This is a genomic window from Clostridia bacterium, assembly GCA_026414765.1.
Taxonomy (GTDB): domain Bacteria; phylum Bacillota; class Clostridia; order Acetivibrionales; family DSM-27016; genus SKW86.
Genome location: JAOAIJ010000019.1, coordinates 115,344 through 173,014 on the forward strand (window position 1 = coordinate 115,344; position 57,671 = coordinate 173,014).

General features: G+C 38.6%; 59 protein-coding genes, 5 tRNA genes and 1 riboswitch (2 of these 65 cut by a window edge). Of the genes, 52 read left to right on the forward strand and 12 right to left on the reverse strand.

Going from position 1 to position 57,671, the window contains the following annotated elements; all coding sequences use genetic code 11:
• The 7 genes from N3I35_07145 to N3I35_07175 all read left to right on the forward strand — a co-directional run.
• Positions 1-128: the 3' portion of an RNA-binding S4 domain-containing protein gene (locus N3I35_07145; protein ID MCX8129860.1), read on the forward strand. It extends 112 nt beyond the left edge of the window; the window shows 128 of its 240 coding nt (coding positions 113-240); the start codon falls outside the window, past its left edge; it ends in the stop codon at positions 126-128.
• Between the two features lie 203 nt (positions 129-331).
• A complete protein-coding gene (gene yabP, locus N3I35_07150; GenBank protein ID MCX8129861.1) occupies positions 332-619 on the forward strand; it encodes a sporulation protein YabP in 288 nt (95 codons plus the stop codon).
• Between the two features lie 41 nt (positions 620-660).
• Positions 661-1,170: a spore cortex biosynthesis protein YabQ gene (locus N3I35_07155; GenBank protein MCX8129862.1), complete on the forward strand. Its 510-nt coding sequence runs from the start codon at positions 661-663 to the stop codon at positions 1,168-1,170.
• A gap of 129 nt (positions 1,171-1,299) precedes the next feature.
• Positions 1,300-1,578 (forward strand): septum formation initiator family protein, encoded by a 279-nt coding sequence (locus N3I35_07160; GenBank protein ID MCX8129863.1) that lies wholly within the window; start codon positions 1,300-1,302, stop codon positions 1,576-1,578.
• A 168-nt stretch (positions 1,579-1,746) separates the two neighbouring features.
• Positions 1,747-2,169, forward strand: a complete 423-nt coding sequence (locus tag N3I35_07165; GenBank protein MCX8129864.1) for a S1 domain-containing RNA-binding protein — start codon at positions 1,747-1,749, stop codon at positions 2,167-2,169.
• 148 nt (positions 2,170-2,317) lie between these two features.
• Positions 2,318-2,406 (forward strand) — tRNA-Leu (locus tag N3I35_07170).
• Between the two features lie 125 nt (positions 2,407-2,531).
• Positions 2,532-2,608, forward strand: a tRNA-Met gene (locus tag N3I35_07175).
• A 276-nt stretch (positions 2,609-2,884) separates the two neighbouring features.
• On the opposite strand, the gene N3I35_07180 is transcribed toward N3I35_07175, so the two are convergent.
• Both N3I35_07180 and N3I35_07185 read right to left on the reverse strand, forming a co-directional pair.
• A complete protein-coding gene (locus tag N3I35_07180; GenBank protein MCX8129865.1) occupies positions 2,885-3,157 on the reverse strand; it encodes a hypothetical protein in 273 nt (90 codons plus the stop codon).
• Positions 3,158-3,363: 206 nt separating this feature from the next.
• Positions 3,364-3,717, reverse strand: a complete 354-nt coding sequence (locus N3I35_07185) for a helix-turn-helix domain-containing protein (GenBank protein ID MCX8129866.1) — start codon at positions 3,715-3,717, stop codon at positions 3,364-3,366.
• Positions 3,718-3,881: 164 nt separating this feature from the next.
• On the opposite strand from N3I35_07185, the gene N3I35_07190 reads away from it, so the two are divergent.
• Positions 3,882-4,136 carry a hypothetical protein gene (locus N3I35_07190; protein MCX8129867.1) on the forward strand — a complete coding sequence of 85 codons (255 nt, stop codon included), beginning with the start codon at positions 3,882-3,884 and terminating at the stop codon, positions 4,134-4,136.
• An 85-nt stretch (positions 4,137-4,221) separates the two neighbouring features.
• On the opposite strand, the gene N3I35_07195 is transcribed toward N3I35_07190, so the two are convergent.
• Positions 4,222-4,761, reverse strand: a complete 540-nt coding sequence (locus N3I35_07195) for a 3'-5' exonuclease (protein MCX8129868.1) — start codon at positions 4,759-4,761, stop codon at positions 4,222-4,224.
• A 302-nt stretch (positions 4,762-5,063) separates the two neighbouring features.
• The gene (locus N3I35_07200; GenBank protein MCX8129869.1) at positions 5,064-6,080 is read right to left on the reverse strand and encodes a LacI family transcriptional regulator; all 1,017 of its coding nucleotides are present in this window, start codon (positions 6,078-6,080) and stop codon (positions 5,064-5,066) included.
• 417 nt (positions 6,081-6,497) lie between these two features.
• Here N3I35_07200 and N3I35_07205 point away from each other — a divergent pair, with 417 nt between their 5' ends.
• From N3I35_07205 to N3I35_07220, 4 genes are all read left to right on the forward strand, one after another.
• Positions 6,498-7,757, forward strand: a complete 1,260-nt coding sequence (locus N3I35_07205) for an extracellular solute-binding protein (GenBank protein MCX8129870.1) — start codon at positions 6,498-6,500, stop codon at positions 7,755-7,757.
• Between the two features lie 105 nt (positions 7,758-7,862).
• The gene (locus N3I35_07210; GenBank protein ID MCX8129871.1) at positions 7,863-8,765 is read left to right on the forward strand and encodes a sugar ABC transporter permease; all 903 of its coding nucleotides are present in this window, start codon (positions 7,863-7,865) and stop codon (positions 8,763-8,765) included.
• Positions 8,766-9,611 (forward strand): sugar ABC transporter permease, encoded by an 846-nt coding sequence (locus N3I35_07215; GenBank protein ID MCX8129872.1) that lies wholly within the window; start codon positions 8,766-8,768, stop codon positions 9,609-9,611.
• A 133-nt stretch (positions 9,612-9,744) separates the two neighbouring features.
• Positions 9,745-11,502, forward strand: a complete 1,758-nt coding sequence (locus N3I35_07220; GenBank protein MCX8129873.1) for an alpha-glycosidase — start codon at positions 9,745-9,747, stop codon at positions 11,500-11,502.
• Between the two features lie 70 nt (positions 11,503-11,572).
• On the opposite strand, the gene N3I35_07225 is transcribed toward N3I35_07220, so the two are convergent.
• Together N3I35_07225 and N3I35_07230 are read right to left on the reverse strand one after the other, a co-directional pair.
• Complete coding sequence (locus N3I35_07225; GenBank protein MCX8129874.1) at positions 11,573-13,000, reverse strand: HAMP domain-containing histidine kinase; 1,428 nt, start codon at positions 12,998-13,000, stop codon at positions 11,573-11,575.
• A gap of 59 nt (positions 13,001-13,059) precedes the next feature.
• Positions 13,060-13,791: a response regulator transcription factor gene (locus N3I35_07230; GenBank protein ID MCX8129875.1), complete on the reverse strand. Its 732-nt coding sequence runs from the start codon at positions 13,789-13,791 to the stop codon at positions 13,060-13,062.
• Between the two features lie 596 nt (positions 13,792-14,387).
• Between N3I35_07230 and N3I35_07235 the strand changes: the two genes are divergently transcribed.
• From N3I35_07235 to N3I35_07250, 4 genes are all read left to right on the forward strand, one after another.
• Positions 14,388-16,772 (forward strand): DNA translocase FtsK, encoded by a 2,385-nt coding sequence (locus N3I35_07235; protein ID MCX8129876.1) that lies wholly within the window; start codon positions 14,388-14,390, stop codon positions 16,770-16,772.
• A gap of 102 nt (positions 16,773-16,874) precedes the next feature.
• Positions 16,875-16,951 (forward strand) — tRNA-Met (locus N3I35_07240).
• Between the two features lie 3 nt (positions 16,952-16,954).
• Positions 16,955-17,030 (forward strand) — tRNA-Glu (locus N3I35_07245).
• A 35-nt stretch (positions 17,031-17,065) separates the two neighbouring features.
• Positions 17,066-17,141, forward strand: a tRNA-Val gene (locus N3I35_07250).
• Between the two features lie 75 nt (positions 17,142-17,216).
• On the opposite strand, the gene N3I35_07255 is transcribed toward N3I35_07250, so the two are convergent.
• The 3 genes from N3I35_07255 to N3I35_07265 all read right to left on the reverse strand — a co-directional run bounded on the left by N3I35_07255 (position 17,217) and on the right by N3I35_07265 (position 21,293).
• Positions 17,217-17,768, reverse strand: coding sequence for a DJ-1/PfpI family protein (locus tag N3I35_07255; protein ID MCX8129877.1), 552 nt, complete (start codon positions 17,766-17,768; stop codon positions 17,217-17,219).
• A gap of 26 nt (positions 17,769-17,794) precedes the next feature.
• Complete coding sequence (glgB, locus tag N3I35_07260; GenBank protein MCX8129878.1) at positions 17,795-20,023, reverse strand: 1,4-alpha-glucan branching protein GlgB; 2,229 nt, start codon at positions 20,021-20,023, stop codon at positions 17,795-17,797.
• A 337-nt stretch (positions 20,024-20,360) separates the two neighbouring features.
• Entirely contained in the window at positions 20,361-21,293 is a 933-nt protein-coding gene (locus N3I35_07265) for an N-acetylmuramoyl-L-alanine amidase (GenBank protein ID MCX8129879.1), read from the reverse strand.
• 271 nt (positions 21,294-21,564) lie between these two features.
• Here N3I35_07265 and rpsF point away from each other — a divergent pair, with 271 nt between their 5' ends.
• From rpsF to metK, 13 genes are all read left to right on the forward strand, one after another.
• Positions 21,565-21,849: a 30S ribosomal protein S6 gene (rpsF, locus tag N3I35_07270; protein MCX8129880.1), complete on the forward strand. Its 285-nt coding sequence runs from the start codon at positions 21,565-21,567 to the stop codon at positions 21,847-21,849.
• A 9-nt stretch (positions 21,850-21,858) separates the two neighbouring features.
• Positions 21,859-22,275 carry a single-stranded DNA-binding protein gene (locus tag N3I35_07275; protein MCX8129881.1) on the forward strand — a complete coding sequence of 139 codons (417 nt, stop codon included), beginning with the start codon at positions 21,859-21,861 and terminating at the stop codon, positions 22,273-22,275.
• A gap of 199 nt (positions 22,276-22,474) precedes the next feature.
• Positions 22,475-22,762, forward strand: coding sequence for a 30S ribosomal protein S18 (gene rpsR / locus N3I35_07280; GenBank protein MCX8129882.1), 288 nt, complete (start codon positions 22,475-22,477; stop codon positions 22,760-22,762).
• A 224-nt stretch (positions 22,763-22,986) separates the two neighbouring features.
• A complete protein-coding gene (gene pheA / locus N3I35_07285; protein MCX8129883.1) occupies positions 22,987-23,820 on the forward strand; it encodes a prephenate dehydratase in 834 nt (277 codons plus the stop codon).
• A 190-nt stretch (positions 23,821-24,010) separates the two neighbouring features.
• On the forward strand, positions 24,011-24,352 hold the full coding sequence (locus N3I35_07290; protein MCX8129884.1) for a MazG-like family protein: 342 nt from the start codon (positions 24,011-24,013) through the stop codon (positions 24,350-24,352).
• Between the two features lie 118 nt (positions 24,353-24,470).
• The gene (locus tag N3I35_07295; protein ID MCX8129885.1) at positions 24,471-26,480 is read left to right on the forward strand and encodes a DHH family phosphoesterase; all 2,010 of its coding nucleotides are present in this window, start codon (positions 24,471-24,473) and stop codon (positions 26,478-26,480) included.
• Between the two features lie 78 nt (positions 26,481-26,558).
• A complete protein-coding gene (rplI, locus tag N3I35_07300; protein MCX8129886.1) occupies positions 26,559-27,008 on the forward strand; it encodes a 50S ribosomal protein L9 in 450 nt (149 codons plus the stop codon).
• 111 nt (positions 27,009-27,119) lie between these two features.
• Positions 27,120-28,457 (forward strand): replicative DNA helicase, encoded by a 1,338-nt coding sequence (gene dnaB / locus N3I35_07305; protein ID MCX8129887.1) that lies wholly within the window; start codon positions 27,120-27,122, stop codon positions 28,455-28,457.
• A gap of 51 nt (positions 28,458-28,508) precedes the next feature.
• Positions 28,509-29,933 (forward strand): tRNA lysidine(34) synthetase TilS, encoded by a 1,425-nt coding sequence (tilS, locus tag N3I35_07310; GenBank protein ID MCX8129888.1) that lies wholly within the window; start codon positions 28,509-28,511, stop codon positions 29,931-29,933.
• On the forward strand, positions 29,933-30,469 hold the full coding sequence (hpt, locus tag N3I35_07315) for a hypoxanthine phosphoribosyltransferase (GenBank protein ID MCX8129889.1): 537 nt from the start codon (positions 29,933-29,935) through the stop codon (positions 30,467-30,469). The genes tilS and hpt overlap by 1 nt, the downstream gene beginning before the upstream one ends.
• Before the next feature lie 317 nt (positions 30,470-30,786).
• Complete coding sequence (ftsH, locus tag N3I35_07320) at positions 30,787-32,604, forward strand: ATP-dependent zinc metalloprotease FtsH (protein ID MCX8129890.1); 1,818 nt, start codon at positions 30,787-30,789, stop codon at positions 32,602-32,604.
• Between the two features lie 63 nt (positions 32,605-32,667).
• Positions 32,668-33,066, forward strand: coding sequence for a thioesterase family protein (locus tag N3I35_07325; GenBank protein MCX8129891.1), 399 nt, complete (start codon positions 32,668-32,670; stop codon positions 33,064-33,066).
• 159 nt (positions 33,067-33,225) lie between these two features.
• A riboswitch (SAM riboswitch) is annotated at positions 33,226-33,331 on the forward strand.
• 76 nt (positions 33,332-33,407) lie between these two features.
• Positions 33,408-34,601, forward strand: coding sequence for a methionine adenosyltransferase (metK, locus tag N3I35_07330; protein MCX8129892.1), 1,194 nt, complete (start codon positions 33,408-33,410; stop codon positions 34,599-34,601).
• Between the two features lie 103 nt (positions 34,602-34,704).
• On the opposite strand, the gene N3I35_07335 is transcribed toward metK, so the two are convergent.
• Positions 34,705-35,760 carry an HD-GYP domain-containing protein gene (locus N3I35_07335; protein MCX8129893.1) on the reverse strand — a complete coding sequence of 352 codons (1,056 nt, stop codon included), beginning with the start codon at positions 35,758-35,760 and terminating at the stop codon, positions 34,705-34,707.
• A 226-nt stretch (positions 35,761-35,986) separates the two neighbouring features.
• On the opposite strand from N3I35_07335, the gene N3I35_07340 reads away from it, so the two are divergent.
• Complete coding sequence (locus tag N3I35_07340; protein ID MCX8129894.1) at positions 35,987-36,370, forward strand: hypothetical protein; 384 nt, start codon at positions 35,987-35,989, stop codon at positions 36,368-36,370.
• Between the two features lie 129 nt (positions 36,371-36,499).
• A complete protein-coding gene (locus N3I35_07345) occupies positions 36,500-38,767 on the forward strand; it encodes an ATP-dependent RecD-like DNA helicase (GenBank protein MCX8129895.1) in 2,268 nt (755 codons plus the stop codon).
• On the opposite strand, the gene N3I35_07350 is transcribed toward N3I35_07345, so the two are convergent.
• Both N3I35_07350 and N3I35_07355 read right to left on the reverse strand, forming a co-directional pair.
• Positions 38,768-39,043, reverse strand: coding sequence for a hypothetical protein (locus N3I35_07350; GenBank protein ID MCX8129896.1), 276 nt, complete (start codon positions 39,041-39,043; stop codon positions 38,768-38,770).
• A gap of 50 nt (positions 39,044-39,093) precedes the next feature.
• Complete coding sequence (locus tag N3I35_07355) at positions 39,094-39,465, reverse strand: hypothetical protein (protein ID MCX8129897.1); 372 nt, start codon at positions 39,463-39,465, stop codon at positions 39,094-39,096.
• A gap of 178 nt (positions 39,466-39,643) precedes the next feature.
• Here N3I35_07355 and N3I35_07360 point away from each other — a divergent pair, with 178 nt between their 5' ends.
• From N3I35_07360 to N3I35_07460, 21 genes are all read left to right on the forward strand, one after another.
• Complete coding sequence (locus N3I35_07360) at positions 39,644-40,315, forward strand: ComF family protein (GenBank protein MCX8129898.1); 672 nt, start codon at positions 39,644-39,646, stop codon at positions 40,313-40,315.
• Positions 40,316-40,360: 45 nt separating this feature from the next.
• Positions 40,361-40,786, forward strand: coding sequence for a MerR family transcriptional regulator (locus N3I35_07365; protein ID MCX8129899.1), 426 nt, complete (start codon positions 40,361-40,363; stop codon positions 40,784-40,786).
• Between the two features lie 243 nt (positions 40,787-41,029).
• The gene (locus tag N3I35_07370; protein ID MCX8129900.1) at positions 41,030-41,317 is read left to right on the forward strand and encodes a flagellar biosynthesis anti-sigma factor FlgM; all 288 of its coding nucleotides are present in this window, start codon (positions 41,030-41,032) and stop codon (positions 41,315-41,317) included.
• A gap of 123 nt (positions 41,318-41,440) precedes the next feature.
• Entirely contained in the window at positions 41,441-41,953 is a 513-nt protein-coding gene (locus tag N3I35_07375) for a flagellar protein FlgN (GenBank protein ID MCX8129901.1), read from the forward strand.
• A gap of 72 nt (positions 41,954-42,025) precedes the next feature.
• A complete protein-coding gene (gene flgK / locus N3I35_07380) occupies positions 42,026-44,035 on the forward strand; it encodes a flagellar hook-associated protein FlgK (protein MCX8129902.1) in 2,010 nt (669 codons plus the stop codon).
• 11 nt (positions 44,036-44,046) lie between these two features.
• A complete protein-coding gene (gene flgK / locus N3I35_07385) occupies positions 44,047-45,705 on the forward strand; it encodes a flagellar hook-associated protein FlgK (protein ID MCX8129903.1) in 1,659 nt (552 codons plus the stop codon).
• 46 nt (positions 45,706-45,751) lie between these two features.
• Positions 45,752-46,681, forward strand: coding sequence for a flagellar hook-associated protein FlgL (gene flgL, locus N3I35_07390; protein MCX8129904.1), 930 nt, complete (start codon positions 45,752-45,754; stop codon positions 46,679-46,681).
• Positions 46,682-46,714: 33 nt separating this feature from the next.
• Positions 46,715-47,290, forward strand: a complete 576-nt coding sequence (locus tag N3I35_07395; protein ID MCX8129905.1) for a DUF6470 family protein — start codon at positions 46,715-46,717, stop codon at positions 47,288-47,290.
• A 17-nt stretch (positions 47,291-47,307) separates the two neighbouring features.
• Positions 47,308-47,805: a flagellar assembly protein FliW gene (gene fliW, locus N3I35_07400; protein ID MCX8129906.1), complete on the forward strand. Its 498-nt coding sequence runs from the start codon at positions 47,308-47,310 to the stop codon at positions 47,803-47,805.
• On the forward strand, positions 47,759-47,989 hold the full coding sequence (gene csrA, locus N3I35_07405) for a carbon storage regulator CsrA (protein MCX8129907.1): 231 nt from the start codon (positions 47,759-47,761) through the stop codon (positions 47,987-47,989). The genes fliW and csrA overlap by 47 nt, the downstream gene beginning before the upstream one ends.
• Positions 47,990-48,257: 268 nt before the next feature.
• The gene (locus tag N3I35_07410) at positions 48,258-48,515 is read left to right on the forward strand and encodes a hypothetical protein (protein ID MCX8129908.1); all 258 of its coding nucleotides are present in this window, start codon (positions 48,258-48,260) and stop codon (positions 48,513-48,515) included.
• 10 nt (positions 48,516-48,525) lie between these two features.
• Positions 48,526-49,074, forward strand: coding sequence for an HAD family hydrolase (locus tag N3I35_07415; protein MCX8129909.1), 549 nt, complete (start codon positions 48,526-48,528; stop codon positions 49,072-49,074).
• Positions 49,075-49,214: 140 nt separating this feature from the next.
• The gene (locus N3I35_07420; GenBank protein ID MCX8129910.1) at positions 49,215-50,774 is read left to right on the forward strand and encodes a PfkB family carbohydrate kinase; all 1,560 of its coding nucleotides are present in this window, start codon (positions 49,215-49,217) and stop codon (positions 50,772-50,774) included.
• Positions 50,775-50,789: 15 nt separating this feature from the next.
• The gene (locus N3I35_07425; GenBank protein ID MCX8129911.1) at positions 50,790-51,854 is read left to right on the forward strand and encodes a radical SAM protein; all 1,065 of its coding nucleotides are present in this window, start codon (positions 50,790-50,792) and stop codon (positions 51,852-51,854) included.
• 23 nt (positions 51,855-51,877) lie between these two features.
• Positions 51,878-52,951: a radical SAM protein gene (locus N3I35_07430; GenBank protein ID MCX8129912.1), complete on the forward strand. Its 1,074-nt coding sequence runs from the start codon at positions 51,878-51,880 to the stop codon at positions 52,949-52,951.
• A 10-nt stretch (positions 52,952-52,961) separates the two neighbouring features.
• A complete protein-coding gene (locus tag N3I35_07435; GenBank protein MCX8129913.1) occupies positions 52,962-53,804 on the forward strand; it encodes a transketolase in 843 nt (280 codons plus the stop codon).
• Positions 53,804-54,733: a transketolase gene (locus N3I35_07440; protein MCX8129914.1), complete on the forward strand. Its 930-nt coding sequence runs from the start codon at positions 53,804-53,806 to the stop codon at positions 54,731-54,733. The genes N3I35_07435 and N3I35_07440 overlap by 1 nt, the downstream gene beginning before the upstream one ends.
• 28 nt (positions 54,734-54,761) lie before the next feature.
• Positions 54,762-55,424 carry a class I SAM-dependent methyltransferase gene (locus tag N3I35_07445; GenBank protein MCX8129915.1) on the forward strand — a complete coding sequence of 221 codons (663 nt, stop codon included), beginning with the start codon at positions 54,762-54,764 and terminating at the stop codon, positions 55,422-55,424.
• Positions 55,425-55,488: 64 nt separating this feature from the next.
• Entirely contained in the window at positions 55,489-56,688 is a 1,200-nt protein-coding gene (locus tag N3I35_07450) for a class I SAM-dependent methyltransferase (GenBank protein MCX8129916.1), read from the forward strand.
• Positions 56,689-56,799: 111 nt separating this feature from the next.
• On the forward strand, positions 56,800-57,285 hold the full coding sequence (locus tag N3I35_07455) for a WbuC family cupin fold metalloprotein (protein MCX8129917.1): 486 nt from the start codon (positions 56,800-56,802) through the stop codon (positions 57,283-57,285).
• A gap of 58 nt (positions 57,286-57,343) precedes the next feature.
• Positions 57,344-57,671 carry the beginning of a radical SAM protein gene (locus N3I35_07460; GenBank protein ID MCX8129918.1) on the forward strand. Its footprint extends 1,505 nt past the window's final position, so 328 of the gene's 1,833 nt are visible here — the first part of the coding sequence; the start codon lies at positions 57,344-57,346; its stop codon lies beyond the right edge, outside the window.

Below are 57,671 nucleotides of genomic sequence, written 5' to 3' on the forward strand. Positions count from 1 at the left end.
GTACGGAGGTAAAGGTCGGGGATCTGATAGAGATACAGTTCGGGAATAGCAATACGAAAGTCGAAGTTACATCGGTAGCAGAACATGTAAGCAAAGCAGGTTCAAAAGAAATGTATGAGTTGCGCTAAAATCAATGGCGGGAATAAGGCCGTGAAATAGTGTATGTACGATCGGAAGGCAAGGATGGAGAGCATTTTCTCTGGCCCTGCCTTTTTTTTGTCAGCTGGTTATTTTTCTATTTGTACATGCATAGTAATTATAGTATGACATGAATCTAAGATTCTAGTTTAGAGAATAGGCCATAAACAGATATATGGGAGGAAGATTGATGATAGAGGAAAAAAAGGTTAACAGACCCAAAGTTCAAAACCTTATTCTTGAAAACAGAGAAAAGCTAAGCGTATCAGGAGTGATCGATGTAGAAAGTTTCAATGATGAATGTGTGATAGTAGATACAGAGCTGGGTGTTTTGGTTATCAGAGGGGAAGATTTGCATATAAACAAACTCAACCTTGATGATTCCGTATTAAATATTGAAGGAGATATTATGAGTTGTGAGTACTCTGATAAAGAGGGTTCAAAATCGAAAACCGGATTCTTCAGCAAGATGTTTAAGTGATGGCGCAACATAACTGCGCTTTAGGGGGTTAATGATTTAAATTGTCAATTTCCGTTAGCAGTCAGGCATATGTTTTTTTATACTCAATACTTGGTGGTATGGCAATAGCCTTTATATATGATATTTTCAGAATTAAAAGGAAACGTGTCAAAACCAGGAGCATAGTATTGCACTTGGAAGACTTTCTTTACTGGATCATAGTTTCCCTTGTTATGTTTGCCTCCGTATATTACAGCAATGAAGGTGAAATAAGGGGTTTTATATTTATAGGAACGATTCTGGGTGTTATCTTTTATGCACTAGCCTTTAGTAGAATTGTGATGAAGGTCAGCCTTAAGGTAATCGATATTACTATTAAGTGCGTGAAGACTATTTGGCTTATTTTATCCTATCCATTCAAGATTATTTTTAAAATACTATCAATTCCGATACGGTTTATTTTTAAACTCCTTGGAAAATATATGAGAAAAGCGAGGAGAGCAAGCAGAAGCAAGGCTGCAAAGCTTGCGTTATGGGGGAGGATGATAAAACATAGAAGAAAAAAGATTTAATTGCAAAAAAATTGAAAATCCAGAAGGATTTTTTTCCGATATATAGAATAATTATATATATTAAGCTTTGACAGTGTATTAGGGCAAAATATTTCCTGGTACATACCAAGGAAGGGAGTCAAAAGTTAAATGAGCAAAAGAAAAAAATCCAAACTCGGGCTGATCTTGATAGTCGCTGTTTTAGTAGTTTTTGCCCGCGTAATGATTGACCAGCAGAGAATTTTATATGCAAAAGAAAACCAGAGGGATAACCTGCAAAAAAAGATAGAAGAACAGAACAGGATCAATGAAGAACTCAATAATCAAAAGAAGATCATGAACACCGATGAGTATGCTGAAAAAGTAGCCAGAGATGAGCTTGGCATGATAAAGCCCGGTGAAAGAGTATTTGTTGATGTAAACAAATAATACCTCCCAACCAGGGTACACTTTTTATAGATGATAATATAATAATATAGCAGTGTGAATTTGTAGCGCTGATATCCCGTAAAGTGCCTTGAACAGGTGCTTGACGAAAGATGCGGATATGCTATATAATCGAATTACTTATTATACTTAAGGAGGATTTCTTATTTTATGCTGGTTGAGGTAGGTAAAGTAGTTGAAGGGAAGGTTTCGGGCATAACGAATTTTGGAGCTTTTATTCAACTACCGGGTGGTAAGACAGGTCTGGTTCACATCTCTGAGGTTGCTGAAGAATACGTTAAGGATATTAGTACACATCTTAAGGAAAATCAGTCAGTTAAAGTAAAAGTTATTTCGGTAGATAATAATGGGAAAATCAGTTTATCTATAAAAAAGGCTGTCGATAAACCAAAAATCAAATCGAGCAGGCCTATGGAGATAGATTGGAACAGAAATAGCAGCAGCGATAACCTGTCGTTTGAAGAACGCCTTTCTAAATTTATGAAAGACAGCGATGAAAAACTACACGACCTTAAGAAGAACTTTGAATCTAAAAGGGGAAGTGGAGGATATAAGAAATCCATACAGTTTTAATTTGTTTTATGAATACAACGGGCTATAGGCCCGTTTTTATTATTTATAAAGAATGTGTAAAAAATTGGGATCAAATAAATATTGACACATATAGTTGAATATAATATAATAGTAAAGTCGCTAATGAGTGATACGCCATAATAAATATGCCGGAGTGGCGGAACTGGCAGACGCACAGGACTTAAAATCCTGCGATCCTTACCGATCGTACCGGTTCGATTCCGGTCTCCGGCACCAAATAATATCTAAATGCATATAGTGATATTATGAGTATTGTTAACATTACTCAAGGCAAAAAAAGGAACACAAAAAATTTATATATTTGGGAATACTCTTTAGGTATATAGCCCAAACTTAATCATCGCGGGATGGAGCAGTCCGGTAGCTCGTCGGGCTCATAACCCGAAGGTCGTAGGTTCAAATCCTGCTCCCGCAACCATGAAAATAAAAGCTTTCAGAGAATACTCTGGAAGCTTTTATTTTATTTTAAAGTATATATTAATACGTACAGGCGATTCTATCCGGTAGACAAAAAAATATCGCACTGAGAATATGCGATAAGGAGGTTTGAGTATGTAAACCCCAATAAGGGGTCTGAAAATGTCATGGTTATATAACTCAAATGTAATACTGTTGTAATAATTTTATTTTACTACGTTATTAGTTTAAAAACCAGGAGAATTTGTGGTCATTAAGTAATACAAATGTTGCCGCTTCAGCTCTGATTATTAATCTTTTCCCTGACTGTACGGGAATCATCCGAGCCGGAAATACTATCACTGTATTTTGATTTTTGATGATCTACTCTGATCAGCCTTTCCAGCTCTAACTGGTTTTTAGCTTTGATTTCTTCAGCCCTTACCAGAGCATCAGCCTTGATTTGTTCGACTTTTAGTTTGTATTTTGATACCTGTACGGTTACCACAATTGTTATTGCAGTCAGACATCCGGCAATAGGGATAATAATGTCTTCAATATTTTCCAGCATAATTTACCTCCAGGACTGGTATTTTAAATATACTATGTTACTTATTGCATTCAGTATAATATATACATCTGCATACAGCAGCTGTTTGGAAACGGATCTATAATAATCAATAAAGCTGAAGGTTATCAAAGTTAATAATGATTTTCTTCAGCTTTTCTAATTTATATCAAATTGATGTAGAGAGCAAACCAGTATAACTTACCAAATTACTTCTGTCTTTTGGATGTTTTTGTCTGTTTATACTTTAATCTTATAAATTCTGCATAATCTTCGATCTGTCTTACAGCCTCATCCGGCAGACCGAACACATCAATACAAAGGGTATCAGGGGTAAGTTCATCCTCTCTCTTACCGCTCTTTTCAGAACAACCGATGAGGTAATCGGTTGAAGTCTCATAAACCTCAGCAAAAAGCTTTAGTGTCAGAGGGTCAGGAGAACTGACATTATTTTCATAGTTTGAAATAGTTTTATTATTAATGCCTGTCTGCTTTGAGACGTCTATTTGTGTAAGGTTTTTTCTTTCACGGGCATTTCTTAAGCGGTCTCCCAGTGTTTTCAAGTCAATCCCTCCATAGCCCAATTATATAAGATTGGAGAATCTATATAAAAGTTTTCCAAAAACTTTAGAAATAAGTATTGACATCGAATAAACTGGGAAATAAAATCTATATGATTCCCGGGAAAAAAGAATTGTATTTATAATAATAGATAGGAGGTTGGAAAATGACTGATGAAACATTATTGGAAATACAGAAGAAAATAAACAGGGCACAGGCCATCAAACGTCAGGTAAGCGAACTGAAAAAGCTGCGTGGAAAGACAACCCAGATAAAGCTTTGGGGCATATGCCTTTATTATGATGAAGAATGTAAAGAGGGTTTGTACACAGATCTACCATTGGAGGATGTAAGCTGGTTCATAAATGAATATATCATGAAGAAAGTAGAGGGTCTGGAACAGGAATTTGCAGCACTTTGATCAGGCTGGTTGTGGTTATGGAGGCTGTAGAAAGAGATGTGCAGAGCAGAGAAAAAAACGTGATTTAAGGGGACTGAATGCCACTCTATGATACCTCATGCTCAAGACACTCAAGGCATTTCAGAAGTATTTCTGCTGTCGCCCTTGTATCGAATTCTGCTCTATGCCAGCCTCCATCCTTTATGCCAACATGCTGTGCAACTGTAGCAAGTTTATGATTTGTCAGAGAAGGAAATGCTTTGCGGCTTAAAATCAGAGTATCAAGTGAAGGGTTGCTAACTTTGTATCCGCATTTTTCTGCATGATATTTTAAAAACTTCATATCAAAGTTGGCATTGTGGGCAACTATTAACAGATCCCCTATGAAGTCAATAAGTTTTGGCATGACATCTTCAATACATGGAGAGTCTTTTACCATTTCATTTGTAATGCCATTTATTTGTGTAATATATCCTGGTATTCTGGTTTTTGGCTTAACAAGGGTAATGTAGCTGCCAACAAACTTTCTGTCAATGTATTTTAATGCTGATACTTCTATGATTTCATTTGCCTCGGCACTAAGACCTGTTGTTTCGAAATCTATTACAATAAAGTCATTGCACTTTCCGCTCCACTTTTTTGGCATAAGTAATTTCCTTTGGCTTTATTATTAGTAGGATTACATTAATTAATATGTAAGTATTCCTCTATCTTAACATTATATTTTATAAACGGGATACAAGCAATGTTTTTAAAGAAGGATAGTGGTTTAACCTGCTGATTCATTGAAGAGATGGAAACTACATGCTGGTGCGGAAAAAGCTGCTATAAGTTCCGGTGTAAAAGATGGAAGTGTAATAAAAAGAAGAACAGACAGATATAGGGGCCGATGATAAGTACATAAGCTTGTGCAGGGCCTAATGGGAGTAGGGGAAGCAAAAGGGGTAATTAGCCCCTTTTGCTTGAATCCCTGACAATCAGGTTGGGTGACAGCATATTATACTGTACTTGCAGACTCGGATTTTTCAATTTGTTCATAAGCGCATTTGCAGCGTGTACCCCCAATTCAAACACATCTATGTCCACTACGCTCAGTTCTGGTTCCGTGTACTGTGATAAGGGATAGTTATCAAAGCCTATTACTGCGATATCTTTTGGTACGGATAGTTTTTTCTTCTTTATTGCCTGCATTGCTCCAAAAGCTATAAAGTTACTTGCGCATACTACGCTGTCTGGTATCTTGGGAAGGTCCAGCAATTCGTTCATAAGCCTGAAGCCATCTTCTGCCGTGGAGTCACCTTCCTTAATATATGCCTTATTGATGCCCATGCCGTTTGTTTGGAGCACACTTATATAGCCCTGCTGCCTTTTTGTTGTTATTGCATCATCAGTGGTTCCCCCTATGAAAGCAATTCTCTTATAACCTTCATCCAGCAGATGAGATGTTGCTATTTCACCTGCAAGCTTGTTGTTTATATCAATCCAACACGCATTTGATTCAAAGTTAGGCTGACCTATTACTATATATGGAAAGTTGAGGTCTTCCAGTTTTTGTACTATACTTTTGTTTATGGAAGCTACATGGAGTATAAGGCCATCTACGCGCTTTTCCATAACGATCTTGTCAAGAGCATTTTTTCCATTAACCAGAGAGCTTACATTGGAGAGATTAAGCAGGTACCCGTTTTCGTGTGCTATTACTTCGATACCGCCGAGAATTTCGTACAGGTACGGATTCAAAAAAGCGTCCGACCTTTTTAGTTCCATAAAAATCCCAATAATATTCGAGCTTTGCTGAACAAAACTTCTGGCAATACGGTTCGGATAATATTTTTGTTCTTCCATTATCTTTCGTATTCTATTTTTGGTTGTATCGGGTATAGTAGGGCTGTCATTTATAACCTTTGAGACGGTTGAGATTGACACGCCAGCTATTTTTGCTATATCTTTTATTGTTACTGCCATAATTAACACCTCACATTTGTCACTAGGGAAAACATTGTATTAACCTTAATTCATAGTATAGTATAGCATAAAGTATGGGTATGTACTAATAAAATTTTCCTAAAAATTTTTGTGCAAATTGATGTAGTTGATCATAATTGTTTTACTGGCATACCTATAAACGCAGTAAAATCAGGGCTAATAAGGTTTCTAAAATATTTTTAAAAAATTTAAGTAAAAAAGAAGGAATTTCGCAATTGCTGTAGAATATATTTTATTAGTAAAACATTTTCCTAAAATTTATTAAGCTAGTCAATACTAAATATACCCTGAAACCTTGAAATGGTTTAATACGACAGGTAAAATGGAGATTGACATAAACTTAATTATGATGTAGAATGAAGGAAAGCGTTTTACTAAATGAAGGGAGGAGTAAATATGAAAAAACTAATTTCCACCACGTTAGCTGCTGTGTTATCACTTTCCCTGCTTTTAACAGGTTGTGGTACAAAAACTGAGGGCAGTAAGACAGATGAAACACAAAACGGAACTACAACTGAAGTACAGGCATCTAAGGAGGACGCAAAACCGGTAGAGTTGACCTTATGGCAAGAAACGGAGAAAGCTATTGCCGATGTTATAAGTGCACAGCTTAAGAAACTGGAACCGGCTATTAAAGTTAACGTTGTAAGAAAAGAAAAGGTTACTGAAGCATTGAAGCTGGTTGCAGCAGATGCTAACGGAGCGCCCGATCTCTTATGGTTTGCTCATGATAAGATAGGTTTGTTTGCAACTATGGGAGTGTTGGAACCTCTGGATCAATATGTTTCCGCAGAGAAATTTGATAATTTCCTGCCGATGACGAGGAAAGCAGGGATGTTCAAAGAACAGACCTATCAGATTCCCGCATATTTCGAAACTTTGCTTTTTATGTACAATAAAGACCTATTAAGCACTCCACCTGCTACTACTGACGACCTCCTCGCAATGATGAAGGAAAAAACAAAAGACGGAAACTACGGATATGTAGAGCAACATAGTACAGCCTACTATGCTGCAGCATGGATGAACGGATTCGGCGGCTACATAATTAATGGTAATTCAGAACCTGGTCTTGATAAACCTGAAACTATAGACGCAGTTGCTTACCATAAGGAATTTGCCAAGTTAATGCCTAAAGACGGTGAATTTAAAACTGTAACTACATTATTCTACGAAAAGAAAGCAGCTTCTACATTAAACGGGCCATGGATAATCCCGAATTCAAAGCAGGCAGGTATTAACCTCGGATTTGCAGCACCTCCTGTAATAAACAAAAACGGCAAGGCATTAAGCCCATTTGCAGGTGTACAGGGATTAATGATGTTGAAAGCATGTAAAAACAAGGAAGCTGCAGCTAAAGTTATAAACTTCCTGACAGAAAAAGATCTTGGAGTTGCACTGGCTGAGTCTACCGGAGCAGCACCTGCGCATAAGGCTGCTTATGAAGAAGAAAAAATAAAGAGTAATGAATTGATCAGCGCTATGAAAGCAGCAGCAGAAAATGCTACGCCAATGCCAAATGTTCCAGAAATGGATGTAATGTGGACAGTAACAGAGAATGCTCTTGTAGCAGTAAATAAAAAGGACGGAGATCCTAAGGCGGAATTTGAAAAAGCACAGAAAGAAGCATTAAAGCTAATAGAAGACATGAAATAGATTTTTGGCAGGTGTTCCATTTAGAGTGGAGCATCTGCCCCCCTTGATTATAGGAAAGTATGGTTTTTTGCTTTTACCGCACAATTTTGGGAGGCTAGTAAATATATGAAAAATAATCTGTATGACAATTCCAGGCCTTTTGCTTACATATCGCTGTCATGGCTGCTTATACTTGCAATCGTCCTTTTTCCTATTATCTATACAATATACATTTCTCTGACAAATATGAACGTTTTTCACTGGACAGATTTCACCTTCAAGGGTGCGGACAACTACATAAAAGCATTGACCAATCTTGATGAGGGATTTATAGTTGTACTGGCTCGGACCCTTATATGGACTGTTGTGAATCTGGTACTGCAGGTTGGTATAGCCTTAACCTTTGCTCTTATTCTTAATATTGAAGGTCTGAAATACAGCGGATTATACAAAACTATCCTCATGATCCCATGGGCAATGCCGGGATATATTTCTGCTCTGATCTGGAGAAACGGTATATTTGACAATCAATACGGGCTATTCAATCAGATACTCAGATCTCTGAATTTTGAGGGTGTTGACTGGCTGAATAGTGACTTGATGGCATTTATAGCCTGCCTGGTTGTAAACCTGTGGATGGCGCTTCCGTTCATGATATTGATGATCTACGGAGGATTACAGAGTATTGATAAGTCTTACTATGAAATAGCGGAAATTGAGGGCGCGAAGACTCTCTCAAGAGTAACCAGGATAACATTGCCACTTTTAAGGCCTATACTTATTCCGGCCGTGACTATTACTGCGTTTGTAACATTCAAACAGTTTGACATAATATACCTTATGACTCAGCAGACAGGTTCAAAGACTGGTGCAGATATACATGTGATAATTACTTATGTATTTGAAAAAGCTTTCGTTACCAATAACTATGGATATAGTTCGGCATTATCTGTACTGATATTTGTAATAATAATAATTTTAACTGGCCTAAATCAAAGATATATGAGGGAAAGGAAGGAGTTGAACTAAATGATGGAGAGTAAAAAATCCAAAACCTTATTAGTGCATTCAGCAGCACATGTAATAATGATAGTAGTATGTATTCTCTTCCTTGTACCTATAATATACACCCTATTGATTTCACTAAAGTCATCCAATTCCCTTGTTAGCTCAACTCTGGAGATTATCCCCAAGGATGTTACCCTGGATAATTACAAGGCGATACTGTTTGAGGAACCGTTTTTTGTATGGACGAAGAATAGTCTTATACTGACTCTCAGCACAGTGGTTTTTGCTTTGGCTGTGGCATCTCCTGCTGCTTATGCATACTCAAGGTTCAAATTCAAACTCAGAAGCGGTACATTATATATGTTTTTACTGCTGAACGCCTTTCCAGCCATTCTTTCGATGGTAGCCATATACAGGCTGCTCAGAATATTAGGACTTATGAATACATATTCAGGACTTATACTGGTTTATACAGGTGGAATGATTATTTTTGGGATATGGAACATGAAAGGGTATTTCGATTCCATTCCGGTAGAAATTGAACATGCGGCTATGATTGACGGAGCTAGCCATCTGAAAATACTGATAAGCATAGTACTTCCATTGGCGAGGCCTGTACTGATAGTAACGGGTGTAATGATCTTTATCTCAACCTGGAATGAATATATATACGCTGTAAATTTCCTCACCAGCAGGGATAAATTTACCCTTGCGACGGGCTTGTATTCTCTTCAGGGAACGGAGTTTACGAGAAACTGGCCGGTTTTTGCTGCCGGATCTCTTATCGTATCATTCCCTGTACTCATTGTATTTTTCCTGATTCAAAAATATATGGTATCCGGCCTTACTGTAGGCGGAATCAAATAATAACACACTGCAGCTAATGCATACCTGCCGTATGGCAGGATCGACAAAATAAAGTTAATCCCATAAAAGCATAGCTTTTTGGGTGCCTGATGGGAAAATCCATTTGGCACATTGGGGACATGGAGAGGATAAAATGTTTATTGAGGCTATAGAACATGCAAATGACTCTGTATACGCACATGCAATAGATGAAAGGACAATAGTTCTCCGCCTGAGAGCAAAGAAAGGCGATCTTAAAGAATGTGTACTTTTTTATGGTGACAGGGCTTGCTTTGTAGAACCTGTTATCATGGATGGTATTAAAATGGAGTTGGCTGCTTCGGATTTGCTTTACGATTACTTTGAAGTTGAGCTTAAATGCCAGTATACAAGAGTTTGTTACTACTTCTGGTTAAGTGACGGCATCACTTCAACTTTCTATTACGGATATGAGTTCCATGATAAGGTGGATTGCCACCGTTCAGAGTATTTTCAGTTTGCTTTCCTCAGAAGGGAAGAAATTGCAGATGTTCCAGGATGGTTGAAAGAATCGGTCATATATCAGATTTTTCCGGACAGTTTTGCCACAGCAGAGAGGTACATATCCGGGAAAGAAAGCTGCCAGGAGACTGTAGACGGGGAGATATGCAAAGGTAGGCTCGGAGGCACATTAAGGGGAGTAACAGCCAACATACCCTATATGCAGGAGCTTGGGATAAATTGTATTTATATAAACCCGATTTTTCCTGGAAACAACTACCATAAGTATGATACAATCGACTATTTTTCCATAGACCCATGCTTTGGAAGCAAAGAGGATTTCAAGGAAATGGTCAGCAAATGCCATGAAGCAGGTATTAAAGTTATTCTTGATGGGGTTTTCAATCATTCGGGAGCAGGATTTTTTGCTTTTAAAGATGTTCTTGAAAAAGGTGAGAATTCCAAATATAAGGATTGGTTTTACAGGCTTGAATTCCCTGTTCAATTTTATGATAAGCCTAATTATGATTGCTTTGCATATGAAAAGCATATGCCGAAACTGAACACTGGGAATCCGGAGGTTATAGATTACTTTACAAAAGTAGGCGTTTACTGGATTAAGGAAGCGGATATTGATGGATGGAGGCTTGATGTAGCCAATGAGATCGATCATGATTTCTGGAGAAGCTTCCGCAAGGCAGTAAGAGCAGTTAGGCCCGATGCCGCCCTAATAGGGGAAGTATGGGAAGATGCCCAGTCGTGGCTATGTGGAGATCAGTTTGACTCAACAATGAATTATAGATTTACCCATTTATGTGACAGGTTTTTTGCTAAAAGGCAGATAAGTGTAGAAGCTTTTGACGGCAAAGTCAATGCAATGCTTATGCGGTATAGAAAAAACCTGCTGTACGGGCAAATGAATCTTTTAGACAGTCATGACGTTCCACGTTTTCTCTCAAAGTGCGGGGGAGATATCAGAAGGCAGAAGCTTGCAGCTCTTTTCCAGATGATGTTTACAGGTACTCCTTCTGTATACTATGGAGATGAAAAAGGAATGTCGGGTTGGGAAGAACCAGAATACAGAGCTCCTATGGTTTGGCAGGATGATGCTTATGCAAGTGATGTATTTGAATACTATAAAAAGCTGATCAGGATACGTAAGGAAAATTTTGCTCCTCTTATGGGAGCGTACCGGACATTGGTAAAGGATAATGCAGGCAGTACCTATGCATTTGAAAGAAGAAAAGATGATAAAAGTTTAGTTGTAGCTCTAAATAACAGTGATTTTGAGAGAGAGATAGAAATACCGGTAGGTAATGGCGTAACCCGCATCACCGATCTGTTTGAAGGAAATGACTGTTCCGTCCGTGACTCGGTAGTAAAGGTCAAACTACAGCCAATGAAGGGAACTGTATTAAGGGTTGATTATTAAAGAATGTGTGCAGAGCTTGTAAATAGCATCTGCACACATTTTTTTTTGATTAATATGGTACTTAACTTGGTCATTTGCAGACAAAACGGACAAGTACCTTTGTCCCCGCACCTGGAGTGCTTGCAACTGAAATGGTACCTTTGTGGGCTTCAATGATTTGTTTTGCTATTGCCATGCCCAATCCTGAACCCTTATGTGCCTCCCCTGTGTTTGTTCCTCTGTAGTATCTGTCAAAAAGCCTGTCAAGATCCTCGGGCACAATACCTTTACCGTTATCGGCAATTTCTATCGCTATAAGGTCATCCTGCTTTATAGATATGTTTATTTTAGTACCTTTGTCATTGTGGACCAATGCGTTGTATATGACGTTAGTAAACGCTCTCCGGAGCATTATGCAGTCACATGAGAACATAATACTTTCTTCCTGATGATCTAAGGTGATTTCGGCATCTTCGTATTCCGGGTGGTTGAGAATATCGATTACTGTATCTCTTACAATGTCTATAAGGTTTTCTGCTCTCATATCCGGCAGGTTAAGTGATGTTTTGAGCTGGTATGTCAGCTTTAAGTCATCTATCAGATTTCCGATGTAATTTGTCTTGTTTGATATCACTTCAGCGTACTTTTTTTGTTCTTCCGTGGAAAGATTATACGCCGGGTCAAGGAGAATTTCCGAATAACCCTTTATAGAAGATAAAGGAGTTCTGATATCATGAGTTATGTTTGCTATCCATTCTTCTCTCATCTTCTCTGTCTTTGCCCTTTCTGATTCAATTGCCGAAAGTGCATGAGAAAGATTGTCAAGACTGCTGTATACATCTTTGTAAAGTCCACATGTTTTATATCTGCGAGAATAGTTTCCACTTGCAAGAATTTTTATTTCTTCAATTATACTTACTATGGGATTTGCAAGCCACCTGCTGAAAACATAACCAGATAGTATTGAAACAACGGTTATTGTGAGAATAACGCCAAGGATGATTTTTGCTATATCCCAGAATATCGTAGTATGGCTGAAGTAAAAAGTAATCCTGTCTGTTTTGAGAGAGGGAAAGCCTATAATATAGGTGAATTTCCGTTTGCCGCTCTCAAATATTCCGGTATACAGTGTACTTCCCTTTATAGTACCGGACTGGGAATTGAATAAGACAAGCTCTCCTGGGATATAGTGATAGGGGAAATTAGAGGGTTTAAACCTGCTATACACCTCAGTTCCGTTTTCGTTCAATATCTGTATCCAAAGCTGGTTTTCCTTTAGATTGTCTATATACTTACTATCAATGTATATTTTGCCATCCTTTAGCTCTATATTTTGTCTGAAATTATGAAAAAATTCGGATGGGTTTACGGATTTTCCATAATACTTGACTACATTGTCCTTATTCTTGAAAAAATATATGAAACTGCTGATGAAATTAAACGCCACCAGACAGTAAGATACAACAAGCACTGTTATCAGAATGGCAGCCAAAAACCGTCCTGTAATCTTCCACTTCATAAAAACCTCCTGTTTACTAATCATACAAGCACAATGGCGTGGTATGACGGTGCATGCTTCTATTCGGTTTTGGCGGATAGCTTGTAGCCTAATCCTTTTATAGTCTTAATGTATTTCGGGCTACTGGGGTCATCCTCAATTTTTTCTCTTAGGTGGCAGATATGGACCATTATTGCATTGTCATAACCGATATATTCCTCTCCCCAGACGTCATCGCAAAGCTTACGCTTGCTTATAACCCTGTTGCGGTTTTCTACCATGTATAATAATAGTTGATACTCCTTTGCTGTAAGCGCCAATGGTTTTCCGGACTTTTTGACTTCTCCTGTACCTGGGTTAAGCTCGATATTACCAAAGGCTATTACCTTATCAAGCGTATTTCCATTTTTTTCTATACCAAGAAGCTGGCTCCTTCTGAACTGGGCTTTTATACGGAAAGCTACTTCCTTTGGACTGAAGGGTTTGGTTACATAGTCGTCGCCGCCAATGCCTATACCGAGGATTTTGTCTACATCGTCGGATTTGGCAGACAGAAAAATAATCGGCACAAGGGTAAATTCCCTGAGCTTCCTGCATACCTCGTATCCATCTATATCGGGAAGCATTATGTCGAGAACAATTATGTCAGGGGCATAAACCTTACATGCCTCAATACCTTTTAAACCTGAAGCAGCTTTATATATACGTCTGAACCCTTCTTTGAGAAGTACTGTCTCCAGTAAGTTCAAAATATCTGTTTCATCATCAATGATAAGTATCTTCTTATCAGATATGCCTTCTATATTTATCATTCCGGACCCCCATACAGATATGCCTTAAAACCGGAAGAGGTTTTATAAAATATATTTCTCTGGTCTTCCGGGTTAATCAGGCGTTACATATTCATACTACCGTTTTCAGTATACAATAAAAATGTTGTGTGTTCCATAAAAACTAAATTTGATCCTTTTTCTTTGATTTCCTTTTATTTGCTTCCAATAAAGCAAAATATATACAGAAAATTACTGCTACCATGATTGGTGTATCCATACTTATCCTCCTTTCAAACCTTGCTCCTTAATATTGGTTCTTTGATTTTTTCTTTACTTGACTTCATATATAAATTATATAAACCAAACCTTAAGCGATTATTTTTCCAATCTTAAGATTACCTTAACAACGGAGATTTTGGAGGAATTTGGACGAAACTGCTATGAGCCTCAATTTTGACATGAATGCTTCAGTATATTAAAATAGTAATGTATAAATCTTATGTTGTTGCTGTATATTATGTAAACCATGGCGCATATAGGAATATTTACTTTATTCCAATAAAATACTGCCGGGACAACATTAAACATTATTGCACTAAATCCAATTCACTCAGGGAAGAGGTAATAGAGAAATCATGAATAATACTAGAAATAGATATCAGGGTACATACAGTAAAAGAGTAAAGAGAAACAATCAGAAGAAAAGAAAGAAATTTATCAGGGCACTTTTGATAATCTTAGCCGCTTTAGCAATAATTGCAGTATTTTTATCAAAGGTTACATCGGCTAGTTTCTTTATAGCATATCTGATAGAGATTTCCGCAGTATTCGGTCTTATGAGTATTGCTTCATACATAAGGTCCAAGAATAGGAAGGCTGGGAAAAGCTTACCTAAAAAGAGCATGACAACTGCCATGAATAGAATTGACACAAGCCCTGTCCGGGAGTTGAAGAGGTATAGTGAAGGATCATATACAAATCGCAGTAAAAAAAGCAATTTTGACTGGGTACTGGAAGGCAGGCAGGAGAATGCTGCTGCAATAGAAATTGTAGACAACCCTGGTGTTGAGAACAAAAAAAGTGAGATACGGGAAGAAAGGAAATTTGTTCCGTACAGATCGCCTTTTGAGCCCATTAATCCTGTAAATAAACCCGTCGAACCATTTGAAGAAACTACTGCAGACGGGATAAATCCATGTGAGGCAAATACGAGTGTTGCAGAAGTTGAATACGTAGCAGAAAAAGAATCCGGAACTGACATAAGCATAATGTTTGATGACGCATCTTCAGGTATTGAGGGTGAGCAGGAGTTTGAAGCCGACGAAAAAAGATTTGTATTTGAGGATAGTGGCGGAATGGAGACAGTGGAAGAGGGCAATGAGCCTCAATATGATGAATATGGAACTGATAATCTGGGGCAGGATAATTCTTGTGATGTTACCCCTCAAAAAACGTGTAGCAGACTGCTGAATGAAGAGAATGCCGGAAAGCCCAGAGTGGTGAGGTTGATAAGAAGAGCGAAGGGGACAGTCGGCATTGCAGTAGCAGGCGCTGATAACCGCAGCAGGGAAATAAAAAGACAGGAGAGCATAATACTTCCTCCGACAGATATCCTCAAAACACATGAAGCGACAGACAAAGATAAGCACTTGATGTCTGAAGCGGATTATAATGCAGAGAAGCTTGTCGAGACACTGGCAAGTTTCGGAGTAGGGGCAAAAGTAGTAAATGTAAGTAAGGGACCTGCAGTTACAAGATATGAGTTGCAGCCCAATATCGGGGTAAAGGTCAGCAAGATTGTTAACCTTGCGGATGATATAGCACTAAACCTGGCGGCTACTGCAGTCAGGATAGAGGCCCCAATACCGGGGAAAGCAGCAATTGGAATAGAAATACCGAATAAGGAAGTAATGTCTGTATTATTGAGAGATGTTATAGAGTCTGAAGAGTTTGTCCGCCACTCTTCAAAGCTTGCTTTTGCCGTAGGTAAGGATATATCAGGCAATACGGTCGTTGCTGACATAGCAAAAATGCCGCATCTTCTGATAGCCGGAGCAACAGGTTCCGGAAAGAGTGTATGTATTAACACGCTGATAGCCAGCATCTTATATAAGGCTTCACCTTCTGAAGTAAGGTTACTGATGATTGATCCTAAGGTGGTAGAATTGAACGTATATAATGGGATACCTCATCTGCTCATTCCTGTAGTAACAGATCCCAAAAAAGCAGCAGGCGCTTTAAATTGGGCTATACAGGAAATGACCAGCAGGTATAAGCTGTTTGCTGATAATAATGTAAGAGACCTGAAGGGGTTTAATAATCTGATCAGGCAGAGAAATGAGGGAGAGCAGCTCCCGCAGATAGTAATAATAATAGATGAGCTTGCTGATCTTATGATGGTGGCACCAAATGACGTCGAGGATTGTATATGCCGTTTGGCTCAGATGGCAAGAGCAGCTGGAATGCATCTGGTTATAGCAACTCAAAGACCTTCTGTCGATATTATTACAGGAGTCATAAAAGCAAATATTCCTTCACGGATATCCTTTGCAGTTACTTCACAGGTAGATTCAAGGACTATTTTGGATATGGCAGGAGCAGAAAAGCTGCTTGGACGCGGTGATATGCTGTTTAGCCCGATAGGGGAGCCAAAACCTATAAGGGTACAAGGCGCTTTTATATCGGATAAGGAAGTAGAATCGATAGTTGATCATCTTAAAGCTTCTTCAACAGTTGAATATGATGAGGAAATACTGCAGAAGATCGAAAAAACCTCTGAACCGGGCCAGGTAGAATCGGATGGTGATGATGAACTTTTGCAGCAGGCTATAGATATGGTCATAGACTGCGGACAAGCATCATCATCCCTGATTCAACGAAAGTTCAAGGTAGGCTATGCTAGGGCGGCAAGGATTGTGGATCAGATGGAGGCATGGGGTGTGGTAAGTGCATCCGACGGAAGCAGCAAGGCAAGAAGAGTATTGATTACCAGACAGGAATGGGAAGACTTGAATGCATAAACCTATGGAAAAATGTGTTCAGTAAAAATGTAAAACTTCCTCTTGACTTTATGTCAGGCTATCTGCTACAATATAAAAGCGCGTTAGGTGAGACGTGCATATGGCGGCGTAGCTCAGTTGGCCAGAGCATGCGGTTCATACCCGCAGTGTCGTTGGTTCAAATCCGACCGCCGCTACCATACGGCCCATTGGTCAAGTGGCCTAAGACACCGCCCTTTCACGGCGGTAACAGGGGTTCGAATCCCCTATGGGTCACCATTCAGTTGACAGTTGTAAGCTGTTAACTGATTTACGGGCGCTTAGCTCAGCTGGGAGAGCACCTGCCTTACAAGCAGGGGGTCATAGGTTCGAGCCCTATAGTGCCCACCAAAAAAAGAGAAGTATCAAATTTAATTTGATACTTCTCTTTTTTTGTATAATCTTAGATAAGATGATGAGGAGCAATCATGAAATTATCATGCCTGCTCTCAGCCTATTCACAGTTTCCATGCCTTTTAGGGCTTCTACTATTTTCAACGCGAATTCAAGGCATGTACCCGGCCCACGGGAGGTAATTATTTTTCCATCAGTGATGGTAGTAATTTCCTTTGAACAAATATTTGCGCCGGTTAAGTTTGATTCGCATCCAGGATAGCATACGGCGGATTTATCCTGGAGGAGGCCCAGCCTACCCAGAACAGTCGGTGCGGCACAAATGGCAGCCAGCCACTTTCCCTGCTCAGAAAAATTCCTGATTTCTTCTTTAAGGCCTGTGTGGTTATTCAGGTTTTCTGTCCCCGGCCCGCCACCTGGAAGTATTATCATATCTGCAGAGGAATAATCCGCATCTTCAAACAGAATATCTGAAATTACCTTAATATCGTGTACTCCATGCACTTCTTTCCTGCCGGTAATTGATACCGTCTGGGTTTCTATGCCGGCTCTCCGTAAAATATCCACTACACTTATTGCTTCGATTTCTTCAAACCCGTCTGCCAAATGTAGATATACCTTCATATATTAACCTCCTATATCCCCTCACTTTACTTTTTATCCTGAAGCTTTGGTTTTAGCACGACTGTAGCCAGTGGAGGAATTCGCATACCTACAGAGTAAGGCTTCCCGTGAGTAGCGATCTCTTCTGCCTGCAAGCCGCCGCAGTTGCCTACGTTACTGCCTCCGTATATCTCAGAGTCACTATTTAGTATTTCCTCGTAATAACAGTCAAATGGTACTCCTATACGGTAATGATCATATACTACCGGAGTAAAGTTGCATACAAAAATCAGCATATCATGCCAGTCTTTACCCTTGCGCAGAAATGATACTATACTGTGGTCCGAATCGTTACAGTCAATCCATTCGAAACCGTCATAGCTGAAGTCTACTTCGTATAACGCTTTCTCAGTCCTGTACAGCCTGTTCAGATCCCGTACATAAGCCTGCATTTTTCTGTGCATATCATAATCCAAGAGCAGCCAGTCCAAGCCGGTTTTGTATTTCCACTCAATGAACTGTCCGAACTCACAGCCCATGAACATCAATTTTTTACCCTGGTGACCATACATAAACCCGTAGCTGTTCCTTAAGCCGGCAAACTTTTGCCAGTAGTCCCCCGGCATTTTATTAAGCATTGAACATTTTCCGTGAACAACTTCGTCATGCGACAGAACCAGTATGAAATTTTCCGAATACGCATACATGATGGCAAATGTCAATAAGTTGTGATGGTACTTTCTGTATATGGGATCCATGCTTACATATTTCAAAAAGTCATTCATCCAGCCCATATTCCACTTAAAAGAGAAGCCGAGGCCGCCCATGTAAGGTGGCTTTGATACCAACGGCCAAGATGTGGATTCTTCTGCTATCATCATTACTCCGGGGAAATAGCTGTACACAGTATGATTCAACTGACGTATGAATTCTACAGCATCAAGATTTTCTCTTCCTCCGTACTTATTGGCAATCCATTCACCGTGATTTTTTCCGTAATCAAGGTACAGCATGGATGCTACAGCATCGACCCTTAAACCGTCAATATGATATTTTTCAAACCAGAAAACTGCGTTGGAAACTAAAAAATTTCTTACTTCATTTCTTCCGTAGTTAAAGATGTGTGTTCCCCAATCAAGGTGTTCACCCTGCCTGCAATCCTCATGTTCATAGAGGGCAGTTCCGTCAAAGCGGGCAAGGCCATGACCGTCTTTCGGAAAATGTGCGGGAACCCAGTCAACTATTATTCCGATTCCATTCTGATGGAGCTTATCAACAAAATACATAAAATCCTTTGGCTCACCATACCTGCTGGTAGCAGCAAAGTATCCTGTAACCTGGTATCCCCACGAGCCATCAAACGGATGCTCTGATACGGGGAGTATTTCTATATGTGTATATCCCATTTCTTTTACATATTCAACGAGTTGGTCGGCTAATTCCCTATAGGAGAAAAAGCCGTTATCATCATCGTCAATTTTCTTCTTCCACGATCCGAGGTGTAGCTCATAAATTGAAACGGGTTTTTCCAGTATATTTGAATTTTCCCTTTCCTTAATCCAGTCTTTATCTCCCCACTGGTAGCCTTCTATATCATATACTATGGAAGCCGTGTCCGGTCTTAATTCTGCATAGAAAGCATATGGATCCGCTTTTTTATATATCTCCCCAAAGTGAGTCTTTATTTCATATTTATATACATCACCCTTGCATATACCCGGAATAAATATCTCCCAAACACCGGAACAGCCAAGGTTTCTCATCTGATGCCTTCTACCGTCCCATTGGTTGAAGTTTCCGACTACACTTACGCGTTTGGCACAAGGTGCCCAGACAGCAAACAGAGTACCGTCAACCCCATTGACTTTACAGATATGCGCTCCAAGTTTTTCATATATTTTATGGTGATTGCCTTCGTTGAAAAGATGTATATCATAATCAGATATGACCGGCAGGAAACTATAGGGGTCCGATATTGAAAATGTATTGTTTTCATAATCGGTAACTTCCAGCTTGTACTGAAAAAAATCATTTTTATCTTTTATTAATACCTCAAAGAAACCCTGTTCATTGATTTTTTCCATTAGATACTTTCTTCCACCTGCATCATCAATTACATAAATATCTTTTGCATTAGGAAAGAATGCCCTTATGGCATATACTTCCCTATTTTCTTTTTTCATCTCTACTTTATGTATACCTAGCACATTGTAGGGATCTCTATGCTCTCCGGCTATAATACATGTTATTTCCTCAATATTTGCTGTTGTATTCATCTTTTACCTCTCTTATCCATAGTCTCAAAGTATTGAATATTATTATATGGAATAGCTGAGAAAGAAATTTTTTCATAACATGATACTAATACTATTAAATATGTTTGATTAATTCTAATTGCAAGTTTCGCTGATGCCTTAAGTCACTACACAAGCAATTCAAATCAACTAGCGCAACAAGTTAATTTAGAATAAAGTAATCATGTTAAAATCTTATATTATTATATAAAATTATACAATAGATATGTAGTAAATATACGGTATATTAAAATTTGCTGATATACAGCCATAAGTAAAAACGGCTGGAAGGCTTTAATGTTAAGCCTTCCAGCCGTTTTTACTTTGCTAGACCTGAATTTTCTATTCCATTCATTATTGCCTTGGCAATTTTTTCTCTGAAACTTTTCTGAGTTAAAAGTTTACGTTCTTCTTTATTTGTAATAAAAGCGGTTTCCACCAATACACCAGGGATGCTTGAATTTTTTAATATGTAGAAATTTGCTGTTCTAATACTATTTCTGGGCCGCTGCTTACCATTTACCTTCAAGTTGTTAAGCTCTTTCTGGATACTTAATGCGAGGGCTTTAGACTTTGAACTTTTAGAATTATAAAATACAATAGACCCTTTCATTGCCGGATTCTTGGGGAGACTGTTAACGTGTACGCTTACAAACAATCTGGCTTTACTTTTACCTATAATATTAACTCTGGCATCCAGCTCTCTTTTTTCTATGGGGCCTCTGAGGCTTGAGAGCTTATATAGGGAAATATCCCTCGACCGGGTCATTAACGCATCATAATTTTTATTTTCCAAGTACGACTCAAGCATCTTTGAAATATCGAGATTCACTTCCTTTTCGACCACGGATCCCTTTGAAGTTCCGGGATCCCTCCCTCCATGGCCTGCATCTATAACTATTTTAATTCCTGATTTACTCTGCTGGCTGGAAGTATTGGTTCTTTTCAAAAGGGTGTTTATGCGGTTGAGTGTTATAGTTCCTGCATTGCCTGTCGGGGATATTTTATGTTTTTTCTGAAAGCTGATTACTGCAGATTCTGTTGCTTCTCCGAAATAGCCTGTTAAACTCGAGTTGAAGAAACCTAAAGATTTTAAATCCTTTTGAAGCTGCAATACTTTACTCCCACTCATTCCCTGCTTGAGTAAATCCGAGCTTCCCGCACCGAGAACGGTTTGGTACGGCGTAATCATGAATAGAAATGCCAGTAAAAAAACCAAGGGCAAAATCCTTCTCCTAGATCGGAAAAACATAGAATAACCCCCTCTTTTATGTCTGTGAGGATGATAGAATCCGGTTAGAATATTAGTTTACCATAACTAAATATTATGGTAAACTGTATTTTCTTGAAGTTAAATGTAACATAATTATACTATAAAGGTCGAATTTTGTAAATTTTTGATATTAATAAGTGAAAAAAATTTCTTGTATATTTGCATTTATTGTGATAAAATGACTATTCGTAAATCCTTGCTCTGCACATATGATGCAGGGCCATAGTCCGGGAGGAGGTGAAGTAGAATGATGAACAAATACGAAACTATTTTCATCATCAATACTGAAATTGGGGAAGAAAGCGTTAAGGCTCTTGTTGAAAAATTCAAGAACATGCTGGAAACTTCAACCCAATTGGAAAATATTGATGAATGGGGAAAAAGAAAGTTGGCATATCCTATAAACGATCTCAACGAAGGCTATTATGTACTGGCAAACTTCAGTGCAGAATCCAATTTCCCACAAGAACTTGAAAGAGTATATAAAATAACCGATGGTATCATCAAATATATTGTTATAAGGAAAGAAAATTAAGGTGATTTTATGAATAAGGTTATTTTAATGGGGAGGCTTACCAAAGAGCCCGAACTCAGATACACAAGCACAAACAATACAGCTGTTTGCAGCTTTACTCTTGCTATAGACAGAAAGTTTTCCAAACAGGGTGAAGAGAAGCAGGCAGATTTTATACCTGTAGTTGCTTGGAGCAAACTGGGCGAGTTTTGCGGGAAGTACTTTCAAAAAGGCCGCCAGGTAGTTGTTGTAGGCAGAATTCAAACCAGAACCTGGGACGATAGTGAAGGCAAAAAACACTATGTAACCGAGGTAGTAGCTGAGGAGGCGTACTTCGCTGACAGTAAAAAAGGAGAAGGAATGCCCTCAAGAAATACAGGTGGAGCAGGCTCTGACCAGACGGACGGGTTTTATCCGATAGACGACGATGATGAACTTCCGTTTTGAGCAGGACCTGTAGGTGATAGGATACAGTGACGGGCAACAGAATAAGTGATACGTATTTGTTGACCATACTGTAAGTTTAACGATTATATTTATTAGACGATAAATAATTCTCTATGGGTACATATGCAGCAGCCTGTTAAGGATTGCTGAAAGTTATGATCGCATAGATAGAAATTATTGTGGAAGGAGGTTTTGAACCATGCCAGGACCAAAAAGGGATAGAAATAACAGAGATTCCTATGATAAGGGCGAAGGTAAAGGCGGAATGAGGATGAGAAGGGCAAAGAGAAAAATTTGTGCCTTCTGTGTTGATAAAGTAACCGATATAGACTATAAGGAAGTTGCAAAAGTAAGAAAGTTTATTTCTGAAAGAGGAAAGATACTTCCAAGAAGAATATCAGGAAACTGTGCTAAACACCAACGTCAACTGACTGTAGCTATAAAGAGGGCAAGACATATTGCATTACTTCCGTATACAGCAGAATAAAAACAGCCCCCTGTTAGTGATGAAAGCTAACAGGGGGTTTTTATAACAGTTGGTACGGCAGCATTTGCTAGTAAAAACGGGTTGGAAATAAAAAGATTTAGTGGTACTATTAAATTCGGAATAAAAAAGGATTCAAAGATTCCTTTTTACTTGTACATAGTATGATCGTGGTTTGCCGGATATTTTTCTGGATAGAATTTAAAACGGGGCTTATTGAGGTGTTTATGCGGAAGATAGGTTTTTTAGGTCCTAAAGGTACCTTCTCACATGAGGCAGCTTTAGAGTATATTAAGAAAAGGGAGATTGGATATACAGCTTGTGACTTCAATTCCATTACGGATACGCTGCTTGCCGTACAAAGAGGGGAGATCCATGAAGCAATAGTCCCCATAGAAAATTCACTGGAGGGTGCAATAAATGTAACACTTGATACTATTGCATTTGATGTGGATCTGAAAATTATGGCTGAGGAAATAATAGCCGTAAGACCAAACCTCCTCGTAAAAAAAGGAACCAGGATTGAAGACATAAAATGCATACTGTCACATCCTCAGCCTATAGGACAGTGCATTAAGTATATAGGATCAAGATTTCCCGGAGCCCAGGTGAAAAGTGTTTACAGTACGGTAGGGGCTGTAGAGGAAGTGCTGGAGGGGAATGGCGATTTAGCGGCTATCGGTACTATCGCTGCGGCGGAAGCATATGGGTTGGATATATTAGACAGAAACATTCAAGATGGGGAGAATAACTTTACAAGGTTTGTTGTCGTGTCTGGTCAGGATAGTGAGAGAACCGGTGATGACAAAACTTCTATTGTATTTTCGACTGAAAATAAACCGGGAAGTTTATACAGGATACTGGATATTTTTAATTTATGGGATATAAATATGACCAGGATTGAATCAAGACCTGCAAAAAACCAACTGGGAAGATATATATTTTTTGTTGATATTATAGGACACAGGAGTGACGATGACGTGAGAGACGCACTTACAATGGTACAGAAAAAAACGTCATTTTATAAATTCCTTGGATCGTATCCGGTGTTTAGGAGCTAAGCTGCAGGAGTAAAGCAAATAGCCGGAAGCCGGGAATTTGGTTTACAAATCAAGGCTTTATAGTTGGTATTGTTTGGGAAATTGAACAAGAATACCCGTTTTAGTGGTATAATATTAGGACAATTATGTTAGGTTGAAGTTTTTTGTTAACTACTAATTGTTAATTGTCAACTGATTACGGGGTGAATAAATGGGTGTTTTTGATAAAGAGATTGATATTACCAGGAACATAAAGATTATTGAATGGCTAAAAAGCGAACTCCTGACCGATATGGCAAATCTTTTCAAAATACTGGTAAACGGCATGAAGGAAGAAATACATGATTCTATAGCGGATACCATATCCAATATAATCTTAATATCGTATCTGCTTGGCAGAAGATTGGGTATCAGCTACAATTCAATAGAGATGAAGATAGAGAATAAAGTGAAACTGGGACTGGTTGAGAACCACGATGTGGAAAAGTACTACGGAGATCTTTCCGAACTTTCAAAGCATCTGAACAGCTCCAGATATAAAATTAAGAAGTAACTGATTTGATTTTGCCTACAAACAGGGAGCTATAGTCAGGCAGCCTGAAAACGGAGTTAATCCGAAACTTCTAACAAGGATTGTTTAGACTTTCAGGTTGCAGTATTAGGAGAAAGCTATGGATAATAAAAAAATTTCTGGCATTTTTGTACCACGCGCAAGTTTCTACCTATGGATAATTTTTGTATTACTGATTATTGTGACCATATTGCAGTGGCAGGTGGCCATACCGGGATATCTGCTCTTAATCGCTCTTTTCTACTACAATTTCAGATCAAGCTATGTAAGGCAGCGTGAAATCACCAGGTATATAGAAAATCTTACATTTAATATAGATTCAGCTACTAAAGATACCCTGCTGAATTTTCCAATGCCTCTGGTGGTAGTAGAACTGAATGGTACAATTATTTGGTACAATTCTTCATTCAGGAAGATTTTCGATGGCGAAGAGCTTTTGGAAAAAACTATAAGTTCTTTTGTCGGAGAGCTGCATCCTGAAAACCTTATCGATGAAAAGACTAATATCTGTAAGGAGATAGAAATAAATAACCGTCATTATTGTGTGCTTGGCAATATTGCGAAAGTTGAAGACAAGAATAATAAGGATGAGTATATTCTTTTGCTTTACCTGGTTGACAACACTGAGCTGATAGAAACAAGGAAGTTATACAATGATGAAAAACCTGCTATAGGAATCATAATTATAGATAATTACGATGAACTGATGCAGAGTATGGAGGATTCCAGCCAGCCACAAATGCTTGCCGAGATAGAAAGAAAAGTTGTACAGTGGGTAGGATTTACAGGCGGCATAATCAAGAAGTTTGAAAGGGATAAGTATCTTTTTGTATTTGAATATAAACATCTGAAGGATTTTGAGGAAAAAAAATTCGAGATCCTTGATATTGTAAAGGAAATAAATATCGGTAACAGGATTCCTGTAACACTAAGTCTTGGTTTCGGAATAAACGGAGGCACACTGCTTGAAAACTTTAAGTATGCTGCAGCATCCATAGATATTGCGCTGGGAAGGGGCGGCGACCAGGTAGTTCTTAAAGATGGAGAGAGCTTCAGTTTCTATGGCGGGAAAACCAGGGAGCTGGAAAAGAGGACCAGGGTAAAGGCAAGAGTCATTGCATATGCTTTGCGAGAGCTTATGGATCAGGCATCTTCAGTCATGATTATGGGGCACGAAAATGCGGACATAGATTCTCTGGGATCAGCTCTGGGACTATACAGGATTGCAAAGAACAGGGAGAAGGATGCATACATAGTACTGAACTATTCCAATCCGACTATAGACAGCATGGTATCCAAAATACAAAAAAGTAATGAATATGAGGGCTTGTTCATTGGAAGAGTAGAGGCCTTGGAAAAGATAAACACAAAAACACTGCTGATAATTGTTGATACGCATAGGCCAGGATTTACAGAGTGCCCGGAATTGCTCAACTACACTGACCAGATAGTAGTTATCGACCATCACAGAAAAGGAGCGGATTTTATCCAGGATGCAGTTCTGACTTATCAGGAAACTTATGCATCTTCAACCTGTGAGCTTGTCACTGAAATTCTCCTGTACGTAGAAGAAAAGGTCAAACTGAAGTCTATCGAGGCAGAGTCTCTATATGCGGGAATTGTTGTGGATACTAAAAACTTTACATTCAAAACCGGGGTAAGAACCTTTGAAGCAGCATCATACCTCAGGAGGCAGGGGGTGGACACTGTTGCGGTGAGGCAGCTTTTCCAGAATGACCTGAAAACCTATATCAATATTTCCAATGTTGTAAAAGACGCTGAAATAATTAATGATAAAATAGCAATATCCATCTGTCCTCCTAACACAAAGAATGCACAGCTTATAGCTGCACAGGCTGCGGACCAGCTTTTGACCCTTTCGGGGCTTGTTGCTGCATTTGTATTAAGCTATGCAAATAGCGAAGTTTTTATAAGCGGCAGATCCCTTGGAGATGTGAATGTTCAGGTAATCCTGGAAAAACTGGGTGGTGGAGGGCATCTGACTGTTGCAGGAGCACAGCTTCAGGATATTTCGATAGAAGAAGCCAAAGATAAACTTAAGTATGCTATAATTGAATATATGGACGAGTGCAATAATAGTGAAAAATAAATTTTAGATGCAAAGATAAATCAAAAGTAGAGGTTAGAATAATATCTGTCTCTAGCTGAGCTTATAATGGAGGTTGCTATGAAGGTTATATTAAAACAGGATGTCAAAGGGATGGGAAAGAAAGAAAGCATGGTTGAAGTCAGCGACGGGTATGCAAGGAATTACCTGATACCAAGAGGCCTGGCTGTAGAGGCTAATGCTACAAACATCAATGTTATGAATACTAAAAAGGAAGCCGAACGTTCAAAGAAGGAAAGAGAACTTGCAAGTGCTAAAGCTTTGGCAGAAAAAATCAAAAACATTACGGTTGTTATTAAGACTAAGGCAGGAGAAAACGGAAAGCTTTTCGGTTCTATTACAAGTATGGATATAGCCGGCAAGCTTAAAAGCGATTTTGGACTTGATATAGACAAGAAAAAGATTCAGCTACAGGATGCGATAAAAGCATTGGGAACTACAGAGGTGGAAGTAAAGCTTTACCCTGAAGTAAGTGCAAAGCTTATGGTAAAAATCGAGCAGGGACAATAAAAGAAGGTTAAGGCTAAGGTTAAGGTTAGGGGATATCGGCATAAAATCTGAGACTATCAAAAGCAAATCTGAACCTCAACCTGTTTAGCTACCGGAGGGAGCTAAATAATCATGGATATTAATGCTTTAGGTAGAATTCCGCCCCATAATATACAGGCCGAACAGTCGGTTCTGGGGTCGATGCTTTTGGACAAAGAGGTAATACCAAACGTAACAGAGATACTTAAAAGTGAAGATTTTTACAGAGAAGACAATAGGGAAATATTTGATGCTATTCTTGACCTTTTTAACAGAGCTGAGCCTATTGATTTGATTACGGTATCTGAACAATTGAAGCTTAGAGGCACATTAGAAAGTGTAGGAGGATTGGAGTATCTTACAAACATAGCTACATCTGTTCCAACCACCACCAATGCCCGTCACTATGCAAAAATTGTCGAAGAGAAATCAATTCTCAGGAGTCTGATAAGAGCATCGTCAGATATTCTGAATATGGGCTATGAAGCTGCAGAGGAAGTATCGTATGTCCTTGACAGAGCTGAAAAGAATATTTTTGATATACTTCAAAAGAGAAACCTGCAGGGATTTGCACCTATTAAGGATGTACTTGTAGATACCTTTAACAAGCTTGAAGAATTATATAACAGCAAAGGGGTTGTAACAGGTATACCCACAGGTTTCACAGATCTTGACTATAAAACTGCGGGGCTCCACAATTCAGACCTTGTTCTTATTGCTGCCAGACCTGCCATGGGGAAAACTGCTTTTGTACTGAATATTGCACAGTATGCTGCTGTACATGCAAAGGTACCTGTTGCTATTTTCAGTTTGGAAATGTCAAAAGAGCAGCTTGTAAACAGAATGCTTTGCTGTGAAGCGATGGTGGACAGCCAGAGAATGAGAACCGGAAAGCTGGAGGATGATGACTGGCAGAAGATTGCACGTGCCCTGGGTCCTCTTTCGGAGGCTCCGATATACATAGACGATACTCCCGGAACTTCAATTATGGAGATACGTGCGAAATGCAGAAGGCTAAAGCTGGAAAAAAACTTAGGAATGATTGTTATAGACTACCTGCAGCTTATGCAGGGAAGGGGTAAAAACGAGAGCAGGCAGCAGGAAATTTCTGAGATTTCAAGATCACTTAAGATTTTGGCAAAAGAACTGAGTGTTCCGGTACTTACTCTGTCCCAGTTAAGCCGTGGACCTGAATCAAGAACTGATCATAGGCCTATGCTCAGTGATTTGAGAGAATCCGGAGCTATCGAGCAGGACGCAGATATAGTTATGTTCCTCTACAGGGACGACTACTATAATCCTGAGACAGAAAAGAAAAATATAGCTGAAGTTATACTGGCTAAACACAGAGCTGGCTCTACTGGAACAGTTGAGCTCGTGTGGCTTGGACAATATACCAAGTTTGCAAACCTGGAAAAGTTCAGGGCATAAAATATTGGATGGATAAAGAGGCAGTAATGCTTAGTTAATCAGTTGGAAATTATGAGTATAGAAAAGAAAGTTTTGAACACAATCAGAAAATTTAATCTGGTACAGAGTGGCGAGAGTATCATTGTAGGGGTCTCAGGAGGCCCTGATTCGGTATGCCTCCTTCATGTACTCCATACGCTGATAGGTGAGCTGAATATAAATAATATTTACGCCGTACATATAAACCATATGCTGAGAGGCGATGAATCACGCCTTGATGAGGAATATGTAGTTGATTTGTGTGAAAAGCTAGGAATAAGGCTGTTTTCCAAATCTTTTGATATTAAAGCTATTTCACGGGGAAAGAGTATATCTATCGAGGAAGCCGGCAGGGAGGTACGCTATGGTCAATTTGAAGCTGTATCTGCTGAAGTGGGGGCAGAAAAGATTGCAGTAGCGCATAATAGGAATGATCAGGCAGAAACTGTGCTGATGCATATTATCAGAGGAGCCGGACTTGAAGGACTCCAGGGTATGGAATTTAGAAGGGGCAGGATTATCAGGCCTCTTATGGAAATAGAACGAAGTGATATAGAAAAATATTGTAGTGAGAAAAGGCTAAATCCCAGAACGGACAGCTCAAATCTGAAAAATATATATACAAGGAACAAAGTCCGTCTTGATCTGATTCCTTTTATTGATAACCTGTTCAAGACTGACATAACCGACAAGCTTGTAAAAGCATCTGTTCTTTTAAGGGATGACAATAATTATATTAATGCGAACGTATCAAGAATATTTGATCAATGTGTTATCAGCAGGAGCAGGCAGGATATACAACTAGATATTTCTGCAATCAATAGTCAACATCCTGCCATTAAAAAAAGATTGGTCCGTAATGCTGTCAGAGAAGTAAAAGGAGACCTGAAGGGCATAGAAAATATTCATATAGAGGGCACAATAGCTGTTATTCAATCGGGGAAAACTGGTATTGAAATACACCTGCCTTTTAATATACGTGTCAGGAAGTCCTATAACATATTGAGGATATTTCTGCATAATGGGTCTGAGCAGGTTGATACAGCTTTTGACAGAAGCTTAAACGTTCCGGGTCAAACAGTTGGAGAAAATCAAGATACTTTCATAAAAGCAGAAATAGAAGAAATGATAAAGGATAAAGACTATAACAAAGATGCTCAGTACAGTTTAGCGAAATATTTTGATTATGAAAAGCTAAAAACAGGAATAAGTATAAGGACCCGGAAAGAAGGGGATATTTTCAAACCATATAAGTCTAATGGTACAAAAAAACTAAAAGAATATTTTATTGATAATAAAATTCCAAAGGAAGAAAGAGCCAGAATTCCAGTTATTGCAAAAGGTAATGAGATAGTCTGGATTATTGGGCATAAAATAAGTGATAAATTTAAAGTAACTGAAAATACTAAAAGTATATTAAAATTAGAATATATAAAACTAAGTGAGGAGAATACATAATGGAAGGTATAAAAGGTGTTTTGGTAAGCAGGGAAGCTCTAAATCAAAAAATCAAAGAACTGGGACAGAAGATTTCGCAGGACTATGAAGGTAAGGATTTGGTTTTAGTCGGCGTTTTAAAGGGTGGTTTTGTTTTTTTAGCGGATTTAATGAGAGAAATAACTATTCCTGTTGATATGGATTTTATATCTGTTTCAAGCTACGGAAATTCAACCAGGTCGTCAGGAGTGGTAAGAATTATAAAGGACATAGATATAAATATTACAAACAAGCATGTGCTGATTGTTGAAGATCTTGTTGATACAGGACTTACGCTTAAACACCTGAAGGAGCTGCTGAATACCAGAGGGCCTCTGAGTGTAAAAATATGTACTGCTCTTGATAAGCCTTCGAGAAGAAAAGTTGAAATAGATGTTGATTATGAAGGTATAGTAATTCCTGATGAGTTTGTTGTGGGTTATGGGTTGGATTGTGCAGGTAAGTACAGGAATCTCCCTGAGGTGTGCACATTAGATCCTAACATGTTTAAGAAATAATGTCTGAAATGCTTGTATTTATAGCATGTAAATTTTATTTTACTTTGGGATTTATTGTGTTTTAATTACGTTTATGTTAATATTATATAAATAAATTACGGGTTGGGAATATATAATTTAATATGAAAGCCTTGGTAAATTGTTTCAGACTTTTTGATGAACCGGGCCAAATGAGTTCATATACCGCTTTGGCAGAATCTTAGTATAAATGAACTTCTATACCGGTTTATTACTATGATAATACTAAAAAATAAAATACCACGGATTTCTGTATGAGCCATACTATAGTAATAACTTCTAAATGAGGAGGGAGCTATTTGAAATATTTCAAGGGATTAAGCTTTTATATAGTACTTTTCGTAATCATAATCTTTATTCTAATGGTGCTTCAAGGCGGCGGCGGTCCTACTGTTATGAAGTATTCCGAGCTGCTGAACGAGATTCAGAGCGGTAATGTAAATAGTATAGAATTACAGGGCGATAAAGCCACGGTTACACTTAATAAGCCACCTGCAGGCAATGCCGGAAACAAATTTACAGTTTATGTTTCTTCGGTCGATAGATTTACGGATCTTGTTACAAATTCTATTACTGCGGGTAAAGTTAAGAGCTTCCAGTTTCAGCCTCCACCATCACCACCTTGGTGGGTAGCGATACTTCCTACCATAGGATTAATAGTGATATTTGTACTGTTCTGGGTGTTTTTCCTACAGCAGTCCCAGGGCGGTGGCGGAAACAGGGTAATGTCATTCGGGAAAAGCAGAGCTAAAATGAGTACCGATGACAAGAAGAAAGTGACATTTGAAGATGTAGCCGGTGCTGATGAGGAAAAGGAAGAGCTGAAGGAAATAGTAGAATTTTTGAAACAACCTAAGAAATTTGTTGAATTAGGGGCGAGAATACCAAAGGGTGTACTCCTGGTGGGACCTCCGGGTACCGGTAAAACACTGCTTGCAAAGGCTGTTTCAGGAGAAGCTGGAGTGCCGTTTTTCAGTATAAGCGGATCTGATTTTGTGGAAATGTTTGTTGGTGTCGGTGCATCCCGTGTAAGAGACTTGTTTGATCAGGCAAAGAAGAATTCACCGTGTATAATTTTTATCGACGAAATCGACGCTGTCGGCAGACATAGGGGCGCAGGTCTGGGAGGCGGACATGACGAGCGTGAACAGACTCTAAACCAGCTGCTTGTTGAAATGGATGGTTTTGGCGTTAATGAGGGAGTTATAATACTGGCTGCTACAAACAGGCCTGATATACTTGATCCTGCACTTTTGAGACCCGGAAGATTCGACAGACGGGTTGTAGTAGGATTACCAGATATAAAGGGAAGAGAACATATACTAAAGGTGCATGCAAGAGGTAAGCCTTTAGGATCCGATGTACGACTTGATGATCTGGCAAAAACTACCCCGGGCTTTACCGGTGCTGACCTGGAAAACCTTTTGAATGAAGCCGCCCTACTGGCTGCAAGGAATAATAAGAAGCAGATAGGTATGGAAGAGATAAAAGAAGCATCTTTTAAAGTTGTTATGGGACCTGAAAAGAAGAGCAGGGTAATGAGTGAAAAAGAAAAGAAACTTACAGCTTATCATGAAGCAGGTCATGCACTGGCTGTAAAGATTATTTCCACGACTGACAAGGTAGACAGGATTTCGATTATCCCTGCAGGAATGGCAGGCGGATATACTGCCTATAAACCTGAGGAGGATAAGAGCTATCATACAAAATCTCAACTTCTTGAGCGTATAATAGTGGCACTTGGGGGAAGAGCTGCAGAACAGATAGTTCTTGGAGAAATAAGTACAGGTGCGGGCAGTGACTTGAAGACTGCTAATGGTGTTGCGAGAAGCATGATAACCAAATATGGTATGAGTGATAAGCTTGGAAATCTCATATTCGGTAATGAAAATGATGAAGTCTTTATCGGCCGTGACCTGGCACAGGCCAGAAATTACAGTGAGGAAGTAGCAGCAACTATAGACAGGGAAGTGAAGAGCATTATAGATGAATGCTACGATAAGACCATCAAAATGCTTCAGGATAACATCAATAAGCTTCATAAAGTGGCAGAAGCGCTCCTTGAGAAAGAGAAACTTGAGGGAGCCGAATTTGAAGAAATCATTGCAAGTGCATAAGTAATTACTTTTAGGAGAGGGAATAAAAACCTTCTCCTATTATATTTGTTGTAGGAGGTTATTATGGACAAATTTGGCTTGGATATAGGCTTGAAAGCTTCTATAGATATGAAGGTATCCGGAAAAGATACGGCACAAGCGGTAGGAAGCGGTGGTATAGACGTGTTTTCAACCCCGACTATGATAGCATTGATGGAAAAAGCGGCTCTTTCGGCAGTAGAACCGCACTTGCCTGCAGGCTATGCAACAGTCGGTACAATGGTAAATATAAAGCATATAGCAGCGACTCCTGTAGAAATGGAAGTAAATGCAGTCGCTGAACTTATTGCTGTGGATGACAAGAAGTTGACTTTCAAAATAGAAGCTTATGATAGTATGGAAAAAATAGGTGAAGGTTTGCATGAAAGGTATATAGTAAATACTGAAAAATTCAGGGATAAGGTATATAGCAAAGGTAAGTAAGTAGCGGAAATGGCCGAATGGGAAATTATGACGGATCACTGCCTATTTTGCGAGATTTTAGAGTGATTAATTTGTAATAAAGTGGGAAATTATTCTATATATTCTTGACGGATATATGTATATATGTTAAAGTGTGTATAATAAATGAATATGTTGTTGACCTTATCAAGAGAGGTGGAGGGACTGAGCCCTATGAAACCCGGCAACCGGCTTAAATGCAGCGGTGCCAATTCCTGCAAGGTGTAATTGCCTTGATAGATGAGGAGAAGGATTAGCCCTCTTCCTCAGGAAGAGGTTTTTTATTGTCCAGAAAAGTATTATTTGATAGGAGGAAATTAATTATGCCAAGAAGACTATTTACTTCAGAATCAGTTACGGAGGGGCATCCGGATAAAATCTGCGACCAGATCTCTGATGCAGTTTTAGATGCTATCTTTGCACAAGACCCCATGGCAAGGGTTGCTTGTGAAACTTCAGTGACAACAGGTATGGTGCTTGTAATGGGTGAAATTACTACCAACTGTTATGTCGACATCCCAGGTGTAGTAAGAAAAACTATAAAGGAAATTGGCTATGATAGAGCTAAGTATGGCTTTGACGGAGAAACTTGTGCAGTTTTAACATCTATTGATGGTCAATCCCCTGATATTGCCATGGGTGTGGATAAGGCTCTTGAAGCAAAAACCGGTGAAATGACTGATGCACAAATTGATGCAATAGGAGCAGGCGATCAGGGTATGATGTTTGGTTTTGCTTGTGACGAAACTCCAGAGTTGATGCCCATGCCTATAGCATTGGCACACAAGCTTGCTAAGAGACTTACAGACATCAGAAAAAACGGTACACTGAATTATCTCAGACCTGACGGTAAGTCACAGGTTACTGTAGAGTATGACGGGGACAAGCCTGTCAGAATCGATACAGTTGTAATTTCAACTCAGCACAGTCCTGACGTTGACCATGATACAATAGAAAAAGATATACTTGAATATGTTATAAAGCCAACAATACCTGCAAATCTTTTGGATAGTAATACAAAATACTTTATAAACCCTACAGGCAGATTTGTTGTGGGGGGACCGCAGGGTGACTCGGGACTTACGGGCAGAAAGATAATCGTTGACACTTATGGCGGATATGCAAGGCATGGCGGCGGTGCTTTTTCCGGAAAAGATCCCACTAAGGTTGACCGTTCGGCTGCATATGCTGCGCGTTATGTAGCGAAAAATATTGTAGCTGCGGGATTGGCAAGAAAATGCGAAGTACAGCTTGCTTACGCTATCGGTGTTGCAAGGCCTGTATCGATCCTGATTGATACTTACGGCACAGGCACACTTCCTGAAGAAAAGCTTGTTCAGCTGGTACAAAAGCATTTTGACTTAAGACCGGCGGGAATAATAAAATCTCTTGATCTAAGAAGGCCGATTTACAAGCAGACAGCAGCTTATGGGCATATGGGAAGAACTGATATAGACTTATCGTGGGAAAGAACAGATAAAGCAGATACACTCAGAAAAGAAGCAGCAGAGATGTAATGCGAAATATTATTTATTAACAGCCAAAGGCCGGGATTCCCGGCCTTTGAAATTGCTTCCGTACGGAATAACGAATTATGCTTGATAAATTTTATTCCTGGAACTAGCTCAAAATATCAATTATAAATATGTCCAGATTTTTCATCAGATCTATTATGTAAGGCTCCAGTACGGGAGGACCTTCTTTTCGTGCTATAACCATTACTTTAGGACGGATGGACATATTTTTGTTTGCCTCAATCACACTGCCTATTTCACCACTGTTTAGTATTACTATGGATCCTTCAGGGTATATGGCTATATTCTTAATAAAAACCGATGCCACATCAGGGTCTATCAATGTTGAAGAGTTGCCGAGAATATATTCAGCAGCCTCATGAGGCAAATCTCTTTTTCTGTACACCCTGTCAGCTGTAAGTGCATCATATATATCAGAAGCAGTAACAATTCTTGAAAATTTATCTATTTGGAAATTGGCCAAGCCTATTGGATATCCTGTCCCATCCCATTTTTCATGGTGCTGGCATGCGATGTTCGCTATACGTTTGCCCAGACCCGGGGTATTATTGATTATTTCGTGACCGTAGACAGTATGAAGTTTTATTATATGGAACTCATCATCTGTAAGTTTTCCCGGTTTCATCAATATTTCCAAAGGAACCTTACACTTTCCTATATCATGCAGAACAGCACCAATACCTAACTCTGTAAGGTCATCCTGCGAGAGACCCAGGTTTTTCCCGGTTATCAAGGAGTAAATGCAGACATCGACGCTGTGCAAAAATGTATAGTTGTCAATATCTCGTATACCGGTCAGCTGCATAAAAACTGATTCATTATTTATTACTTTGTGAACTATTTCAGTAACGGTGTTTTTCACTGCCGGGACATCTATATCTTTTCCGTCACGGACTGAGGTAAGTACGGATTTGATGGTACCAAAAGCTTCAGAGTAAACCTTTTCTTCGCTGATTTCTGATAAGGGAACTTCTTCACCTTCTACAACATACACACATGGAATATTAAACAACTCCAGCTTCCTGATATATCTCGGCTTTATTACAAAACCTGATAATAGGAGGAGTTTTCCATCATTTAAGTAGACGTCCTTTGCCAGTTTCATGCCAGGTTTCAAATCAGCTACCGAAATCTTTTTCACTATTGTTCACCCCATAGTTATATATTCTATCTTTATCTACAAAATCCTGCATAAATATGGCAAATAATGATATTATTTTGTATAATTTTGTATTATTTTTATATGGATTGATATAAACCGATACTGTAACAGATAATACCCTTGATTCATAGGATGTTTATACAGCAATAAAAATGGAGGATGGTGCGGCAACTATAAATATATGATCTAGGGAGTGATACCCATTATGTCCAAAATATTGTTCGATATTTTTACATATCTCTTGGCGGCGTACGGTTTGATATATCTGACTATCAGTGTAATAAATTCCATACGTCAAAGGCTAGGCAGTGAGAGTACCAGAGTGAAGATGGTTTTACTAATTAAAAATCAGGAAAGAACTATTGAGGGTATTATAAGAAACATTTTTACAGGCGATGTACTAAGGAAAGTAATGTCAAACGAAAAGCTTATTGTACTTGATATGGGATCAAGCGACAGTACTGTGGATATTTTAAGGAAGCTTAAGGATGATTATGGTTTTTTTGATATTATAGGAGAAAATGAAAAATTCATGTTGTTTTCTAAATTCAATAGTGACGAAGCAGGGGTGAAAAGCAAAGTTAATTAGTATATTGGGCACAGCTAAAATATGTTAGAGTTAGAATCCGCAAACACCTCCTATGTTAGCCTTTTACTAGCCGTTAAAATTAGTATATAATAAATATAGTGCGCACTATGTACATCATGGAGGGTATGTGTGGATACTTATGTTACACTGGAAGGTACAGTAGAAGATATAATTTTTGCCAATGAGGCAAATGGATATACAGTATGTGAATTGAAACATGAAAAGGATATTGTTACTGCTGTAGGGTTTATGCCTTTTATTAATATGGGAGAGACTCTGAAGATTACCGGTAAATGGGTTACCCATCCTGATTATGGAGAACAGTTAAAGGTAGAATTATATGAAAAGATTCTTCCAAAGACCACGGATGCTATTGAGAAATATCTGGCATCCGGTATTATAAAGGGTGTAGGGCCTGCAACGGCAAAAAAAATAGTCGGCAAATTCGGTGAGGATACACTGAACGTGATACAGTTTCAGCCTGAGAAACTGACTGAAATTAAAGGCATAAATATGGATAAGGCTGTTAATATCGGACAAGTCTTTGCCGAACAAAGGGGCTTAAGAACTGTTGTAATGTTTTTTCAGGAATATGGGATCAGTCCTACATATTCTGCCAAGATATACAAAGTATTCGGTGAGAATACCATAGATACGATAAAAGCGAATCCGTACAAGCTTGCGGATGAAATTTTCGGGATAGGTTTTAAAAACTCGGATAAGATTGCACAAAGCCTTGGAATAGATCCTGCTTCAAAATACAGGATATGCAGCGGTATTAAGTATATACTGTCTCAGGCTGCATCAAATGGTCATACCTTCATGCCGTCAGAAAAACTCAAAGAATATACTTCCCAGCTCCTGGAGGTAGAAATCCAAAGTATAGAGGATGCTTTGATTTCATTAATGCTTGATAAAGCAGTATATGTCGAGAGATCGCCGGAGTTTTGTGAGGAATACAGCAAAGTCTACCTAAGCTCCTTTTATTATGCTGAACTTGGTGTCTGCAAAAGGATCATTGAGTTGTCTGAAACCAGTTATAAGGAAGAAGGGGATGATTTTGACAAGAAAATAGAGGAGATACAGCTTGAAGAGGGTATATGGCTGGCTGATAGCCAGAAGGAAGCTGTAAAGGAAGCTTTAAGCAGTGGTGTCATGGTAATAACCGGGGGACCTGGAACTGGAAAGACAACGATTATAAAAAGTATAATCAGACTTCTAAATAAGGAAGGTTATGAAGTAGCACTGGCTGCACCCACTGGGAGGGCAGCTAAAAGAATGACTGACGCTACGGGCTTTGAAGCAAAAACCATTCATAGACTCTTGGAAATCGGATATACCGGAGAAGAAACAGAACCTGTTTTTCTTAAATCCGAATCAAATCCTATAGAGGCTGATGTGGTTATAATAGACGAGATGTCCATGGTCGATATTCTTATTATGAACCATTTGTTAAAGGCTGTTGCTCATGGAACCAGGCTTATCCTTGTTGGAGATGTAAACCAGCTTCCGTCGGTAGGTGCAGGGAATGTCCTTAAAGACATAATTGACAGCGGACTTGTGAAAACTGTTAAGCTTACGGATATATTCAGACAAGCCGAGGAGAGTATGATTATTGTCAATGCTCACAGGATTAATAAAGGAAAGTATCCGTATCTGAATCTCAAGAATAAGGATTTTTTCTTTATGCAGAGAATCGTAGGCAGCGAAGTTGTCAGAACGATTGTAGAGCTCTGCAAGAAGAGACTTCCTGATTCTTACGGATATGATCCTATGCGTCATATACAGGTTCTTACCCCTACCCGTAAGGGTGTCATCGGTGTTTCAAATCTTAATATTGAGCTCCAGAAGGTACTGAATCCCAGTGATAGGCATAAAAGCGAGAAAGTATTCAGGGATTTTATCTTTCGTGAAGGCGACCGTGTAATGCAGGTTAAGAACAACTATAATCTGCAATGGCAGAGGGAAGGGAGTACGGTTGTTGAGGGTGTGGGTGTATTTAACGGTGACACAGGAATAATCCAGAAAATCGATAACGAAGAACAAAAGGTAATTGTGTTGTTTGAGGATGATAAATGTGTAACTTATGACTTTGGTATACTGGATGAATTAGAACCTGCTTTTGCAGTAACTGTTCACAAGAGCCAGGGATCGGAATTTCCTGTAGTAATAATACCGGTTTTTCCGGGCCCCAAAATGCTGATGACCCGCAATCTGCTTTATACTGCCATAACAAGAGCCAGAAATTTAGTTATTCTTGTAGGGGTGGAGAGCATATTAAGCGAAATGATAAATAACGAAAGAGAAGCTCTGCGGTATTCAGGCCTTTCGGAAAAATTGAAAAATTGTTATGCTAAGCCATTTTTTCCGGATGCTTATCCTGAGACAATAAATTAACTAAATCCTTTTTGTATCCAAGGTGCTAAAGATATAGTCAAATACGGTTTTGCCAATTTCAAGCTTTATGTTCTTTATTGTTTCTTCATCCACATCATTCTTTTCCATAAGATAATCAGTATAGTCATCAAAGCAAACTTTAGGAAAAGGGGACATGCGAGTAAACAATGCTACTGCTTCAGTAACCTCGTAATTTTCACTGCAGAATGAAAATTCCACTTTGTAATTTGGATCAAGTGAATCGCTTCTTATTACTTTTCCTCTGTACTTAAACAATCCGAATCCCACCTGTATTAATTGATTAGGAGGTATATCCCTTAATGCGGCTACTTTCTTGAACGGTTAGAGTTGTTCAAGAAAGTCTTCCTCTGAGGCTCCAGAGGGCCCAAGGGTCCATTGTTTTTGCTTAAGAACTGGTCGGATACCCATAAACTGCTTAAATCGTGGGTGTTGTTTATTATGTGCTCCAGTACGGTTTTTCCCAGTTCCAGCTCTATCTTTTTTATAATATCCTGATAAGATGAGGATTTTTTTATTAGATGATCTGTACGGCTGTCGAACACTATTTTGGGGAGTGGGGATTTACGCGTGAAAACCGCTTCACCATCATATATCTCAAATTCATCGCCTTTGTAAGAAAACTTTATTTTGTAATTCGGGTCGACGGACTCGGTTTTTACTACTTTTCCACTGAACAAAAGCGTTACCCCCATTAATACGTATTGATACTATAATATATTTCAATTTTAACAAAAAAAAGCAAAGTCATCAATATGTTGCTCATCTGGCGAAAATGAATTTTCAGTATTACATATACATGATAATGCCGATAAAAGGAGTATATGACATGATATGTAAACAAAAGGATGAATAAATATGCTTGATGCCATACTGAAAATTATTTTCCCTCCCAGGTGTGCTTTCTGCAATAGTATTTTAAGTACTGAGCCTATTGAGGGAATATGTGAAGGATGCTATAAACGAATACCTTTTTTTGTGTGCGACAGCTTGTATATAAACACACCGGGTCAAAGCATATATTATGACAGGGTAATATGCGCATGTGAGTATTCAGGGATAATAAAGCAGACACTGATGAAATATAAGTATTTTAATAAACCGTCTTATTATAGGGCTTTTGCAGCAATGTTAAGCAATAGACTAAAAAATGTGACAAATTGTCGAAATTTTGATATAATTATTGGTGTACCGCTCTATAAAGGCAGGGAAAAAGACAGGGGATACAATCAGGCACGATTGATTTCAAAAGCATTAAGTAAAAAAATGCTTATTCCCGACAAGTCCTGGCTTTTATCCAGGGTTAGGGATACGGGCAACCAAAGCTTATTGACAAAGAAACAGCGCAGTATAAATATAAGAGATGCATTTAAGGTAAATGACGCAAGTAGGGTTAAGGGCAGGTCAATAATTCTTATCGATGATATATTCACAACCGGAAATACTGTAAATGAATGCAGCAGGGTACTTAAAGAAGCGGGGGCTCTCAGTGTAGTGGTTTGTGTGATTGCATCGGGAAGGAAATATTAGTGCCGGTAATTATTAATTCATAATTAACATTTTGGGGGTATGCTTATGCCTGATGTAAGAAATTGTAGAAGGTGCGGGAAAATTTATAATTATATTGGAGGCGCTCCTATCTGTCCTGTTTGCAGGGAAATGGATGAAGAGGATTTTAAAAAGGTTAAGGAATATCTGTATAAAAACCCTGGGGCTACTTTATCGGAGGTATCGACAGTACTTGAAATCAGCGTAGAAAAAATTAAAGGTTATTTAAAAGAGGGAAGGCTGGAAATAATCAATAATGAAGGAAATCTTGTACTGGAATGTGAAAGTTGTGGCAAAGCTATAAAGACAGGAAGATTCTGCGATGAATGTTCAAAGGGGTTGGCAAAAGATTTTCAGTCTACAGCGAGCCAAATGAGTTCAAGTGCTTCACAGGCAGAAGCAGCAAAAAAGTCTATTGGTATGAGATATTTAAATAAAGATATAAAAAAATAAACTATTAATAAATTTAGGCTGTCTTCCGAAATAATGGAGGGCAGCTTTTTAGTTTATAGCTCTATAATTATTTTTTACTTTAAAAACATGTTAATTTATTTTGTAAAAAACCGATATTTATAGTGAGAGATAAATTACACAAGATAAAATGCAAGAATTTAAAATAGATAGTAAACAAATGTAATCCAGATACAGAAAAATGGAATCAATAATTAAGTTATTAAATGAGGGTGAGTGGTAATTATGAAAATCTGGGGAGAAATTCCTAAAGTACTTGGAATTTACGATAAGCAGAAAAGTGTAAAAAAAGTTGACTCTGCAGCTGGAGTTGCAGCTAAAAAGGATGTAGTTTCCATATCCAGCAGTGCGAAAGACTTCCAGACTGTGATGAAAGCTATCAAAGAAACACCTGATGTCAGGCAGGAAAAGGTTTACGAACTTAGTGAAAAGTACGAAGCGGGCAATTATAACATAAGCGGTAAGGACACTGTTGACAAGATAGTAAAATCCATTTTGGACAAACGGATATAGCATACCTTGAGCAAAAGGCTGCAGACAGTAGAGAATTGCATATGAACAGCAGGATGGAAATATGTTTTGCGGGATGATTATATCCCGCAATAAGTTTATTAAAGGGTAAATGGATTATTAAGGGTGGTGTGGGTTCTGGATACAAAATTACTTGGTGAATTAATTAATGTGCTCGAACAGGAAAACAGAGTGTATGACAGCATACTAAAGATATCGCAAAGCAAAACCAATATTATCGTTGAAGGTAAGGTAAGTGAACTTGAGAATATTGTTAAGCTTGAACAGTCACTTGTGCTTCAAATGGGAAGGCTTGAAGATATGAGGGAAAAGCTGGTAGAGAAACTGTCCGTACTCTTGAACCTCAAGCCCTCCGAAATAACGGTATCTGAATTGATGAAGCATATTAAGAGTGATGAGGCACAGAGGCTCAAGGCTTGTCAGGATACCCTTGCAGGGACCGTAAAAGAGCTTAAAAATACAAATGAGCTTAATTCAAAGCTGATAAAAAACTCTCTGGATTTTATAAACTTTTCAATAAACCTTATTTCGACTACTGATGCAGGGAGTAACAACTATGGAAACACCGGACAGGTTAATGACGGGAAAAGGAAGAATTTTTTTGATATGAAACTTTGAGGACAAGACAATATGTAATAGGAAAAAACCTTTAATTTAGCTATACTTTCCGTTTTTGTGAGGTGAGAAGTCATGGCAGTAAGCTTTGCCAGTTATGAAATACCCAAATCCGGTTTATTTGTCAATGAACGTGGGTTATATGTAACCGGACACAATATATCGAATGTAAACACTCCGGGATATGTAAGGCAGCAGGCCATGATTACTACAGGGCCTTATCAGAATGAGGTGAATAAATATGGCTCCTTCCAATTGGGTCTTGGTGCGGATATACAACAAATACGCCAGATTAGGCATGCCTTTTTAGATAATATGTACAGGCAGGAGAATACTACATTAGGATACTGGGAGTCTCGTAATAAAGCATTACAGGATGTGCAGTCAATTCTTGGAGAGCCAATGGGTGCAGGTATGCAGAATGTTATGAACCAGTTTTGGGATTCTTGGCAGGAATTGTCCAAATCGCCCGACAGCCTTACAGTGAGAGCGCTGGTCAGACAAAGAGGAGAAGCTCTTGCCTATCACATCAATCATGTAGGCTCACAACTAAATAAATTACAGAATGATATAAATAAAGAAATAGGTGTACGTATAGATGAAATCAATCAGATTACAGGACAGATTTCAAATCTCAATATAGAGATAATGAAGGTGGAAGTGTCCAAAGATACCGCAAATGACCTTCGTGACCAGAGAAATACACTCGTGGACAGGTTATCCAAGCTGGTAAATGCCGAGGTTTATGAGATGCAGGATGGGCAGTTGGATGTTACTCTTGGAGGATACTTCCTTGTAAGCAAAGGTATACAAACCAGACTTTATGCCGGTGAGAGCAAAGCAGGAGGGCTTTTCTATGTGCCTAAGATTCAGGGAACCGATACGGAAGTACCCTTAAGAAACGGTTCTCTTAAGGGCTTGATGGAAGCTAGAGGCGAAGTATTCGGGGCAACCGGAAGCGTAGAGAATGGAAGCCCTTATGACAAAATTGATCTGGTCTTTGCAGTAAATAGAGATACGACAGCTGCACAAAAAGCAGATATCATTGCTAATGCAACAGCTCTTGTTAATGATTACAGAGCAAAAGGAATAGATGTAAAATTGGGGCTGGTGGATTTTGATTCATCAGGTTACAGTACGCCGGCCTTTTCCTCTGATCTGGCGGATTTCACCGGCAGAGTGAATGCAATTACATATAATGCTACCGCAAATGGGCAGGGGCTTGAAGCCTTAAAAGCAGCAGAGAATCTGCAATTTAGGGGCAATGCATTCAAACAGTTTGTGTTGGTTACTAACTCCCAGCTGGGCACAGGCACGCTTGATGTGGCAACAATGGCAAAAGAACTTAATAATTTAGGGATAAATACTTCCATAATAGGCGCTACAGGTGCGGTACAGGCCCAGTTGTCCCCCATAGCAGCAGAGTCAGGTAATAATTATTATGATATAGGTAATATTTCAGCGTTGTCCGGCAATATGTACAACGAAATAAGGGATGGTATTTACAATAATATCTATAATACACAGAATGTTATTTCTGATTTGAAAAATAAGCTAAATCTCCTGGTAAATGTAATGGCAAGAGAGGTAAACAGCTTGCATAGAAGCGGAAAGACTCTCAGTGGCAACAACGGAGGAAACTTCTTTACAGTCATAGACAGTTCGTTGCCTATGGAGATGGGGAATATTAAGCTCAGTGATGATTTGATAAATCTGAATAATATTGTTGCATCCAACAGTACAGCAAACGGTGATAATACAATAGCACTCAGGATAGCAAACATGAGGCATGACCCTTTGATAGGAAAATCCAGTGAAGCTGTGAGTTTGGATGACTTCTACAGATCGATAATACTAAGCGTAGGGAACAATGGAAACGATGCAGACAGGATTTCTGACAACCAGAGGAAACTGGTAAGCTCTGCAGATGCTCACAGGCAATCCATAGCCGGGGTATCAATGGATGAAGAAATGACAAATATGATGAAGTACAAATTTGCCTATGATGCATCTTCGAGGGCATTAAATGTGATAGACGAAATGATCCAAACCGTTATAGAGAGAATGGGAACGGTAGGAAGGTAAGGTGCTAGGGTATGAGGGAAGGGTTTTTTGGTTTAAATATTGCTACCAGAGGGTTGTATACAGCCCAGAGAGGCTTGGATATTGTAAATCATAATCTAAACAATGTAAATACACCTGGATATTCAAGACAGCAGGCAGTACAGGCAGCTGCAAAGCCCATGCCCATATATGATGGTACCGGAATGCTTGGAACAGGGTCTGATGTAACAGCCATAAATAGGGTAAGGGATGAATATCTGGATTTTAAATACTGGAGTGAAAATGTATCTTTTGGTGAATGGTCAATGAAGAGCACACTGCTGGAAGATATAGAAACAACTTTTAACGAGCCTTCAAACAGTGGTTTTACAAAAATACTTGATGAATTTTTTTCTTCTCTGCAAGAACTTGGGAAAGATCCAAGCAGTTCAGCGGTAAGAGCGCTTGTAAGGGAGAGGGGAGTAACTGTTGCAAAATACTTTAACAGTGTTGCTACTCACTTCGAAAAATTGCAGGCTGACATTAATGATATGATTAAAACCAAGGTTGGTGAAGTAAACTCTATAGCTACCCAGATTCAGCAGCTGAACAGGCAGATCTATAGTGGAGAACTGGACGGAAACACAGCTAATGATTTACGGGATCAAAGAGGGGTTCTTGTAGATAAATTATCCAAAATAATAAACATAGAAGCCAATGAGGTAGTGGCCGGTAAACTGCCAAGCGGCAAGGATGACAAGCATTTCGTTGTAACCATAAGCGGTAAAGCCCTTATTGACCATTTCCATATGAGCAAGCTGAGTGTAACAGCAAGAAAAGAAAAGCTTAATGAGGAAGAAGATGTACAGAACCTTTATGAAATAGGCTGGGAAGATGGAAATACTTTAGAGGTTAAAGGTGGTGAGTTGAAGGGCTGCCTGGACGTAAGAGATGGAAATGAAGGGGAGCCTGTAAGTCCTGATTATGAAGGGTCTATGAGCAAAACCCCAATATATAAGGGAATCCCCTTTTATGTCAAAAAAATGAACCAGTTCGTCAGAACTTTTGCCATGGCTATTAATGAGGGTTATATAGACAGAAATAACAGCGGTGCGATAGAAATGGTTGAAGACGGAAAAGGGCATGCCGACGGTTATGGTGTAGATCCTGACGGGGCAGGACCTAAAACCGCTGTCACCGGGATAAGGTTTTTTACCAGGACAGGAAGTAATGGAAAGCCGGAGGATACTGCTGCATTCCTGAATGGTGCAGGCACAATAGCAGATATTTCTGCAAGGTATAAAAACGTAACGGCAAAGAATTTTTCTGTGGGAGCGGATATTATTAACGATTATAGCAACATTGCAGCATCGGATAACCCCTCTCAGGTAGGAAATATAGTTAACCTAAACAGCTTGCTGAAAATGAGGCATGACTCACAGATGTTTACAGAGGGTGCTCCGGAGGATTTTATGAAATCAATGATAGCTACATTAGGTATTGACTCCCAGCAGGCTGTAAGAATTTCGGCAAATCAGCAGGTGATTGTAAAGCAGGTGGAAAATAGAAGGCTTTCCGACTCAGGTGTATCCATTGATGAAGAAATGACAAACCTGGTTAAGTTCCAGCATGCTTACAATGCGTCGGCAAAAATGATAACCACAATGTCTGAGGTTTATGATACTTTGATTAATAAGCTGGGTGTAGGTTAGGAAAAGTTCAGCCCTCCATGAGGGAGGGGTAGAGGTGGTGTAGATTATGAGAATCACAAATACAATGCTGTCAAATAATATGATGAATTATATCAGCAATAATCTGAATAGGATGGATAAGCTCCAAAGCCAGTTGGCTACGGGGAAGAAGATTCAGATTCCATCTGATGACCCTGTTGTGGCGGCTCGTGCTTTAAAGCTAAGGACTGACGTTTCCGAGGTGGAGCAGTATAAAAGGAATGTACAGGATGCACAGTCCTGGCTGGACATAACAGATGCCACGCTGGAAAAAATAAATGCAGTTTTCCAGAGGGGAAGAGAACTTGCTGTACAAGCGGCAAATGGGACTAATACTCCTGATGATACAAGAAAGATTGAGGAAGAGGTCAAACAGCTAAAAAGTCAGATCGTGCACTTGGGAAATACAACATATGCAGGAAGGTACATATTCTCGGGATTCAGGACAGATCAGAGGTTGATGGAAGAGGATGGGACATTTGCCATAACCAGTAATAATAATGAGAAGATAAAGTTTGAAATAGGTATTGGTGATGATATAGATATAAACATTGCGGGGGGAGATTTGTTTAACAATCCTAAGCTTGTTCCCGCAGATCCTGACGATACTACCAGTGGAAGTGTTGGAACTATGATAAACGATATTAATAATTTTATTACTGCCTTAGATACCGGAAACCAGACTGATATCGGAAATTCTATAACAAGAATGGATGAAAACATAAAGAATTTATTAAGGATAAGGGCAGACGTGGGCGCCAGACAAAACCGCCTGGAGCTTACTGCCAACAGGCTTGACAGCGACTACATCAACTTTACTAAGTTAATGAGTGAGAATGAAGATGTAGATGAAGCTGAAACAATTATGAACCTTAAAAACGAAGAAAACGTGTATAGGGCATCTTTGGCGGGAGGGGCCAGAATAATCCAGCCTTCTCTGGTTGACTTTTTAAGGTAGGAAATAATTTAGTTTACCATGGATGGTGATATTATGGGATTGGTAATAAGCCAAACCTATGCAAAAATAGGAGTAAACAGAACCCCTGAAAGTTTGGAAATCCATTCACAGAATGCGAGGCTGCAGATCCATCAGAAACATGCAAAAGTGAACCTTCATACTGAGCATCCGAGAGTGGAAATAGATTCCTATGAAGCCAGGGCCAGTGCAGGGTTAAAGAATGATATTGATCTGATGAGGGAAGCAGCCCAAATGGGTTATCAGCAGGTTATGGAGTATATAGGCAAAGTTGCTGCTGATGGTGATACCCTGGCTGCAGTCGAACGCGGTGGAGAACCGATTGCCGACATAGCCGAGAGAGATGCATATCCTACCCATGAATTCAATATTGACTTTATCCCTAAGACGGGGCCTAATATAACGGTAAAAGGCGGAGTAAATATCGATCCTGAAAGAAATTCCGAGGGAATAAATAATGGTGTGGAGGGAAGTTTTGTTCCTGCAAGTATGGAATTGAAATTTACTCCTTCAAAGGTCACAATATTTTTACAGCAGTATGCTTCAGTAAATATATCTTACCAGGGTACTAATGTAGACTCTTATATATAATAAACGGAGGATGGGACATGCTTTTAAAAACAAAACATTTTGGAGAAATAGAGATTGAAGAGGGCCGTATTTTAAAGTTTGAAGAGGGTGTGCCGGGTTTTGAGCAAGTCAAGAAATATGTCATTGTTCAGCCACCGGATCAGAATGCATTGTTCAAATGGCTTCAAGGTGTTGATAAAACGGATATAGCTTTTGTTATAGTTAATCCGTTTTCTATAGTTAAGAACTATGACATAGAAATTAAAAATGATGTAATACAGCTTCTGGAGATAGAAAAAGAAGAGGATGTAGAAATATATAGTATAGTAGTTGTTCCTGAAGATGTATCCAGAATGTCCATGAATCTTAAAGCACCGATAGTAATAAATATAAAAAACAACAGGGGTGTACAGGTTGTCCTTGACACGGATAAGTATGGTGTGAGACACTATATACTAGAAGAACTCCGCAGACAGGAGGGTGCAGACAATGTTGGTTCTGACAAGGAAGAAAAACCAGTCGATAATGCTAAATGATGATATTGAAATAACTATTATAGATGTTCAGGGGGATCAAGTCCGTATAGGGATTAATGCTCCCAAAAATGTGTCTGTCTACAGAAAAGAAATATATATGGAAATTAAGGATGAAAATAAAAGGGCTGCAGATATAAAAACTATATCCATACCTGATTTATTAAAAGGAACAGAAAAAAAATAATTATTGTAAACCACCGGGGATTCAATCCAGGTGGTTTTATATTATTTCAGCTATTCATTTCCATGTCTGTTATTGTAGAGAAATGTTGATTTATAGCAGGGGTTATGATAACATGTGTTATTATAAATACCCGTTTCTTAGGTAATTTGCTTGAAAGAATATTATTGCTTTTCCAGAGAATACATTGTTTATCTATTTTTTCTGAATCTTCACTTTTAATAAGATACTATTTTTAGTAAACTTCCTTATTCTGAAAGGGGTCAATCATATGAATGCTGATAGCTACTTAAGGAGTTTGATCGATATTGTCGGCAAGACTGAAATAACAGATAAAGAAGGAAAGCTAATTGAATTCAATGATGGAATAAATAAAATCATCCACCTGGTTCTTTCACAGAATAAAGGCGGGAAAAAGATAATTTTTATAGGCAATGGCGGGAGTGCCGCTATCGCGAGCCATGAGACAATAGACTTCTGGAAAAATGGTGGAATGCGTGCCATATGTTTTATGGAAAGCAAAAAGTAGGGGGATATAATTGGCTGATAATAAGAAAGCGGTGTTTTTGGATAGGGATGGAGTTATTTGCAAGGAAAAAAGCTATATAACCTCGGTTAACCAGCTGGAGATATTTCAATTTGCTATAGATGCTGTAAAAATGCTTAAAGACTCAGGCTGGCTATGTATAGTTATAACAAATCAGTCTGCAGTGGCACGCGGCATGATGACGGAGGATGAGCTTGAGCGCATACATGAAGTGATATATAATACTCTTCCTGTAGATAGAATCTATTACTGTCCTCACCATCCGGAGAAGGCAGCATATGACTCACCTTACAGAGTTAAATGTGACTGCAGAAAACCTGGAACGGGAATGATTCTGAGTGCAGCTAGAGATTTCAACATTGACCTAAATCAATCCTTCTTTGTCGGAGACAGAAGCTCAGATATTATGGCAGGAAAAAAGGCCGGCTTAAAAACAGTACTGGTTAAAACAGGTTATGACATATCCGGTATTGAAGTTGAGCCTGATTTCGTGTTTGACAATATTATGCAAACGGTACATTTCATTACGGGGAAACAATGATTTCTGCACAAACTTACCTATAGAAAAAGAAAAAATATACATGTATACTAATTAACTAGATGAAAAATGTCGATATTTATATTGAATTTGTCATATTTACAAAACTTTACAGAACCTATTCAACTAATGAGGTGATATGCTTGTCTTATACGCAGGGGGCAAAAAACAGCAAGGTTGTAAGTTGTGCTGAATTTAAAGCAATCAGGGAAAAGTACAGGAAGGATGGGAAGAAAGTAATGCACTGTCACGGTGCTTTTGATCTGCTGCATCCCGGTCATATCGCCCATCTTGAGGAAGCTAAAAGCGTAGGTGATGTACTTGTGGTTTCTGTCACATCAGCTCCATATATTAATAAAGGTCCTGGAAGACCATATTTTTCTGACGAGTTGAGGATGAAATCCCTGGCCGCTCTGGAATGTGTCGACCATGTACTTCTGGCGGAGGAACCGGCTGCTTTTGGAATACTGGCTGTAGTTCAGCCTGATTTTTATGTAAAGGGTGCAGAATATGCAAAATCAGAAGATGATGTTACACAAAATATAGATAAGGAAGTAGAGAGAGTAAGGTCTTTCGGAGGAGATATATATTTTACAGGCGGCGAGATATTCAGTTCTACCAGGCTTATTAATAATGCCTTTTCAGTAATGCCTCCCAAAGCTGCGGAATACGCAAAAAGTTTTTCTGAAAAATTTAGTTTCAATAGTATAAGAGAAATTGTGGAATCAATGAAATCCCTGAAAATTCTTGTAGTGGGGGATATCATAATAGATGAGTATATTTTCTGCAGTGTGCAGGGAATTATGTCAAAGGATATGGGATACTCTGTCAGGTATCAGGGTGAAGAAAGATATCTTGGAGGCTCTCTGGCCATTGCAAGGCACCTGTCCGGATTTTCCGACAATGTCACAGTGTGTGGAGTAGTTGGAGAGGAGCCCCATATACACAGTCAGATTCTTAACGACCTGAGCAGGGATATGCACCTTGACCTCCAGTTTGACCCAGGCTTTAAAACTGTTGTAAAACGTAGGTTTGTCAGGCGGCACGGTATAAGAAATGAGTATGATAAAGTTTTTTCTATTAATTACCTGAATGAGGAAGATGAAAAGGGATTGATTGATAAATCTGCTTTTTATAAAAGGCTGGAAAGCAGCATATCTGACTTTGATATGGTTTTAGTTGCAGATTTTGGGCACGGACTGATTGATAGAACTGTTATGGATATAGTCCAGGAAAAGTCCAGGTTTGTAGCCTTAAACTGCCAGACAAATTCTTCAAACTACGGAATGAATCTTATAACCAAGTATAAAAGAGCTGATACTTTTACCCTTGATGAGCGGGAGCTCAGGCTTGCTACGGGTAATCGCACAGAGGATGTTGCGTGTTTGATCAAAAGGTTGATGAATCACTTCAAGGGGAAGGCCGGGTGGGTTACCCTCGGTTCCTTTGGAGCTATGGGGATAGACAATGATTTCAAGACTAGCTCCATTCCTGCATTAACGCTTACTGTACAGGATACTGTGGGGGCAGGAGATGCATTTTTTGCGATCTCCAGTATGTGTGCAGCGGTCAATGCACCTATGGAGGTAGGGACCTTTTTAGGAAGTATAGCCGGAGCGATAGCTGCAAATATTATGGGTAACTCAAAAGCAGTTACCAAAGTTGATGTGCTGAAGTTTGCATCTACAATGTTGAAGTTTTAGGAAAGAAGGGTGCTAGTGAAAGATAATATTAGAATGGATTCACACAAATTGATTTATCATCCTCAAAGAGTGGCGGATTGGTTGGAAGGTAAGGATATATATCCGTTAAGTACTGAGATCGCTCTGTCTGGAACTTGTAACCACAGGTGTACTTTCTGTGCCCTTGATTATATGGAGTATAAGCCTATTTTAATAGATAAAAACTTGATACTTGACAATCTTCGTGAGATGGCTACTAGAGGATTGAAAAGCGTTATATTTGCTGGTGAGGGAGAGCCTCTTACAAATAAGCATGCACCCTATATTATTAATAACACAAAGAGCTTGGGACTTGACGCTGCTATGTCTACAAACGGGGTTTTACTGCATAGGGAGGTTTCAGAGGAATGCTTGAGATCTCTTACATGGATCAGATTCAGTGTAAGTGCCGGTACAAGTGGTACGTATAATAAAATACACCGTGGAAGAATAAATGATTTTGAGACTGCGGTTAGCAATATTGCATATGCTGTTGAAGTAAAGAAGAAGCAAAGCTTATGCACTACGGTAGGAGTTCAATTATTGATGATTCCTGAAAACATCCAGGAAGTGGTATTATTAGCTAAAGTGCTTAAAGAAATAGGTGTTGACTATTATACTGTAAAACCATTTTCTCAGCATCCGAAGAGCTTATGCTCTATAGAACCGTCTTTTGATTATAGAGAGTATCTTGATATGGAAAGACAGTTAAGCGAACTTTCTACGGAAAATTTCAGGATATTTTTCAGAGCAAACTCCATGATGAAGAAGCAGCAGAGTAAGTGTTATGACAAGTGCTTAGGACTGCCTTTCTTTACTTATATAGATGCACAAGCAAATGTATGGCCGTGCATAGCTTTTCTCGGAGAGAAAGAATTGTGTTATGGATGCTTAAAAGAAAAGAATTTTGTTGAAATATGGGAGAGTGAACAACGTGCTAAAGTATCTTCAACATTTGCAAATATGGATATAGCCAGGTGCAGAGAGTTATGCAGGCTGGATGAGATAAATAAATACCTGTACGAGTTGAAACATCCTGGTGAACATATAAATTTTATATAAATATTTATTAGGAGACTAATCTTATGGATAGAAAAGTAACCCCATATAGCGGATTGAAAATTTTTTCTCATCACGATAAACTGAAATCTATTAAAGAAGGAAAAAGAACTGCACCCTTATATGTACGACTGAAACCGACTAATTTATGTAATCACCATTGTTATTATTGCAGTTACGCAGATAGTGAACTTGGCCTTCGTGACAGTGTTTCCCCCAAGGATCAGATCCCTTGGGAAAGGATGAGGGAATTAATTAATGATCTTGGTGAAATAGGTGTTAGGGCTGTTACTTTCAGTGGGGGTGGAGAACCTTTAGTCTACCCGTATATTGTACAATCTATGAAAATGCTTCTCGATGAGGGTATAGATTTATCTATCATAACAAATGGCCAGTTCTTAAATGGAGAAATTGCTGAAGTATTAACCAATGCTAAATGGGTTAGGATTTCTCTTGACTCTGCCAGGGCTGAAACCTACTCTCAGATTCGCAAGATTCCAATAAATGCATTCCATAAAGTGTGGGAAAATATTAAAAAATTTTCCTCCATTAAGCCGGCAAGTTGTGAGCTTGGCATCAACTTTGTTATTAATCATGAAAATGCCGACCAGGTATATGATGCAGCTTGTATGGCCTATGAGCATGGAGCTAACCATATAAAATTTGCTGCTAGGATAACAAAGGATGTAGAACAATACCATATGAGTTTTAGAGATAAAGTAGTTGATCAACTCCATCGAGTAGAGAAAGAGTTTACTGACAAGAAATTTTCTATCATTAATAAATATGAGGAAGATTTTGAACTATCTACGGCATTTGAGAGAAATTATTCCAAATGTTTTGTAAAAGAGGCTGTTTGTGCTATAGCGGCGGATAGCAAAGTATATTTTTGCCATGATAAGGCGTATGTAAAGTCAGGGGTAGTTGGAGATTTGGCGAAGAGTACATTTAAAGAAATCTGGTTCGCCCCTGAGGTTCAAGACAGATATAGAAATTTTGATCCACGTAAGGAATGCAACCATCATTGTGTTTATGATGACAGGAATATACTCCTAAATTCGTATTTTTCACTTGATGAGAATCACATTAATTTTATATAAGGTGGTTATTATGAGTTGTCAAAAAGCCGATTTGCTGAATATTGCCAAAGATCTTAGGAAAAAAATATTTAAGATGATATACAGAGCTGGGGGCGGGCACATAGCTCCTGCCTTTTCTACTATTGAAATTCTTACTGTATTGTATTTTAGCAGCATAATGAAGTATGATCCTGGAAATCCACTGGCTTCATGGAGAGATAGGTTTATTTTGAGCAAAGGGCATGCAGGTAGTGCATTATATGCGGTATTGGCTAAAGCTGGTTTTTTCAACGAGGAGTTATTATATTCTTATTGCCAGGAAGGATCTATCCTTGGCGGTCATCCCAATATGCTTGAGATTCCGGGCGTAGAGGCTTCAACAGGAGCATTGGGGCATGGATTGCTTTTCGGAACAGGTGTTGCTCTTGCAGGTAGGATAAATAATGAGGGGTATAGGGTATATACTCTTCTTGGTGATGGTGAGTGCCAGGAAGGTTCGGTATGGGAGGCTGCACTTTTTGCAGCACATCATAAGCTTGGAAATTTGACTGCAATAGTTGACAATAACAAGCTGCAGGCGATGGATGAGCTTAAGAATATAATGGAGATGGAACCTTTTTCAGATAAATGGAGAGCCTTTGGATGGGACGTGATAGAGGTTGACGGACACAATATACCTCAGTTGCTGGAGGTGTTTGGAAAGGTTAGGGCTTTCGATTCAAAGCCATGCTTAATAATAGCACATACAATTAAGGGAAAAGGACTTTCTTTTATGGAAAATATACCTATATGGCATAACCGTCTTCCCAATCAAGAAGAGATGCAGATTGTTTATAGAGAATTGGAAATTACTGCAGAGGAGCTGAATAGTTAATGAGAACTGCATACTTATCTGCATTACATCATCTGACAAAAGCGAATAAAGATATTCTTGCTCTTATTTCTGATAATGGAGCTATTGTTTATGACTGGTATAGAGCCGAATTTCCGGATAATTATTTCAATTTTGGCATATCAGAAGCTAATATGGTAGCAGCTGCTGCAGGCCTTGCAAGTTGTGGAAAGATACCTTTTGCATACACAATTTCAGGTTTTCTTACTATGAGAGCTTTCGAGTTTGTACGAAATGATGTATGTTTGCAAAACCAAAATGTTAAACTTGTAGGAACTGGTGCAGGTTTCTCATATAGTACTTTAGGACCAACACATCATGCAACAGAAGACATTACACTTATGAGAGTACTTCCCAATCTAACAATATTTTCCCCAGCAAGCCCAATGGAAGTAAGAAAGGCTACAATTGAAGCAGCTAAGATGAAAGGCCCTGTTTACATCCGTTTAGGCACTAATAAAGAACCAGAAATCTATAATTCAGATTATGATTTCATTGTAGGTAAAGGAGTCAGACTGCTAAATGGCCTCGACTTGGCGATAATTACCACAGGTTCAATTGCTTATGATGTCCTGCAAGCGGCGAGCGAGCTTCGTGAAGAAGAAATTTCTGTTCGGGTGATAAATATTCACACAATAAAGCCACTGGATAAAGAAATTATCTTAAAGGCTGCAGAAGAAACGGGAAGGGTTATTACTGTAGAAGAGCATAATATAAATGGCGGACTTGGAAGTGCAGTGGCAGAAACACTGTTGGAAGGTGGTTGTTCTTCCATTGTGTTTGAAAGAATGGGGCTTAAAGATAGTTTTTGCAAGGGTTATGGTTCCCACCAATACCTAAAAAGTTTAAATCGTCTTTCTAAGGAAGATATAAAGAGCAAGATACGTGAAGTAATAAGTAGGAAGAAATAAATAAAACTGATATATTGAAGGTGGTAATATGGCCTATATAGATTTTATTTCTAAGCTTCATAATAAAACACAGAGAGATTATATAGAAAGGGTTACAAGCGCAGACAAAGCAGAGTGTGCTTCCATTGCTAAGAAATTTGATTATGATTATTGGGATGGGGATAGAAAGTTTGGCTATGGGGGTTACCGGTATGATGGACGTTGGAGAGCTGTAGCTGAGGAAATGGCAGAGCATTATAATCTCAAACCAGGGCAAAAAATTCTTGATGTGGGTTGTGGCAAGGGTTTTCTTTTGTACGAGCTAACGCAGGTAGTACCCGGTTTGCAAATTGCAGGAGTAGATATTTCCCGGTATGCAATTGATAACGCGAAAGATGAAGTAAAACCGTTCATACAGCAGGGTCTTGCCCAGAATTTAGAGTATGTAGATAAATATTTTGATTTTGTATATTCTATTGGAACATTGCATAATTTATATGTTTTTGACCTTAAAAAAGCTGTTAAGGAGATTCAGCGGGTTTCAAAAGGGCAAAGCTATATTATGGTCGAATCCTACAGAGATGAGAGGGAAAAGGCCAATTTATTATACTGGCAGCTGACTTGTGAGAGTTTTTATAAACCACAAGAATGGGAATGGCTATATAAAGAGTGGGGATATACAGGAGACTACAGCTATATTTTTTTTGAGTAGATAATCCTTTAAATGGTGGTGAACATTAATGCTGAATAACATGTTAGAAACGGGTTGCAAAATAATGGGTAAATGTAGGGTTTGTAGCAGTAATGAAATTTATATATTTATGGAATTAGGGAATATGCCAAATTCATTCCATTTGATGTCTTCTGTAAGTGAGGAAGTATATACGCAAGACATGAGATTAAGCTATTGTGCGGAATGCGGATTTGTTTTTTTTGCTGAACCCATGCCATCTGAGGAATTGTACGGTAACTACAACTGGCCTACCTCCTACTATCCGGCATTACACTTGAAATGGCTGTGTAAAAAGATAATGTGTGAGCATTTGAGTAGTAAGGACGATTTTATTGTAGAAATTGGTAGTAATGATGGATACTTTTTAAAAATGTTTTATGATGAGGGCTATCATAATTTACTTGGAGTTGAGCCTGCCAAAGACTGTTCAGATATTGCGAATAGCAACGGCATTCACACGATTAACAGTTACTACGATAATACAGTTGCCGAAATAATTAAATCGAACTATGCAGAGCCTCGGGCAATTATTTGTAGGCATGTTATTGAACATGTATGGGATATTGAAAAATTTGTTACCAGTATTTGTTCTATTATTACAAAGGATTCAATTTTTGTTGTTGAAATCCCGAGTTTTGAAGTAATATCTGAAAAAGGAGACTTTACTTCCCTGTGGGAGCAACATGTAAATTATTTTTGTCTGGAAACGATCTCGAGGGTGTTTAATAGATGTGGATTATTTGTTGAGGAGCATCATATTATTTCGTTTTCATGTGGGTCTTTACTATTGTTTGTTAAGCTAAATGAGCAAAAAAATAATATTGTGAATAGAAATGATTTAGCACAATGCTTTAGAAAAAAGGCAAGGGGTAATATAGATACTTTAAATTCATATTTAGGTAGTATCAAGGATAATGGCGGGAGTATTGCAGCATATGGTGCAGGAAGCAAGGGGAGCTGCCTGCTCAACATATCAGGTGCATATAGACATATAGATTATATTGTTGATGATAACCCTAAAAAAATTGGACTTTTTCTTCCGGGATCAAAGATTCCTATTCTTTCATCCGAGGCTTTATATAAAGAAAACAAGCCCGATTATTGTATTATATCTCCACTTAACAATAAAGAGAATGAGGTTGGCATTCTAGATAAGCATAAAAAGTATACTGAGCTAGGTGGAAAGTTCATTGAGCTATTTCCTAAGGATTTTAGAAATTCCTTATTTATTGAGAATACTTAAGATAATAAAAAATCTATAGGAAGTAACACTTCAAGCTAATACTAAAGCATAGTTTTTGTTATTTTAAATTATAGTAAGTGTGGTAAGTAAAGACACGTAGGGGTGGTAATTTTGAGAGGAAATCTAGTAAAGCTTTCTTCTGGAAGAGTAAAAAGCTTTAAGTATGGAGATTTCGAGGAACTAAAAAACTTTGTAACGACCAATCCAGGGAAGAGTGCAAGAATATGTATCCATAATGGGAATGATGATTTGCTTCACCAAATGATTATAGTTCATAGAAGAGGTAACTATATCAGGCCCCACAAGCATGAATTCAAGTCAGAGTCCTTCCAGTTGATTGAAGGTGCTCTGGTTGTTTTTATATTCAATGACAATGGTGAAGTAATTGACAAAATCAATATGAGTGTAAATGAAAATATTGTTTTTAGAATTGAAAGAAATATTTGGCATACGATAGTTCCTACCAGTGAGTTGGTAGTATTTCATGAAATTACTAATGGGCCATTTACTGGAAATAATGACAGTATTTTTCCAGATTGGGCACCTCAATGCGGTGAGCATAACAAAATTGATATGTTTATGAAAAACCTGAACTAATATTTTTGAGTATAGTTTACTGCTATCAACAAGGAATATTTTTATGGAGCAGAGAGATATGATATTCGAAGAGTATTGTGCAAGTGTATCTAAAAAATATATAAGTAATAATAGGATATTATTTATAAACCCTCCCCAGTTTGATACAAGAAATTTTAGTATGGAAATTGCGAAAAAGAGGGGATATTATATCTACCCTCCTACAGGACTTCTTTTTCTTTCTTCAGCGCTAAAGGATTTTGATATTGATATACGGATATGTGACTTGAATTTTGAAATTCTGAGGAGAGCTATTGACGCTGAAGAATACAATGATGAGTGCTGGAAAGAGATTATTGATGAGTCAGTTCGTAGCTTTAAACCTTCTGTTATTGGTGTAAGCTGTA

Coding starts and splice junctions, on each gene's coding strand:
- N3I35_07160 (MCX8129863.1), top strand. CDS start 1,300: ATGAGCAAAAGAAAAAAATCCAAACTCGGGCTGATCTTGATAGTCGCT.
- N3I35_07165 (MCX8129864.1), top strand. CDS start 1,747: ATGCTGGTTGAGGTAGGTAAAGTAGTTGAAGGGAAGGTTTCGGGCATA.
- N3I35_07180 (MCX8129865.1), bottom strand. CDS start 3,157: ATGCTGGAAAATATTGAAGACATTATTATCCCTATTGCCGGATGTCTG.
- N3I35_07190 (MCX8129867.1), top strand. CDS start 3,882: ATGACTGATGAAACATTATTGGAAATACAGAAGAAAATAAACAGGGCA.
- N3I35_07195 (MCX8129868.1), bottom strand. CDS start 4,761: ATGCCAAAAAAGTGGAGCGGAAAGTGCAATGACTTTATTGTAATAGAT.
- N3I35_07200 (MCX8129869.1), bottom strand. CDS start 6,080: ATGGCAGTAACAATAAAAGATATAGCAAAAATAGCTGGCGTGTCAATC.
- N3I35_07205 (MCX8129870.1), top strand. CDS start 6,498: ATGAAAAAACTAATTTCCACCACGTTAGCTGCTGTGTTATCACTTTCC.
- N3I35_07210 (MCX8129871.1), top strand. CDS start 7,863: ATGAAAAATAATCTGTATGACAATTCCAGGCCTTTTGCTTACATATCG.
- N3I35_07215 (MCX8129872.1), top strand. CDS start 8,766: ATGATGGAGAGTAAAAAATCCAAAACCTTATTAGTGCATTCAGCAGCA.
- N3I35_07220 (MCX8129873.1), top strand. CDS start 9,745: ATGTTTATTGAGGCTATAGAACATGCAAATGACTCTGTATACGCACAT.
- N3I35_07225 (MCX8129874.1), bottom strand. CDS start 13,000: ATGAAGTGGAAGATTACAGGACGGTTTTTGGCTGCCATTCTGATAACA.
- N3I35_07230 (MCX8129875.1), bottom strand. CDS start 13,791: ATGATAAATATAGAAGGCATATCTGATAAGAAGATACTTATCATTGAT.
- N3I35_07235 (MCX8129876.1), top strand. CDS start 14,388: ATGAATAATACTAGAAATAGATATCAGGGTACATACAGTAAAAGAGTA.
- N3I35_07255 (MCX8129877.1), bottom strand. CDS start 17,768: ATGAAGGTATATCTACATTTGGCAGACGGGTTTGAAGAAATCGAAGCA.
- glgB (MCX8129878.1), bottom strand. CDS start 20,023: ATGAATACAACAGCAAATATTGAGGAAATAACATGTATTATAGCCGGA.
- N3I35_07265 (MCX8129879.1), bottom strand. CDS start 21,293: ATGTTTTTCCGATCTAGGAGAAGGATTTTGCCCTTGGTTTTTTTACTG.
- rpsF (MCX8129880.1), top strand. CDS start 21,565: ATGAACAAATACGAAACTATTTTCATCATCAATACTGAAATTGGGGAA.
- N3I35_07275 (MCX8129881.1), top strand. CDS start 21,859: ATGAATAAGGTTATTTTAATGGGGAGGCTTACCAAAGAGCCCGAACTC.
- rpsR (MCX8129882.1), top strand. CDS start 22,475: ATGCCAGGACCAAAAAGGGATAGAAATAACAGAGATTCCTATGATAAG.
- pheA (MCX8129883.1), top strand. CDS start 22,987: ATGCGGAAGATAGGTTTTTTAGGTCCTAAAGGTACCTTCTCACATGAG.
- N3I35_07290 (MCX8129884.1), top strand. CDS start 24,011: ATGGGTGTTTTTGATAAAGAGATTGATATTACCAGGAACATAAAGATT.
- N3I35_07295 (MCX8129885.1), top strand. CDS start 24,471: ATGGATAATAAAAAAATTTCTGGCATTTTTGTACCACGCGCAAGTTTC.
- rplI (MCX8129886.1), top strand. CDS start 26,559: ATGAAGGTTATATTAAAACAGGATGTCAAAGGGATGGGAAAGAAAGAA.
- dnaB (MCX8129887.1), top strand. CDS start 27,120: ATGGATATTAATGCTTTAGGTAGAATTCCGCCCCATAATATACAGGCC.
- tilS (MCX8129888.1), top strand. CDS start 28,509: ATGAGTATAGAAAAGAAAGTTTTGAACACAATCAGAAAATTTAATCTG.
- hpt (MCX8129889.1), top strand. CDS start 29,933: ATGGAAGGTATAAAAGGTGTTTTGGTAAGCAGGGAAGCTCTAAATCAA.
- N3I35_07325 (MCX8129891.1), top strand. CDS start 32,668: ATGGACAAATTTGGCTTGGATATAGGCTTGAAAGCTTCTATAGATATG.
- metK (MCX8129892.1), top strand. CDS start 33,408: ATGCCAAGAAGACTATTTACTTCAGAATCAGTTACGGAGGGGCATCCG.
- N3I35_07340 (MCX8129894.1), top strand. CDS start 35,987: ATGTCCAAAATATTGTTCGATATTTTTACATATCTCTTGGCGGCGTAC.
- N3I35_07360 (MCX8129898.1), top strand. CDS start 39,644: ATGCTTGATGCCATACTGAAAATTATTTTCCCTCCCAGGTGTGCTTTC.
- N3I35_07365 (MCX8129899.1), top strand. CDS start 40,361: ATGCCTGATGTAAGAAATTGTAGAAGGTGCGGGAAAATTTATAATTAT.
- N3I35_07370 (MCX8129900.1), top strand. CDS start 41,030: ATGAAAATCTGGGGAGAAATTCCTAAAGTACTTGGAATTTACGATAAG.
- flgK (MCX8129902.1), top strand. CDS start 42,026: ATGGCAGTAAGCTTTGCCAGTTATGAAATACCCAAATCCGGTTTATTT.
- flgK (MCX8129903.1), top strand. CDS start 44,047: ATGAGGGAAGGGTTTTTTGGTTTAAATATTGCTACCAGAGGGTTGTAT.
- flgL (MCX8129904.1), top strand. CDS start 45,752: ATGAGAATCACAAATACAATGCTGTCAAATAATATGATGAATTATATC.
- N3I35_07395 (MCX8129905.1), top strand. CDS start 46,715: ATGGGATTGGTAATAAGCCAAACCTATGCAAAAATAGGAGTAAACAGA.
- fliW (MCX8129906.1), top strand. CDS start 47,308: ATGCTTTTAAAAACAAAACATTTTGGAGAAATAGAGATTGAAGAGGGC.
- csrA (MCX8129907.1), top strand. CDS start 47,759: ATGTTGGTTCTGACAAGGAAGAAAAACCAGTCGATAATGCTAAATGAT.
- N3I35_07410 (MCX8129908.1), top strand. CDS start 48,258: ATGAATGCTGATAGCTACTTAAGGAGTTTGATCGATATTGTCGGCAAG.
- N3I35_07430 (MCX8129912.1), top strand. CDS start 51,878: ATGGATAGAAAAGTAACCCCATATAGCGGATTGAAAATTTTTTCTCAT.
- N3I35_07435 (MCX8129913.1), top strand. CDS start 52,962: ATGAGTTGTCAAAAAGCCGATTTGCTGAATATTGCCAAAGATCTTAGG.
- N3I35_07440 (MCX8129914.1), top strand. CDS start 53,804: ATGAGAACTGCATACTTATCTGCATTACATCATCTGACAAAAGCGAAT.
- N3I35_07445 (MCX8129915.1), top strand. CDS start 54,762: ATGGCCTATATAGATTTTATTTCTAAGCTTCATAATAAAACACAGAGA.
- N3I35_07450 (MCX8129916.1), top strand. CDS start 55,489: ATGGGTAAATGTAGGGTTTGTAGCAGTAATGAAATTTATATATTTATG.